The organism is Streptomyces sp. H39-C1 (assembly GCF_027158125.1).
Taxonomy (GTDB): Bacteria; Actinomycetota; Actinomycetes; order Streptomycetales; family Streptomycetaceae; genus Actinacidiphila; species Actinacidiphila fildesensis.
Genome location: NZ_JAPVLS010000021.1, coordinates 1 through 57,671 on the forward strand (window position 1 = coordinate 1; position 57,671 = coordinate 57,671).

The 57,671-nt window shown below is 70.6% G+C and carries 49 protein-coding genes; 16 read left to right on the forward strand and 33 right to left on the reverse strand.

The genetic code is table 11. The features are described from left to right. Positions 1–148: 148 nt before the first annotated feature. The gene (locus tag O3W51_RS16145) at positions 149–1,555 is read right to left on the reverse strand and encodes a M1 family metallopeptidase (RefSeq protein ID WP_138355211.1); all 1,407 of its coding nucleotides are present in this window, start codon (positions 1,553–1,555) and stop codon (positions 149–151) included. 5 nt (positions 1,556–1,560) lie between these two features. After that, entirely contained in the window at positions 1,561–3,351 is a 1,791-nt protein-coding gene (locus tag O3W51_RS16150; protein WP_138355210.1) for an AMP-dependent synthetase/ligase, read from the reverse strand. Between the two features lie 160 nt (positions 3,352–3,511). Here O3W51_RS16150 and O3W51_RS16155 point away from each other — a divergent pair, with 160 nt between their 5' ends. Beyond that, positions 3,512–4,249 carry a MerR family transcriptional regulator gene (locus tag O3W51_RS16155; protein ID WP_138355209.1) on the forward strand — a complete coding sequence of 246 codons (738 nt, stop codon included), beginning with the start codon at positions 3,512–3,514 and terminating at the stop codon, positions 4,247–4,249. A 34-nt stretch (positions 4,250–4,283) separates the two neighbouring features. Here the strand turns inward: O3W51_RS16155 and O3W51_RS16160 are convergent, their stop codons facing one another. The 6 genes from O3W51_RS16160 to O3W51_RS16185 all read right to left on the reverse strand — a co-directional run bounded on the left by O3W51_RS16160 (position 4,284) and on the right by O3W51_RS16185 (position 12,760). Next, on the reverse strand, positions 4,284–6,461 hold the full coding sequence (locus tag O3W51_RS16160) for a 3-hydroxyacyl-CoA dehydrogenase NAD-binding domain-containing protein (protein ID WP_269286333.1): 2,178 nt from the start codon (positions 6,459–6,461) through the stop codon (positions 4,284–4,286). A gap of 33 nt (positions 6,462–6,494) precedes the next feature. After that, a complete protein-coding gene (locus tag O3W51_RS16165) occupies positions 6,495–7,709 on the reverse strand; it encodes an acetyl-CoA C-acetyltransferase (RefSeq protein ID WP_138355207.1) in 1,215 nt (404 codons plus the stop codon). Positions 7,710–7,755: 46 nt separating this feature from the next. Next, a complete protein-coding gene (locus tag O3W51_RS16170) occupies positions 7,756–8,907 on the reverse strand; it encodes an acyl-CoA dehydrogenase family protein (RefSeq protein WP_269286334.1) in 1,152 nt (383 codons plus the stop codon). Further along, complete coding sequence (locus tag O3W51_RS16175; protein WP_198357497.1) at positions 8,904–10,091, reverse strand: CaiB/BaiF CoA transferase family protein; 1,188 nt, start codon at positions 10,089–10,091, stop codon at positions 8,904–8,906. The genes O3W51_RS16170 and O3W51_RS16175 overlap by 4 nt, the downstream gene beginning before the upstream one ends. Before the next feature lie 145 nt (positions 10,092–10,236). After that, complete coding sequence (locus O3W51_RS16180; protein ID WP_138358441.1) at positions 10,237–11,766, reverse strand: APC family permease; 1,530 nt, start codon at positions 11,764–11,766, stop codon at positions 10,237–10,239. A 37-nt stretch (positions 11,767–11,803) separates the two neighbouring features. Then, positions 11,804–12,760 (reverse strand): hypothetical protein, encoded by a 957-nt coding sequence (locus O3W51_RS16185; RefSeq protein WP_138358439.1) that lies wholly within the window; start codon positions 12,758–12,760, stop codon positions 11,804–11,806. 403 nt (positions 12,761–13,163) lie between these two features. On the opposite strand from O3W51_RS16185, the gene O3W51_RS16190 reads away from it, so the two are divergent. The 5 genes from O3W51_RS16190 (at position 13,164) to O3W51_RS16210 (ending at position 17,933) form a co-directional block, all read left to right on the forward strand. Then, the gene (locus O3W51_RS16190; RefSeq protein WP_269286338.1) at positions 13,164–14,018 is read left to right on the forward strand and encodes a BN159_2729 family protein; all 855 of its coding nucleotides are present in this window, start codon (positions 13,164–13,166) and stop codon (positions 14,016–14,018) included. Further along, the gene (locus O3W51_RS16195; RefSeq protein ID WP_269286340.1) at positions 14,011–14,691 is read left to right on the forward strand and encodes a hypothetical protein; all 681 of its coding nucleotides are present in this window, start codon (positions 14,011–14,013) and stop codon (positions 14,689–14,691) included. Before O3W51_RS16190 ends, O3W51_RS16195 begins: the two co-directional genes overlap by 8 nt. Positions 14,692–14,805: 114 nt before the next feature. Further along, positions 14,806–15,171, forward strand: a complete 366-nt coding sequence (locus O3W51_RS16200) for a nuclear transport factor 2 family protein (RefSeq protein WP_269286342.1) — start codon at positions 14,806–14,808, stop codon at positions 15,169–15,171. A gap of 85 nt (positions 15,172–15,256) precedes the next feature. After that, positions 15,257–16,717 carry an MFS transporter gene (locus O3W51_RS16205; protein ID WP_269286345.1) on the forward strand — a complete coding sequence of 487 codons (1,461 nt, stop codon included), beginning with the start codon at positions 15,257–15,259 and terminating at the stop codon, positions 16,715–16,717. A gap of 85 nt (positions 16,718–16,802) precedes the next feature. Then, positions 16,803–17,933 (forward strand): oxidoreductase, encoded by a 1,131-nt coding sequence (locus tag O3W51_RS16210; protein ID WP_443048290.1) that lies wholly within the window; start codon positions 16,803–16,805, stop codon positions 17,931–17,933. Positions 17,934–17,994: 61 nt separating this feature from the next. Here O3W51_RS16210 and O3W51_RS16215 read toward each other — a convergent pair whose 3' ends face one another. From O3W51_RS16215 to O3W51_RS16230, 4 genes are all read right to left on the reverse strand, one after another. Further along, positions 17,995–18,864 carry a hypothetical protein gene (locus tag O3W51_RS16215; protein ID WP_232485095.1) on the reverse strand — a complete coding sequence of 290 codons (870 nt, stop codon included), beginning with the start codon at positions 18,862–18,864 and terminating at the stop codon, positions 17,995–17,997. Then, on the reverse strand, positions 18,864–20,138 hold the full coding sequence (locus O3W51_RS16220) for a VWA domain-containing protein (protein WP_269286350.1): 1,275 nt from the start codon (positions 20,136–20,138) through the stop codon (positions 18,864–18,866). The genes O3W51_RS16215 and O3W51_RS16220 overlap by 1 nt, the downstream gene beginning before the upstream one ends. A 74-nt stretch (positions 20,139–20,212) precedes the next feature. After that, positions 20,213–20,668 (reverse strand): GNAT family N-acetyltransferase, encoded by a 456-nt coding sequence (locus O3W51_RS16225; protein ID WP_269286351.1) that lies wholly within the window; start codon positions 20,666–20,668, stop codon positions 20,213–20,215. A gap of 29 nt (positions 20,669–20,697) precedes the next feature. After that, on the reverse strand, positions 20,698–22,212 hold the full coding sequence (locus O3W51_RS16230) for a fatty acyl-CoA synthetase (RefSeq protein ID WP_269286352.1): 1,515 nt from the start codon (positions 22,210–22,212) through the stop codon (positions 20,698–20,700). Between the two features lie 158 nt (positions 22,213–22,370). Between O3W51_RS16230 and paaK the strand changes: the two genes are divergently transcribed. Both paaK and O3W51_RS16240 read left to right on the forward strand, forming a co-directional pair. Beyond that, positions 22,371–23,705, forward strand: coding sequence for a phenylacetate--CoA ligase PaaK (gene paaK / locus O3W51_RS16235; protein ID WP_269286353.1), 1,335 nt, complete (start codon positions 22,371–22,373; stop codon positions 23,703–23,705). Between the two features lie 40 nt (positions 23,706–23,745). Then, positions 23,746–24,195: a hypothetical protein gene (locus O3W51_RS16240; protein ID WP_138358419.1), complete on the forward strand. Its 450-nt coding sequence runs from the start codon at positions 23,746–23,748 to the stop codon at positions 24,193–24,195. A gap of 336 nt (positions 24,196–24,531) precedes the next feature. Here O3W51_RS16240 and O3W51_RS16245 read toward each other — a convergent pair whose 3' ends face one another. Next, positions 24,532–24,972 carry a nitroreductase family deazaflavin-dependent oxidoreductase gene (locus O3W51_RS16245; protein ID WP_138358417.1) on the reverse strand — a complete coding sequence of 147 codons (441 nt, stop codon included), beginning with the start codon at positions 24,970–24,972 and terminating at the stop codon, positions 24,532–24,534. A gap of 279 nt (positions 24,973–25,251) precedes the next feature. Further along, a complete protein-coding gene (locus O3W51_RS16250; protein WP_198357493.1) occupies positions 25,252–26,205 on the reverse strand; it encodes a quinone oxidoreductase family protein in 954 nt (317 codons plus the stop codon). Between the two features lie 229 nt (positions 26,206–26,434). On the opposite strand from O3W51_RS16250, the gene O3W51_RS16255 reads away from it, so the two are divergent. After that, positions 26,435–27,523 (forward strand): hypothetical protein, encoded by a 1,089-nt coding sequence (locus O3W51_RS16255; RefSeq protein ID WP_269286354.1) that lies wholly within the window; start codon positions 26,435–26,437, stop codon positions 27,521–27,523. Positions 27,524–27,581: 58 nt separating this feature from the next. On the opposite strand, the gene O3W51_RS16260 is transcribed toward O3W51_RS16255, so the two are convergent. Further along, positions 27,582–28,742 (reverse strand): citrate synthase/methylcitrate synthase, encoded by a 1,161-nt coding sequence (locus O3W51_RS16260; RefSeq protein WP_269286355.1) that lies wholly within the window; start codon positions 28,740–28,742, stop codon positions 27,582–27,584. Between the two features lie 100 nt (positions 28,743–28,842). Between O3W51_RS16260 and O3W51_RS16265 the strand changes: the two genes are divergently transcribed. From O3W51_RS16265 to O3W51_RS16290, 6 genes are all read left to right on the forward strand, one after another. Beyond that, complete coding sequence (locus tag O3W51_RS16265) at positions 28,843–30,144, forward strand: citrate/2-methylcitrate synthase (RefSeq protein ID WP_269286356.1); 1,302 nt, start codon at positions 28,843–28,845, stop codon at positions 30,142–30,144. 343 nt (positions 30,145–30,487) lie between these two features. Further along, entirely contained in the window at positions 30,488–30,952 is a 465-nt protein-coding gene (locus O3W51_RS16270) for a hypothetical protein (RefSeq protein ID WP_269286357.1), read from the forward strand. Beyond that, positions 30,850–31,974 carry a radical SAM/SPASM domain-containing protein gene (locus tag O3W51_RS16275; RefSeq protein WP_269286358.1) on the forward strand — a complete coding sequence of 375 codons (1,125 nt, stop codon included), beginning with the start codon at positions 30,850–30,852 and terminating at the stop codon, positions 31,972–31,974. The genes O3W51_RS16270 and O3W51_RS16275 overlap by 103 nt, the downstream gene beginning before the upstream one ends. Further along, entirely contained in the window at positions 31,971–33,167 is a 1,197-nt protein-coding gene (locus tag O3W51_RS16280; RefSeq protein WP_198357490.1) for an MFS transporter, read from the forward strand. The genes O3W51_RS16275 and O3W51_RS16280 overlap by 4 nt, the downstream gene beginning before the upstream one ends. Then, a complete protein-coding gene (locus tag O3W51_RS16285) occupies positions 33,164–33,904 on the forward strand; it encodes an SDR family NAD(P)-dependent oxidoreductase (RefSeq protein ID WP_138358403.1) in 741 nt (246 codons plus the stop codon). The genes O3W51_RS16280 and O3W51_RS16285 overlap by 4 nt, the downstream gene beginning before the upstream one ends. Positions 33,905–33,912: 8 nt before the next feature. Then, on the forward strand, positions 33,913–34,800 hold the full coding sequence (locus O3W51_RS16290; protein ID WP_198357489.1) for a hypothetical protein: 888 nt from the start codon (positions 33,913–33,915) through the stop codon (positions 34,798–34,800). A 73-nt stretch (positions 34,801–34,873) separates the two neighbouring features. Here the strand turns inward: O3W51_RS16290 and O3W51_RS16295 are convergent, their stop codons facing one another. The 18 genes from O3W51_RS16295 to O3W51_RS16380 all read right to left on the reverse strand — a co-directional run bounded on the left by O3W51_RS16295 (position 34,874) and on the right by O3W51_RS16380 (position 55,534). Then, positions 34,874–35,248, reverse strand: a complete 375-nt coding sequence (locus O3W51_RS16295; protein WP_164298188.1) for an acyl carrier protein — start codon at positions 35,246–35,248, stop codon at positions 34,874–34,876. A 130-nt stretch (positions 35,249–35,378) separates the two neighbouring features. Then, positions 35,379–35,567: an acyl-CoA carboxylase epsilon subunit gene (locus O3W51_RS16300; RefSeq protein ID WP_138358397.1), complete on the reverse strand. Its 189-nt coding sequence runs from the start codon at positions 35,565–35,567 to the stop codon at positions 35,379–35,381. Next, entirely contained in the window at positions 35,564–37,108 is a 1,545-nt protein-coding gene (locus O3W51_RS16305) for an acyl-CoA carboxylase subunit beta (protein ID WP_164298242.1), read from the reverse strand. Before O3W51_RS16305 ends, O3W51_RS16300 begins: the two co-directional genes overlap by 4 nt. Before the next feature lie 168 nt (positions 37,109–37,276). Beyond that, the gene (gene ahcY, locus O3W51_RS16310) at positions 37,277–38,731 is read right to left on the reverse strand and encodes an adenosylhomocysteinase (RefSeq protein ID WP_269286360.1); all 1,455 of its coding nucleotides are present in this window, start codon (positions 38,729–38,731) and stop codon (positions 37,277–37,279) included. Next, complete coding sequence (gene metF / locus O3W51_RS16315; RefSeq protein ID WP_138356801.1) at positions 38,709–39,602, reverse strand: methylenetetrahydrofolate reductase [NAD(P)H]; 894 nt, start codon at positions 39,600–39,602, stop codon at positions 38,709–38,711. The genes ahcY and metF overlap by 23 nt, the downstream gene beginning before the upstream one ends. After that, positions 39,599–43,096: a methionine synthase gene (metH, locus tag O3W51_RS16320; RefSeq protein ID WP_269286361.1), complete on the reverse strand. Its 3,498-nt coding sequence runs from the start codon at positions 43,094–43,096 to the stop codon at positions 39,599–39,601. Before metH ends, metF begins: the two co-directional genes overlap by 4 nt. Next, entirely contained in the window at positions 43,093–44,076 is a 984-nt protein-coding gene (locus O3W51_RS16325; RefSeq protein ID WP_138356803.1) for a carbohydrate kinase family protein, read from the reverse strand. Before O3W51_RS16325 ends, metH begins: the two co-directional genes overlap by 4 nt. Positions 44,077–44,101: 25 nt before the next feature. After that, positions 44,102–45,310, reverse strand: coding sequence for a methionine adenosyltransferase (gene metK, locus O3W51_RS16330; protein WP_138356804.1), 1,209 nt, complete (start codon positions 45,308–45,310; stop codon positions 44,102–44,104). 101 nt (positions 45,311–45,411) lie between these two features. Beyond that, complete coding sequence (locus O3W51_RS16335; protein ID WP_138356805.1) at positions 45,412–46,299, reverse strand: NAD(P)-dependent oxidoreductase; 888 nt, start codon at positions 46,297–46,299, stop codon at positions 45,412–45,414. 17 nt (positions 46,300–46,316) lie between these two features. Beyond that, positions 46,317–46,676: an antibiotic biosynthesis monooxygenase family protein gene (locus O3W51_RS16340; RefSeq protein WP_244809613.1), complete on the reverse strand. Its 360-nt coding sequence runs from the start codon at positions 46,674–46,676 to the stop codon at positions 46,317–46,319. Positions 46,677–46,880: 204 nt separating this feature from the next. Continuing rightward, positions 46,881–47,726, reverse strand: coding sequence for an NAD(P)H-binding protein (locus O3W51_RS16345; protein WP_138356806.1), 846 nt, complete (start codon positions 47,724–47,726; stop codon positions 46,881–46,883). A 12-nt stretch (positions 47,727–47,738) separates the two neighbouring features. Continuing rightward, the gene (locus O3W51_RS16350) at positions 47,739–48,986 is read right to left on the reverse strand and encodes an FAD-dependent monooxygenase (RefSeq protein ID WP_244809611.1); all 1,248 of its coding nucleotides are present in this window, start codon (positions 48,984–48,986) and stop codon (positions 47,739–47,741) included. After that, a complete protein-coding gene (locus O3W51_RS16355; protein ID WP_138356808.1) occupies positions 48,979–50,235 on the reverse strand; it encodes an FAD-dependent oxidoreductase in 1,257 nt (418 codons plus the stop codon). The genes O3W51_RS16350 and O3W51_RS16355 overlap by 8 nt, the downstream gene beginning before the upstream one ends. Positions 50,236–50,294: 59 nt before the next feature. Then, positions 50,295–51,152, reverse strand: coding sequence for an LLM class flavin-dependent oxidoreductase (locus O3W51_RS16360; RefSeq protein ID WP_138356809.1), 858 nt, complete (start codon positions 51,150–51,152; stop codon positions 50,295–50,297). 89 nt (positions 51,153–51,241) lie between these two features. Continuing rightward, a complete protein-coding gene (locus tag O3W51_RS16365; protein ID WP_269286364.1) occupies positions 51,242–52,720 on the reverse strand; it encodes a right-handed parallel beta-helix repeat-containing protein in 1,479 nt (492 codons plus the stop codon). A gap of 214 nt (positions 52,721–52,934) precedes the next feature. Continuing rightward, positions 52,935–53,639 (reverse strand): TenA family protein, encoded by a 705-nt coding sequence (locus O3W51_RS16370; protein ID WP_269286365.1) that lies wholly within the window; start codon positions 53,637–53,639, stop codon positions 52,935–52,937. Then, positions 53,599–54,351 (reverse strand): SDR family NAD(P)-dependent oxidoreductase, encoded by a 753-nt coding sequence (locus tag O3W51_RS16375; RefSeq protein ID WP_138356812.1) that lies wholly within the window; start codon positions 54,349–54,351, stop codon positions 53,599–53,601. The genes O3W51_RS16370 and O3W51_RS16375 overlap by 41 nt, the downstream gene beginning before the upstream one ends. Before the next feature lie 118 nt (positions 54,352–54,469). Then, positions 54,470–55,534: a methyltransferase gene (locus O3W51_RS16380; protein WP_138356813.1), complete on the reverse strand. Its 1,065-nt coding sequence runs from the start codon at positions 55,532–55,534 to the stop codon at positions 54,470–54,472. Positions 55,535–55,730: 196 nt separating this feature from the next. On the opposite strand from O3W51_RS16380, the gene asnB reads away from it, so the two are divergent. Beyond that, entirely contained in the window at positions 55,731–57,587 is a 1,857-nt protein-coding gene (gene asnB / locus O3W51_RS16385; RefSeq protein WP_138356814.1) for an asparagine synthase (glutamine-hydrolyzing), read from the forward strand. The last annotated feature ends 84 nt before the right edge of the window (positions 57,588–57,671 follow it).

Sequence of the window (57,671 nt, forward strand, 5' to 3'; positions counted from 1 at the left end):
TCGAGTACGACTTGCGATCGCTCATCCCGTCACCCAAGCGAATCCCGAACGCCTGACCGGCAATAATGCTTCACCGTCACCCCATCGAGTGATCATAAGCAGGACAGAAGATCACGTACCGCACTCTTAGGGCGAACGCCTGCTGCTCCTAAGGCGTTCCGGGGCGGCCGTCGCCGTACAGCCAGACGGCGAACAGGCCGCTGAGGTCCTTGCCGGACTGCTTTTCGCACCAGGCCGTGAACTCGGCGGAGTCGACGTTCCCGCCCCGGTGCCCGGTGGCCCAGCCGCGCAGGATGGCGAAGAACCGCTCGTCCCCGACGGCCTGCCGCACCTTGTGCAGGACCATCGCGCCGCGTCCGTAGACCGGGGCGTCGGAGACGTTCTCCGGCTTGCCGGGGTCGGCCGGCGGGAACGCCCACTGGGCGTCGTCCCGGTAGGTGGCGTCGAAGTGCTTCTGAACGCTGTCACCGCCGTGCTGTTCGTCCCACAGCCACTCGGTGTAGGTGGCGAAGCCCTCGTTGAGCCACATGTCCTGCCAGGTGCGGGGGGTGACGGAGTCGCCGAACCACTGGTGCGCCAGTTCGTGCACCAGGGTCGGCTCGTCCAGGGTGGTGCCCTTCCGGTCGCCGGGGAACACCGGTTTCGTCTGGGTCTCCAGGGCGTAGCCGACGGTGTCGCCGTCGACACGGTCCACGATGGCGCCGGTGGACGAGAAGGGGTACGGGCCGAACAGCCCGCTCTCCCAGTCGACGATCTGCGGGATCCTGCGGAGCACACCGGACCGCTCCTCGCCCGCCTCGCGGGGGTCGACGGCGACGTAGACCGGCAGTCCCGAGGCTGTGGCCGACCGGGTCACCTGGAACTTCCCGATGGCGACGGTCGCCAGATAGCTCGCCATCGGCTCGGCGCTGTGCCACCGGAACGTGGACCGGCCGCCCGTGGTGCGGGTCTCGGTCAACTCCCCGTTGGACACCGCGGTCAGGCCTTCGGGCACGGTCACCGTGATGTCGTAGGCGGCCTTGTCCGAGGGGTGGTTGTTGCCCGGGAACCAGGCCATCGAGCCGACCGGTTCGCCCAGGCCGACGGCGCCGTCGTCCGTACGGACCCACCCTTCGTGCGAGCCGTCGGCGTCCTTGATGGTGCCGGGGACCCCGGAGTACTCGACGACGGTGGTGAACTCCGCCCCCGAACCGATGGCGTGGGCCGGCCGTACGGTCAGTTCGGCCCCGGCGCGGGAGCTCACGGCCCCGGCCCCGTCGACGGTGACCTTGCCGACCTCCAGGCCCGACAGGTCGAGGTTGAAGGTCGGCAGACCCCGCGTGGCACGCGCGGTGATCCGCGCGGTGCCGCGCAGCACCCGGGTCGCGGGGTCGTAGTCCAGGTCGAGGCCGTAGTGCGAGACGTCGTACCCGCCGTTGCCCGCCAGCGGGAACAGCGGGTCGCCGACTCCGGAGGAGCTGTCCGCGGACGGCGGTGACGCGGAGGGGCGCCCTGCGGCGCACGCGGTCACGAGGAGCAGCCCGGAGAGCGCCGCGCGCAGGAGTCGGTGGTGCACAGGTCCTACCCCTCGTACAGGGAATCGATCTCCTCAGCGTACGTACTGCGGATCACCCGGCGCTTCAGCTTCAGCGAGGGGGTGAGCTCTCCGGTGGCCGGCCCCCACTCATCGGTGAGCAGGTGGTAGCGCTTGATCTGCTCGGGCCGGCTCAACCGGGCGTTGGCGGTGGCGACCGCGCGGGCGATCTCGGCGCGCAGCGCCTCCGGGCCCTCCCGGTCGGCCCAGGCGGGAGCCAGCTCGGGGTCGAGGACGAGCAGGGCGACGAGGTAGGGGCGGCCGTCGCCGTGCACCAGGGCCTGGCCGATCAGCGGGTGCTCCTTCAGGGCGTTCTCGACGGCGGCAGGGGCCACGTTCTTGCCCGAGGAGAGCACGATGATCTCCTTCTTGCGGTCGGTGATCCACAGATAGCCGTCCTCGTCGATCCGGCCGACGTCCCCGGTGGGGAACCACCCGTCGGCGTCGGTGGCGGGGAGCACCGTGCCGTCCGGCCGCAGATAGCCGGCGCAGACGATCGGCCCGCGCACGAGGATCTCGCCGTCCTCCGCGGTCCGTACCTCCACTCCGTCCAGCGGGCGTCCGACGGAGCCGAAGCGGAAGCCGCCGGGGCTGTTGGTGGTGGCAACGCCGGTCGTCTCCGTCAGGCCCCACGCGTCGACGATGACCAGGCCGAAGCCGGCCCAGAACTCCAGGATGTCGACGGGCATCGGCGCGGCGGCGCTCGCCGTCCAGGTCAGCCGCTCGAAGCCGGCCAGGGCCAGCACCGGGTCGAGCACCGCGGCCTTCGCCTCGGCGTAGGCCGCGGCCAGGGCCGGTGCGGGCTCCTCGCCGCGCTCGCGGCACTTCACCACGGCCCGCGCGGTCTCCGCGGCCGCCCCGACGGCCGCACGCCGCTCCTCGGGCAGCAGGCCAAGGGCGGCCCGTACCGAGGAGGTGAGCTTCTCCCAGACCCGGGGCACGCCGAAGAACTGCACGGGGCGCAGTTCCCTGGCGGTCGCCGCGACGGCCTGCGGATCGGCGCAGAGGTGGACGTGCCCGGCCCGGAAGACCGGCAGATAGATTCCGAGCATGCGCTCGGCTATGTGGGCGAACGGCAGATAGCAGATGCTCGCGGCGTGGCCGGGGAAGTCCGCGACGCGGTCCAGCGCGATGCCGTTGAGCAGCACATTGCGGTGCGAGATCACGACGCCCTTGGGGTCGCCGGTGGTCCCGGAGGTGTAGACGACGGTGAGCGGGTCGGCCGGGTCCACCGCGCGCCAGCCCTTCTCGAAGGCGTCGGCGTCGTACAGCCGGACGCCCTGCGCGGCGATCGAGGAGTACGCGACGTGCGGCCCCGCCTCGCCGGGTTCCACCACGACGATCCGCCGCAGCCGGGTCTGCGGGTCGTCGAGGAGCGGCTCCCACCGGGCGCCCTCGCGCGCCGATTCCACGACCACGAGCCGGGCCCTGCTGTGACGGGCGATATGGCCGATCTGTTCGGGCGCGGCGGTGCCGTAGACGGAGACCGGCACGGCGCCCAGGTGGACGAGGGCGAGGTCGGAGAGCCAGTGCTCGGGGCGGTTGCCCATCATCAGCAGGACGTGCTCGCCCCGCTCCACGCCGATCGCGGCGTAGCCGGAGGCGAGGACGGCCACCTTGCGGCGGACATCCGACCACGTGAGGGTGGTCCAGCCGGATCCGTCGGCGGTGCGCCAGGACAGCGCGGGGAGATCCCCGTGGTCCTCGGCATTGCGCAGCAGCAGCGCGGGGAGAGTGAGCTCGGACGGTTCGGCGGGGAGTCGCAGGATCGTGGGCATGACGGCCTCCTGGCCGGCCTGGCGGCCGGTCTCCTGGAACCTGGTGGAGTACGGGAACCGCAAGCTTTCACACCATCGCTGAGACAGCAATACTGTTGAGCACGATCCGCCGCATCGACCGGGGCGGCACCGGGGTACCGACGGAAGCGAGGCGCAGCGCATGGCGCAGTCCCTGATCCAGCCGGCCGGCCTCACCGTCGACGAGCTGGCGGCGCGGGCCGGAGTCACCGTCCGTACGCTTCGTTTCTACAGCAGCAAGGGCTTGCTCCCGCCGCCCGTGCTGGGTCCGCGACGGGTGGGGCTCTACGGGCCCGAGCACCTGGCGCGGCTGTCGCTGATCGAGGAACTGCAGCACCAGGGGCTGACGCTGGCGGCGATCGAGCGCTACCTCCTCCAACTGCCGGCCGACATCACCGCGGAGGATCTGGCGATGCACCGGGCGCTGGTCGCCGCCTGGGTGCCGGACTCCGCCGAGGAAACGCCGCGCGCGCAGCTGGAGCGGCGGGCGGGCCGGGCGCTGACCGACCACGATGTGGACCGGCTGTCGGCGATGGGTGTGCTCGACCGCACCGACCGCCCCGAGGTCTTCCTGGTCAATCCGGCGATGCTGCACCTGGGGGTGCGGCTGCTGGACGTGCCGATCCCGCTGGAGACGGTGCTCGCCACCCGCGAGATCGTGCTGAAGCACACCCGGGCCGTCGCCCATGAGCTGCAGAAGCTCTTCCGCGAGCAGGTCTGGCAGCCGTATCTGGACGGTGACCCGAGCCCGGAGGAGACCGCCCGGATGCGCTCGCTCACCGAGTACATCCAGCCGGCCCTGGTCCAGGCCCTGGTGACCGCCTTCCAACGGTCGCTGGCGGAGGAGCTGCGGGCTTCGGCCTCGTCCGGCAGGGACTGAGACCGAAGCCCGTACGCCAAGGGCGGGGAAAGCCTCAGCTGTCCGTGAAGGTCTCGCCCTTCTCCGCCTTCGCGACCAGCAGCGCGGGCGGGGTGAAGCGCTCGCCGTACGCCGCCGTCAGTTCACCGGCGCGGGCCACGAAGCCGGGCAGTCCGCCCTCGTAGCCGTTGATGTACTGCAGGACGCCGCCGGTCCAGGCCGGGAAGCCGATGCCCATGATCGAGCCGATGTTGGCGTCGGCGACGGAGGTCAGCACGCCCTCCTCGAGCAGCCGGACGGTGTCCAGCGCCTCGGAGAACAGCATCCGTTCCTGCATGTCCCGGAACGGGATCCGCGCGTCGGGCTTGCTGAAGTGCTCGCGCAGACCGGGCCACAGCCGGGTCCGCCTGCCGTCCTCGTAGTCGTAGAACCCGGCGCCGCCGCTGCGGCCGGTGCGGCCGAACTCGTCGATCAGCCGGTCCAGGACCACTTCGGCGGGGTGGGTCTGCCAGCTGCCGCCCTCGGCCTCGATGGCGCGCTGCGACTCCGCGCGGATCTTGCGCGGCAGGGTGAGCGTCAGCTCGTCGAGCAGCGAGAGCACCTTGGCCGGGTAGCCGGCCTGGGCGGCGGCCTGCTCGACGGAGGACGGATCCAGTCCCTCGCCGACCATCGCGACGCCCTCGTTGATGAAGTGCCCGATGACGCGCGAGGTGAAGAAGCCGCGCGAGTCGTTGACGACGATCGGGGTCTTGCGGATCTGCCGCACCAGGTCGAAGGCGCGGGCCAGCGCCTCCGCACTGGTGTGCTCGCCCTTGATGATCTCCACCAGCGGCATCTTGTCGACGGGCGAGAAGAAGTGCAGTCCGATGAAGTCCTGGCGGCGCTTGACCCCTTCGGCCAGCAGCGAGATCGGCAGCGTCGAGGTGTTGGAGCAGAGCAGGGCGTCGGGGGCGATGACGTCCTCGATCTCCTGGAAGACCTTGTGCTTGAGCGACGGGTCCTCGAAGACCGCCTCGATGACGGCGTCGCAGCCCGCGAGGTCCCGCGGGTCGCCGGTCGCCCTGATGCGGCCCAGCAGCTCGTCCCGCTTGGCCTGCGTGGTGCGGCCACGGACGAGCGCCTTGTCCAGGATCGCGGCCGAGTACGCCTTGCCGCGCTCGGCGGCCTCGGCGGACACGTCCTTCAGGACGACCTGCAGGCCCGCCTTGGCACAGGAGTAGGCGATGCCGGCGCCCATCATCCCGGCGCCGAGGACGGCGACCTTGGTGACCGGACGCGGGTCGATGCCCTGCGGACGGTTGGCACCGGAGTTGACGGCCTGCAGGTCGAAGAAGAACGCCTGGATCATGTTCTTCGAGATGGGGCCGCAGGCCAGTTCGGTGAAGTACCGGCCCTCGATCGCCAGCGCGGTGTCGATGTCGACCTGGGCGCCCTCGACGGCCGCGGCGAGGATGTTGCGCGGCGCCGGGTACGGAGCACCGGCCAGCTGCTTGCGGAGATTGGACGGGAAGGCCGGCAGGTTCGCCGCGAACGCCGGGCTCTTGGGGGTCCCGCCGGGGATCCTGTAGCCCTTGACGTCCCAGGGCTGCTGCACCTGCGGGTTCGCGTCGATGAACGCGCGGGCCTTGGCCAGCATCTCCTCGCGGTCGGTGGCGACCTCATGGATGAGACCGGCCTCCAGCGCCTGCCGCGGGGCGTACTGCCGGCCCTGCAGCAGCACCTTGAGCAGCGCGTCGGCGATACCGAGCAGCCGGACGGTGCGCACGACGCCGCCACCGCCGGGCAGCAGCCCGAGGGTGACCTCGGGCAGACCGATCTTGGAGCCGGGGGCGTCCAGGGCGATCCGGTGGTGGCAGGCCAGCGCGATCTCGTACCCGCCGCCGAGCGCGGCGCCGTTGATGGCGGCGACGACCGGCTTGCCGAGGGTCTCCAGACGGCGCAGCCGGCCCTTGATGCGCATGGAGCCCGCGAAGACCTCGGCGGCGTTCTCCGGCGTGGCACGGATCAGGTCGCGCAGGTCGCCGCCGGCGAAGAAGGTCTTCTTCGCGGAGGTGATGATGACGCCGCGTACGGTGTCGGCCTCGGCCTCCAGCCGGTCCAGGACGGCGTCCAGGGAGTCGGCGAAGGCCGCGTTCATGGTGTTGGCGGACTGGTTGGGGTCATCGAGGATCAGGGTGACGATTCCGTCGCCGTTCCCGTCCTGCTCCCAGCGGATGGTGGTGGACTCGCTCATCTCAGGCTCTCCGTAAGGGGGTTGGACGCGGCGTCAGACGCGCTCGATGACGGTGGCGATGCCCATGCCGCCGCCGACGCACAGCGTCAGCAGGCCGTAGCGCAGATCGCGCCGTTCCAGTTCGTCGATGAGGGTGCCGAGGATCATCGCGCCGGTCGCGCCGAGCGGGTGGCCCATGGCGATGGCGCCGCCGTTGACGTTGACCTTGTCCAGGCTCAGGCCCATCTCGCGGACGAAGCGCAGCACGACGGCGGCGAACGCCTCGTTGATCTCCACCAGGTCGATGTCACCGATGCTGAGGCCCGCCTTGGCGAGCGCCTTGCGGGCGGCGGGCGCGGGGCCTGTCAGCATGATCGTCGGGTCGGCGCCGGAGACGGCGGCGGAGACGATACGGGCGCGCGGGGTGAGGCCGTAGCGCTCACCGGTCTCGCGGTTGCCGATCGCGACGAGCGCCGCGCCGTCCACGATGCCCGAGGAGTTGCCCGCGTGGTGGACATGGTCGATCTTCTCGACCCAGTGGTACTTCTGCAGCGCCACGGCGTCGAAGCCGCCCGCCTCGCCGACCGTCGCGAACGACGGCTTGAGGGCGGCGAGGGTCTCGGCGGTGGTGCCGGGGCGGATGAACTCGTCGTGGTCCAGGACGGTCAGTCCGTTGCGGTCCAGGACCGGGACGACGGACCGGGCGAAGCGGCCGTCCTTCCACGCCTCGGCCGCCCGCTCCTGCGACAGGGCCGCGAAGGAGTCGACGTCATGGCGGGAGAAGCCCTCGATGGTGGCGATGAGGTCGGCGCCGACGCCCTGCGGGACGAAGCCGGTCTCGAAGTTGGTCATCGGGTCCATCGCCCAGGCGCCGCCGTCGGTGCCGAGCGGGACGCGTGACATGGACTCCACGCCGCCGGCCAGCACCAGGTCCTCCCAGCCGGAGCGCACCTTGGCCGCCGCCAGGTTGACCGCTTCCAGGCCCGAGGCACAGAAGCGGTTCTCCTGCAGGCCGGCGACGGTGTCGGGCAGCCCGGCGGCGATCGCCGCGATCTTGGCGATGTCGGAACCCTGGTCGCCGATCGGGCCGACGACGCCCAGCACGATGTCGTCGATCGCGGCCGGGTCCAGGCCGGGGAACCGGCGGCGGATCTCGTGGATGAGGCCGACCACCAGGTCGATCGGCTTGGTGCCGTGCAGTGCGCCATTGGCCTTGCCGCGGCCGCGCGGGGTGCGGATGGCGTCGAATACGTACGCTTCGGGACTCACGTCGGGTGCCTTTCGGGAATGAGGGGTCCGGAGACCGGTCGGGGGATCAGGCGAGCAGGGAACGGCCGATGATCTCCTTCATGATCTCCGTGGTGCCGCCGTAGATGGTCTGGATACGGCCGTCGGTGAACGCCCTCGCGACCCGGTATTCGGCCATGTAGCCGTATCCGCCGTGCAGTTGCAGACAGCGGTCGGCGACGCGCTTCTGCAGTTCCGTCGCCCACCACTTGGCCATCGAGGCATGGACGGCGTCGAGCCCGCCGGCGCTGTGCTCGGTGATGCAACGGTCGATGAAGGACCGGGTGACGGCGCATTCGGTGGCCATCTCCGCGATCTCGAACCGAATGTGCTGGAGCTTGGCCAGCGGACGGCCGAACGCCTCGCGCTGCTTGACGTACTCGGTGGTCAGCTCCAGGACGGATTCGGCGGCGGCGATCCCGGAGACGGCGATGGCCAGCCGCTCCTGGGCGAGATTGGTCATCAGGTGCAGGAACGCCTGGTTCTCGCCGCCCAGCAGATCGGTCTTCGGCACCCGCACATCGCTGAACGACAGTTCCGCGGTGTCCTGCGCGTGCTGGCCGATCTTGTCCAGGTTTCGGCCGCGCTCGAAGCCCGGCATACCGCGTTCGACGACCAGCAGGCTCAGGCCCTTGGCGCCTTCCTGGCCCGGCTCGTGGCCGGTGCGGGCCACGACGATGACGAGGTCGGCGAGGATGCCGTTGGAGATGAAGGTCTTGGAGCCGTTCATGATCCAGTGGTCGCCGTGGTCGGCCGCGGTGGTGCGGATGCCCTGCAGGTCGGAGCCGGCGCCCGGCTCGGTCATGGCGATCGCGGTGATGATCTCGCCGGAGCAGAAGCCGGGCAGCCAGCGGCGCTTCTGCTCGTCGGTGGCCAGCGAGGTGAGGTACGGGCCGATGATGTCGTTGTGCAGGCCGATGGCCAGCCCCGAGACGCCCGCCCTGGTGAACTCCTCGCCCAACACGACCCCGTAGCGGAAGTCCGGCTCTCCCCCGCCGCCGAACTCCTCGGGTACCGCGACGCCGAGCAGACCCTGGCGGCCCGCGGCCAGCCATGCCTCCCGGTCGACGATGCCCGCCTTCTCCCAGCGCTCGTGGTGCGGCAGCGCCTCCTTGGCGAGGAACGTCCGCACGGTCTCACGGAAGGCGTCGTGGTCGGAGGTGAAGATCTCACGCTTCATACGGATGTGTCTCCTCGAAGGCTTTCGGACGCGTCGGACGCGGGACCGTGGCCGGGCTCGGCGCCCTGGCCGAGCGCGGGCACCTGCCAGTCCCGGGCGACCTCCGCCGTGTGCGCGCCCGGCTGGGCGGGGGGGAGGCGTACGGCGCCGGGGGTGGCGGAGAACCGGGGCGCGGGGGCGGGCTGGACGATGCCGGCGTCCTCGGTGAAGGTGCCGCGGGCGGCGAGATGCGGGTGGCCGGGAGCCTCGCGCAGCGACAGGACCGGGGCGACGCAGGCGTCGGACTGCTCGAAGACGGCCGTCCACTCGTCGCGGGTGCGGGTCTTGAAGCGGGCGGCGACGGCGGCGCGCAGATCGCCCCAGCGGGCGAGGTCGCCGCGGTCCGGGGCGTCCTCGCCGAGCTCCAGCAGAGCGGTGAACTCGGCGTAGAAGCGCTTCTCCAGGGCTCCGACCGCCATGTAGCCGCCGTCCGCGGTCTCGTAGACGCCGTAGAACGGGCAGCCGCCGTCGAGCAGGTTGGCGCCGCGCCGGTCCTGCCAGCCGCCGGCCGCGACCATGCCGTGGATCATCGAGGTCAGATGCGCGGTGCCGTCCACGATCGCGGCGTCGACGACCTGTCCGGTACCGGTGGTGCGGGCGTGCTGCAGGGCCGCGAGAACGCCGATGACGAGGTAGAGCGAGCCGCCCGCGTAGTCGCCGACGAGGTTGGCGGGGATGGCCGGCGGGCCGTCGGCCGGGCCGATCATGCCGAGCGTGCCGGTGATGGCGATGTAGCCGATGTCATGGCCCGCGGTGTGCGCGAGCGGGCCGTCCTGGCCCCACCCGGTCATCCGCCCGTACACCAGCCGGGGGTTGCGGGCCAGCGCCTGTTCGGGGCCGACGCCCAGCCGTTCCGCGACGCCCGGCCGGTAGCCCTCGACCAGGATGTCGGCGCGTTCGACGAGGTCTAGGACGGCGGCGGGGCCCCGCGGGGACTTCAGGTCCAGCAGCACCGACCGCTTGTTGCGGTTGGTGATGTCGTACGTCGGGTTGATGGCCAGCCCGGAACCGCCGGGCCGGTCGACCCGTACGACATCGGCGCCCAGGTCGGCCAGCACCATCGCGGCGAACGGCCCGGGGCCGATGCCGGCCAGCTCCACGACCCTGACGCCGGCCAGTGGGCCGGGACCTGCCTGCACGTCCATCGGCTCCCCGATCACTTTGACAGTAGTGATGTCACATCAGTGATGTTAGGAACGTGTTCCAGTCCTGGCAAGGGCCGGACGGGCGGGGCCCGGAAACGACACCGGCCCGCCGCGCCTCCAGGGCGTGGCGGGCCGGTGCGAGCGGTCAGGCGGAGGTCTCGGAGACCGCGGCCTTCTCCAGCTGGAACGCCTCGTTGCCGAGGCCCACGCGGGCGTGCACCTCGGGCTTCCGTGCCTTCAGCACCAGGCCCAGCACGATGCCGACGACGCCGGAGATCCCCACGATGCCCGGCAGGATCCAGGCCAGCGCCGCGTCCTGGTCGGGACCGATCAGCACGTCGAAGTCCTTGACCGCGTAGACGAGTACGAAGAGCAGGGCGGCCCCGGCCACCCCGGCGCTCAGCAGCCGCCAGATCTGGGCGCGGCCGGCTCCGCGGCGGACGAAGAAGGCGATGACGGAGGCCGAGGCGACCGCCATGAGGAGGATGACGCCGACCGCGCCGACGTTGCCGCCCCAGGTGAACAGCCGCAGCACCGGCACCGTCGGGTCGCCGGCCGGCTTGTCGTCGGTGACCGCGAAGGCGACCACGACGAGGAGGGAGATCACGGTCTGCAGCATCGAGCCGATCGCGGGGGCGCCGCTCGACTTGGAGGTGCGGCCCACGGCGGAGGGCAGCAGGCCCTCGCGGCCCATCGCGAAGGCGTAGCGGGCGACGACGTTGTGGAAGCTGAGCATCGAGGCGAAGATGCCGGTCAGGAAGAACACGTGCAGCAGGTCGGTGAAGGTGCCGCCGAGCCGGGACTCGGTGAGACCGAACAGCAGGCCCGCGCTCTGCTCCTGCGCGGCGCCCACGACCTGCGAAGGACCGGCGGCCACGCCGATCAGCCATGAGGTGAGGGCGAAGAAGACACTCGCGAAGGCGACGGCGAGGAACATCGCGCGCGCCACCGCGCGCCCCGGCTTGCTGGTCTCCTCCGCGTACACGGGGGCCTGTTCGAACCCGACGAAGCCGACGACGGCGAAGCAGAGGGCGATTCCGAGGCCGGCGCCCGTCAGCGTGCTGGGGTCGAAGCCGGTCAGGGTCAGGCCCTGCCTCTTGTCCGGATCCGCGACGAACGCGATGTCGCACACGATGACCAGGGCGCACTCGACGACCAGCAGCACGCCGAGCACCTTGGCGTTCAGGTCGATCTTCAGCGCGCCCAGCGCGCCGGTGAGCAGCACCGCGAAGAGCGCCGGTATCCACCAGTCGACGGATATGTCGAAGTGCTGGTCGAGCTGGCCGACGACCTCGAAGCCGAAGATGCCGTAGATGCCGACCTGCATGAGGCTGTACGAGACGAGGGCTACGAAGGACGCGCCGACACCGGCCGTGGCGCCGAGGCCGCGGGCGATGTAGGCGTAGAAGGCACCCGCGTTGTGCACATGGCGGCTCATCTCCGCGTAGCCGACGCTGAAGAGCGCCATCACCACACCGAGGATCACGAACAGCAGCGGCTGCCCGACGATGCCGGTCGCACCGTACGTCGTGGGCATGACGCCCGCGACGACCATGAGCGGCGCGCTGGCCGCCAGCACCGAGAGCAGGAGCCCGGTCGTACCGATCCGGTCGGCGCGCAGCGCCCGTTCCTGGCCCTTGAAGGTGCTGATCTCGGTCTTACTGCCCGTCAGCATGGCTGCGGTGTCCTTCCGGTGAGGTGAGCGTCGGGTCCTACGGAGAACCGAAACCGAGCGCGGAGCTGCGCGCGGCGCGGAATGCCTTCTTCGGATCGCGGCCGAAGTACGACCAGGGCCGCCGGGTGGCGTGCGGGCCGATCCGGTTGAACAGCGCGGCGGCCTCCACCGGACGGCCGCTGTGCACCATGGCGAAGGCGAGCAGGTTGAGATCCAGCTCCAGCCGGGGATGGTCGCCACCGTGCCATTCCAGCCACCAGTCGAACGCCGTGCGCAGGCTCTGCCGGCCGCGGCCGCTGGTCCAGTGCGGCAGGCCGGTGGGATCCTTCGGCTCGGCGCCGGTCCCGGCGAGCACCCGGTAGCGCTCGATGTGGGCGAGCAGCGGCAGTCCGGCGAGCGGCGAACCCTCGGGTGCCTCCCCCGCGGCCCACTCGGCGAACTCGTACACCTCATGGAACGGGTCGTTCCGGTCCGTCTTCTGACGCTCGGCCAGGCACGCGGTCATCAGATGGTGCGCGTGGTGGTGGCTACGGTGCCGGCCGCGCACCTGGTCGAAGGCGCGCACCTGGTCCTCGTCGGTACCGGTGCGGCGGGCCAGGATCAGCAGCGCCAGCCACGGGGAGGGGTCCGCCGGCGCCAGCCGGGCCACCGCGAGACAGGCCTCCCGCGCGACTTCCGGGTTCGCCTTGCCGGCCACGGCGCGGAACACCGTGGAGCACGCGAGCAGCATCGCCGCGTCCTGGCTGTCCGGTTCCGCGAGCTGCCATTCGCGGGTCCACGCGGCGGTGGCCGGGCCCTCGGCGAGCACGACCAGCCGGTGACCGCGGCGGTCCCAGTGGTCGCCGGTCTCGGCCAGCAAGGTGCGTACCTCGGACCAGTGGCCCTGTCCCAGGGCGCTGCGCGCCGCGACCAGCTCGACGTCGTCGAGGGCCGGATCGAAGCCGAAGTCGTCCTTGGCCCGGGAGAAGCCGAAGGGGGGCGGAGGTGGGCTCATCCGCGGGCTGCCTCCACGGGCGGGTTACGAACAGTGATCGTCCACAGCCAACCGGTAGGCACAGGTCCGCTTCAAGACCACGCCTGTTGTCTCCCTGTAGTCCCCTACGGGATTCCGGCCGGGGAGCAGCGGGCGGGCGCGGGCGCCGGGCCGGGAGAAGACGCCTGCGATCCGCGATCCACGGCACAGCCATGCGGCTGCTGTGACCCCTGCGGGGCAGCCGCATGGCTGTGCAGCGGCGCCTGGGCCATGAGTCGATGGTGACGGCCCCGGATCACTGCGGGCATCTCCCGCCCGAGCTGGAGGCCTTCGGCCTGGCGGCTATCGAGGAGGTTTCGGCGGGCCGGAAGCCGGCGCTGCGCTGCGTAAGCCGACCGTGCCGTCGAGGGATGCGGTCGGCCTGATGAATCCGAACCTCTCCCGCGCCGCGCGAGTCATTCACGAGGGGCTGGCGCAGTTCACGACCGGTGACGTGGCGACGCGCATCGCGACGGCCATGGACGCGGCCGGGCTGATCACGTCCGCCGAGGGTCTTGGCCGCCCGGCTCGGGCGCCGATGGCCGAGGCCGAGGGCGAGGCCACCGAGGCCGAGGGCGAGGGCACCGAGCTCGAACTCACCGCCACGGCGTGGGACGAGCGGTGCGACCCAGCCATGCAGGTCGCCGGGTGGCTTCTCTCGCAGTACGTCTCACACGCCGACGTGATCGAGATCGGCACCCACTACGACCGCGCTGTCGTCGCCGTCCGGGTCAGGTCCCTTGAGGACTGGGACCACTGGATGGCCGAGACCGGCGTCTCCCGGCACGACTCCGGGCGGTCCGTGGGCAACGCCCAGGTCACGTACGGCCGGCTGCAGGACACCGAAGTACGGCTGGTCGCACACGGTGTGCCCGAGCTGCTCGACGCTCTCGCCGCCGCCGCGATCGACCCGTACCGGCTGTACGGACGCGTCCACGACCTCGGCCGCCCGGTGGTCGACCGGGACGGCTGCCGCTGGAAGTACCTGGGCCGGAGGGGTCCGGACGACATGCCGCTCCTCGTCGCCGCCGGGCAGAACGTTCCGTGCTCGTTGGCGAACGTGGTCCACCAAGTGGGCCCGCTCCGGCCCGCCGTGCCCTATCTGCCGGCACCCGCCCCTGCTCCCGTGGCCGCCGCTGCTCCCCCGGCCGGCGCCGTCACCTCGCTGACCGAAGGGCTCGCCGCGACCGGGCCCGGCACCCCTGCCCAGGGCACGGAGGCGGTGACCGCGGATGCCTGAGCCCATGACGCTGGAGCAGCTGCTCGCACGGTGGAACCAGGGCCCTCGCCTGGCCCGGATCGAAATCGTTCACGTACTCGCCGTCGAGTCGGGCGACCACGACCAGGCGGACCGGGCGGCCCTGGAACTGGCCGTGCCGCACGTCACCCCGCTGCAGTCGCTGGCGGCGAACGCCGAGCTCGTCCGCCGGCTGCTGGACGGCCGGTGGAAGGCAGTGCGTGACGCCCTTGAGGGCGCTGCCACCTGGGACGAGATCGCCGAGGCCCAAGGACTCACCCGCGACGAGGCCGTCGCGTACTACGTCCACGCCGACGAACACCGGGAGCGCCGCGCAGGCGAGCCCTTCGACCAGCGCAGCAGGAGGGATCCCGTGCTCGGACTCACCACCATCCGCCGGCGGGACGCCTGCCTCGAGCAGGCGCTCGCCGACCTGGCGGCCGCGAAGCGGCATTTGGCCGAAGCGAACGTCGCCCTGGTCGTGGCCGCCAGCAACGCCCTCACCACCGCAGCGCGGCACGAACGCGAGCGACGGGCGCTCCTCCGCCGTCTCGGCATCGCCCTCCGCGGCTGCCGGCGCTACCGCCGGGAGGCCCGCGCCGACGCCCGAATCATCCCGCACCGCGCTGCCGCCCCGAGCGCGGAGACGGCCGCCGATCCGCACCCAAGTACCTAACGATGACTGATTCCGCGTCCGTTCGATCTCCGTAACGTCTTGACCTGCAGGAACGCAGCACAGCAACAACACGACAGCGCACGCCGCGCACCAACCCGCAGGGAGACCCCGGACATGAGCGACACCCAATACCTCGTCGAGCGCTACCTCGCCACCTGGAACGAGACCGACCCCGTTGCCCGCCGCTCGGCGATCGACGAACTGTGGGCCGACGACGCCGAGTACACCGACCCGCTGGTGGTCGCCGAGGGGCGTGACGCGATCGACGCGACCATCGGCGCCGTGCAGGCCCAGTTCCCCGGACTGGTGTTCACCCTGGGCGGGCCCGTCGACGCCCATCACAACATCGCCCGCTTCACCTGGGAACTGGGCCCGGCCGGCGGCGAGTCGCTGGTGATCGGGTTCGACGTCGCGGTGCTGACCGGGGACGGCCGGCTGCGCAGCGTCCTCGGCTTCCTCGACAAGGTTCCGGCGGCCTGAGCAACCGCCCCGGGGGCGGGCCCGTCCGGCCCGCCCCCGCCGCAGCCCTACGCCCCGTCGCCCAATCGTCCACAGGAGTTCCGCCATGGCATCGCCCCTCACCGACGAACGCACCATCCCCTCCGCCGCCGACCGTCAGCGGCCGCCCGCCCGCCGGCCGGGGCTGGGCCTGCTGGTTCTCCTGATCGCGACCTTCATGACCGCCCTCGACTTCTTCATCGTCAATGTCGCGATCCCGTCCATGCAGGTGGACCTGCACGCCGGCACCGCGTCGATCCAGTGGGTGGTCGCCGGCTTCGGACTCGCCCTGGCCACCGGGCTGATCACCGCCGGAAGGCTGGGTGACATGTTCGGCCGCAGACGGATCTTCGCCGTCGGGCTGGCGCTGTTCACCCTGACCTCCGTGGCCTGCGGCATCGCCCCGACCGCCGGAATACTCGTGGCCTCCCGCGTCCTGCAGGGCCTGGCGGCCGCGCTGATGGGCCCGCAGGTGCTCTCCATCATCCAGACCGACTACGCCGGAAAGGCCCAGGCCCGCGCGTTCAGCATGTACGGGCTGACCATGGGTATCGGCGCGGTGTTCGGCCAGCTGATCGGCGGCCTGCTCATCAAGGCGGACTTCTTCGGACTCGACTGGCGCACCTGCTTCCTCATCAACCTGCCGGTCGGCGCCGTGACACTGCTGCTCGTCCCGCGCGCCCTGACCGAGTCCCGCGCCCCGCAGCGCCCCCGCCTCGACGTGACCGGTGTCGCTTTGTCGACCCTTGCCGTCGTCGCCCTCGTACTGCCGCTGATCCAGGGCCGCGAGCAGGGCTGGCCGCTGTGGACCTGGCTGTGCCTGGCGCTGTCCGCCCTGCTGTTCGCGGAGTTCGCCGTGCACCAGCACCGCCTGGGCCGCCGCGGCGCCGACCCGCTGGTCGACACCGCGCTGTTCCGGGAGCGGACGTTCACCGTCGGCGTCCTCGCCCAGCTGGTGTTCTGGATCGGCCAGGCGTCGTTCTTCCTGGTGCTCGCCCTCTATCTGCAGCAGGGCCGCGGTCTGGACGCACTCGCCTCCGGAGTGGTCTTCACCGCGATCGGCGCCGGCTACATGATCACGTCGACCACCGCCCACCACCTGTCCGCACGGCTCGGCCGGCACACCATCTCGGTCGGCGCCCTCGGCATGGTCCTCGGCCTGGCACTCCTCTGGGAGGCCTCGCACCGCATCGGCACCACCGGCGGCATCGGCTGGCTGGTCCCCGGGCTGTTCTTCGACGGACTGGGGATGGGCATGGTCATCGCACCGCTCACCACCACCGTGCTCCGGGGCGTCACGCCCCAGCTGGTCGGCTCCGCCTCCGGCGCCGTGGCCACCATCCAGCAGATCGGCGGAGCGCTGGGCGTCGCGCTGATCGGCATCATCTTCTACGACGCGGTCGGCAGCGGACAGCCGGAGTCCTTCCCGCACGCCTTCGGTCTCGGTCTCGGCTTCCTCATCGCCGTCGAAGTCGCCCTCGCCGCACTCGTCCTGCTGCTGCCCCGCAAGGCGGCCACCACGGGATGAATCCACCCGGTCAGCATCCGCCGACCCCCTCGGTGCCGTCTGGACGGCATCGAGGGGGTCGGCTACGTTCCGCGGCATGAGTGCCATGGGGATACTGAGACGTACGGTGACGATCGGGTTGTGCGGGGCGGCACTGGTCGCGGTGGCCGCGCTTCCCGCGCAGGCCGGCCCGGAGCCGGGCGGCACGAAGCCGGCCGCGCCACAGGCGAACGGGGCGAAGGTGAGCCTGCCGAAGCTCGGCTGGGAGCTCAAGGCGACCGGGACGACGTCCCGGTTCCGCGGCCTGTCGGCGGTGAACAGCAGGACCGCCTGGGCGGCGGGCTCCGCCGGCACCGTCCTGCGGACCACCGACGGCGGCGCCAGCTGGGGCAATGTGTCCCCGCCGGGTGCTGCGGAGTTGGAGTTCCGCGACATCGAGGCGTTCGACGCGCGGCACGCGGTGGCCCTGGCGATCGGCGAGGGCGACGCCTCCCGCGTCTACCGGACGCAGGACGGCGGCGCCAGCTGGACCGAGACCTTCCGCAACCCCGACCCGAAGGCGTTCTACGACTGTCTGACGTTCTTCGACGCGAAGAACGGACTGGCCGTCAGCGACCCGGTGGACGGCAAGTACCGGATCCTGTCCACGGGTGACGGCGGCCGCAGCTGGCGGGTGCTGCCCTCCGACGGCATGCCCGCCGCGCAGGACGGCGAGGCCTCCTTCGCGGCGAGCGGCCAGTGCCTGGTCACGTCGGGCAGCCGTGACGTGTGGCTGGCCACCGGCGGCGGCGCGGCCTCCCGCGTGCTGCACTCCGGCGACCGGGGTCTGACGTGGACGGCGGCGCCGACCGTGATCCCGGCCGGTGACCCCGCCAAGGGCGTCTTCGCCCTCGCCTTCCGTGACGCCCGGCACGGCCTGGCCGTCGGCGGCGCCTACCGCGCCGACCAGGCCTCGCCCAGCGCCGGAGCGGTCAGCCGGGACGGCGGCGCCACCTGGACGGTGTCCGCGACGCCACCGCAGGCGTACCGCTCGGGTGTCGCGTGGCTCCCCTATCCGGGCTTCGCCGCGATCGCGGTCGGGCCCACCGGCAGCGATCTGTCCCTCAACTCGGGGCGCGGCTGGCGGCAGTTCGACTCCGGGTCCTTCGACACGGTCGACTGTGCCCCCGACCTCAGCTGCTGGGCGTCGGGCGAGAAGGGCCGGATCGCCCGTCTCACCCTGACCCTGTCGCCCTGACTGTCTCGCCCTGACGGTGGGGAGAAGGCGGTCCGACCTCCGACCGCCTTCTCCCGGCCGTTCAGTGCCTCGAGTACGCCTCGGCGTCCCGTGAACCGCTGGGCGGCCCCGCGTACCCCTGGGACGGCACCCGGGCCGAGGACCGGCGCGGTCCCCTGGTGAGGGTGTAGCCGCCGATCGCGGCGAGCGCGCCGAGCACACCTCCGCCCGCGGTCCACAGCCAGCGGTCGGACCACCAGCCGGAAGTCCACCCGCCCTCCGGGGCGGCGAGCGCGTCCGGCTGCGTCGCGGGGGTCAGCGGGACGGCCAGCTCGCCGCCCTCGGAGTGCGCTCCCCCGGCGTCCTTCGTCGTCGCGAGCACCTCCGCCTTGAACGGCTGCCCGAGATCGTCGGCGGGCAGATCGATGACGGTCAGCCGTACGTAGTACGCGCCCGGCAGCGGGTCGTTGGACCTGGTGTCGGCGATCGGCCGCACCGTGCGTAGGGTGCAGGTGAGGGTGACGGACGGACCCGAGTCCGGGCTCTTCACCGTCCGGTCGCCCGAGACGCACGGCTGGCGGCGGCGGAGACCGTCGTAGACGTCGATCTGCCAGGTCTGCGCACCGTGCCGGTTGGCCTGGTCGGGCAGTGTCACCGTCGCCTTGGCGGTGGCGGTCTGCCCCGCGGCGGCCGGGAACATCCAGTACAGGTAGTCGCCGGTCGAGGCGGCGGCCGTGGCGGCCTGTCCCTGCCGGATCGCGGTGGCGGTACGGAAGGCGGTGCCGGCCTCGGTGGGCGCGGCCTCCTCCTCGGTGCCGGAGCTCCCGCTGGGGCTCGCTGCGGGGTCCGTGCTCGGACTCGCGCCGGGGGTGTCGGCCAGCGCGGTCGCGGCGGGCCCGAGCAGGGCCGCCCCGGTGAGCAGTGCGGCGGTCACCAGACGTGTCGTACGCATCAGTTGCTCCTCCATACGGCGACGCGCCAGCGGGTCAGCCAGCCCCAGATCAGTCCGGCGAACAGTCCCGTGACCGCCAGGACGCCGAGCAGCACCCAGCCGCGGCCCAGGCCGAACGCGGCGACATCACCGGCTTCGTCGGGGGCGTCGACCAGGTCGAGCGTCAGCTCGACGGGCAGGCCCGGGGTGCGCTTGACGGCGTCCGGCGCCGAGAAGGAGTTGCTGACCTCCAGGCACACGGTGTGTGGCGGCGGGGCGTCGTCCGAGTCGGTGTCCTTCTCCGGGTAGACGTAGCGCAGTCCGGAGGACATCACATCGGTCCGGCCGCTGCCGGCGTCCGAGCCGCGGACCAGTTCCTGGCCCTCACCGCTCACCGCGCGCAGCAGTACGCCGTAGTCCGCGTTCACCGCCCGGTCGGCGCCGACGCTGACCGTGGCCCGCAGTTCCTGGCCGTCGGTCACCGCGACCTTGTAGTAGCGGTGCTGCCCGAACTCCTCGCGGTCGGTGTACACGCCCGGGGTGATGCCGGCCGCGTTCCCGCACTGTGCCGATCCCTGGACCGCCTTCGGAACGACCGGCGGAGTCTGCGCCGAGCGCCGTACCAGCTGCTTGATGCGCGAAGAGAGCTGGTCGGTGTGCTGGACGGAGGTGTACGTGCCGCCGGTGGCCTCGGCGATGCAGCTCAGCTGCTTGCGGATCTTGTCGTTCGCCACCAGGCCGAGGGTGTCCACCACCAGGTGGGTGCCCTGCGCGGCGAGTTCACGGGCGACGTCGCAGGGGTCCGGCTGGCCGCAGGAGTCCTCGCCGTCGGTGATGAGCACGATCCTGCGGGTGGCGTCACCGCCCGCCAGGTCCTGGGCTGCGCCGCGCAGCGCCAGCCCGATGGGGGTCCAGCCGGTGGGGCGCAGCGTCGCGACGGCCGCTTTCGCCTCGGTCCTGTTGACCGGGCCCACGGGGTACAGTTGCTTGCTGTCCTGGCAGCCGGTCTTCATGTCCTTGCCGGGATAGGTGGCCCCCAACGTCCTTATGCCGAGCCGGACATCGTCCGGCACCGCGTCCAGCACGTCGTTGAACGCCTGCTGCGCCGCGGACATCCGCGACTTCCCGTCCACGTCCCGCGCGCTCATCGACCCGCTGACGTCCAGGACCAGGTCGATCTTGGGTGGTTCCTGCGCTGTGGGCTCGTCCGCGGCGGCGGACGCCGGGAACAGTCCGGCGGCGAGAGTTGCGGCAAGGCCGCACAGGCCGGCCGCCAGCCGTCTTTTGGTGATCATCCGGGGAGCTTAGTGACCGCCAACTCCACGGGGAAATCCGGGACCTTGAGCGGCCGTACGCCCGGCCGCGGAACCTACAGGGCGAGCTTGAAACCGTCGTGGCTGCGGACGAAGCCGAGCGAGTCGTAGAAGCGGTGCGCGTCGGTGCGCCGCTTGTTGCTGGTGAGCTGGACCAGGGCGCAGCCGCGGCCGCGGGCGCGTTCGACGGCGTGGGTGAGCAGTGCGCGGCCCAGTCCGGCGCCGCGCCGGTCGGACCGCACCCGGACGCCTTCGATGAGCGCCCGTTCCGCGCCGCGCCGGCCGAGACCGGGGATGTAGGTGAGCTGGAGGCAGCCGAGCACCGTGCCGGCGCCGTCGTCCAGCACGACGATTTCGTTGCGCGCGTCGCTGTCCACCGCGTCGAAGGCGCGGCTGTAGGCCTCGTCGACCGCGGCCGCGTCCTGGGCGGGCACCGGCTGGTCGACCGTGTCCTCGGAGAGCAGGGCGATGAGGGCGGGCAGGTCGTCGCGGGTGGCGGTGCGGAAGATCATGCGCCGATCCTCTCATCGCGCGCCGGGCGTCAGGCGGTCCCGGCGTCCGGTGCGAAGCGGTCGCGCAGCTCGCGTTTGAGGATCTTGCCGCTCGCGTTGCGCGGCAGTTCGTCGACGAGCAGCACCCGCTTGGGCGCCTTGAAGTGGACGAGCTGTCCGCGGGCGTACTCCAGCAGTTCGTCCTCGGTGACGTCGCCGCGCGCCACGACCACCGCGGTGACGGCCTCGATCCAGCGTTCGTCGGGCAGTCCCACGACGGCGACCTCGGCGACCGCCGGATGCCCGTAGAGCGCGTCCTCGACCTGCCGGGAAGCGACCAGCACGCCGCCGGAGTTGATGACGTCCTTCACCCGGTCGACGACGGTGAGATAGCCCTCGGCGTCGCGCACGGCGAGGTCGCCGGAGTGGAACCAGCCGTCGCGGAAGGCCTCCGCCGTCTCCTGGGGCTTGTCCCAGTAGCCCTCGCAGAGCTGCGGTGAGCGGTAGACGACCTCGCCCGGTGTGCCGTCCGGTACGTCCTGGCCGGCCTCGTCGACCACCCGGGCCTCGACGAACAGCACCGGACGGCCGCAGGAGTCCATCCGGCCCTCGTGCTCGTCCGGGCCGAGGACGGTGGCGAGCGGGCCGATCTCGCTCTGCCCGAAGCAGTTGTAGAAGGCGAGGTGCGGCAGCCGGGCGCGCAGCCGTTCCAGAACCGGAACGGGCATGATCGAGGCACCGTAGAAGGCCTTGCGCAGTCCGCTCAGGTCGCGCTCGGCGAACTGCGGGTGGTTGGCGAGGGCGATCCATACGGTGGGCGGCGCGAAGAGACTGTCCGCCCGGCCCTCCTCGACGAGGTCGAAGACCGTCTGCGGATCCGGTCCCGCGATGATCGTGTTCTCCGCGCCGACCATCAGGTACGGCAGCAGGAAGACATGCATCTGCGCCGAGTGGTAGAGCGGCAGCGAGTGCACCGGCCGGTCGCCCTCCCGCAGGCCGAGCGCGGTGACGGCGCTGACGTACTCGTGGACGAGCGCGCGGTGCGTCATCATCGCGCCCTTGGGCAGCGCGGTGGTCCCTGAGGTGTAGAGCAGCTGCGCGAGATCCTCGGCCCCGGCCTCCGCCGCACCGGTCGCCGGCCCGGCGGCGGGCAGCCGGGCGAGCAGCGACGTGTCGTCGTCCCGGAGCGCCAGGACAGGGACGCCGGCGGGGAGCCGGTCGCGCAGCTGCGGGTCGCTGAGCACCAGCACGCTGCCGGACTGCCCGAGCTGGTAGGCGAGGTCCTCGCCCTCCAGATGGTGGTTGACGGGCACGTGCACCAGGCCGGCGCGCGCACAGCCGAGGAAGCCGATCAGATAGGCGTCGGAGTTGTGCCCGTAGGCCGCGACCCGTTCGCCCGGCCGCAGCCCGCGCTCCAGGAGGACGGCCGCCGCCGCGGACACCGCCTCGTCGAGTTCCCGATAGGTCCACGTCCGGTCCCCGAACCGCACCGCCACCCGGTCGGGTACCCGCCGGGCGCTGCGCCGCAACACCCCGTCGACCGTATTGCTGTGCACCGCGACCATGACGCCTCCCCGCTGCCGGACCTGCCCCGGGCCACCTTCGGACGGCACGGGTGCCCGGGTCAAGCACTACCGCACGGTGCGCCGGTCGGGCCGCACGGAAGTCTGTGGATCATCGCGCGTCTCTTGACCTGCGATGCGGATCCTGATTACTTGAGCCCGTGACGACAGTACCGAACGATCGGTCGGGAGCGGGCGGCGCCCTCCTCGACGCCGGTGAGCAGCTGAGCGGCGCGGAGCTGCGGGATCTTCAGCTGCGGCGATTGCGGGCCACCCTGCGGCACGCGTACGACAACGTCGCCTTCTACCGGAACTCGTTCGACGCGGCCGGGGTGTCGCCGGAGGACTGCCGCACTCTCGAGGATCTCGCCCGGTTCCCCTTCACCACCAAGGCCGATCTGCGCGACAACTACCCGTTCGGCATGTTCGCCGTGCCCGAGGCGGACATCCGGCGGATTCACGCGTCCAGCGGCACCACCGGCGCCCCGACCGTCGTGGGCTACACGCGCAACGACCTGGACATGTGGGCGGACATGGTCGCCCGGTCGATCCGCGCGGCGGGCGGGCGGCCCGGACAGAGGATCCATATCGCCTACGGGTACGGCCTGTTCACCGGCGGCCTCGGCGCCCACTACGGTGCCGAGCGGCTGGGCTGTACGGTCATCCCGGCCTCGGGCGGTATGACGGCGCGCCAGGTCCGGATCATCCAGGACTTCAAGCCCGACATCATCATGGTCACCCCCTCGTACATGCTCACGCTGCTGGACGAGTTCCAGCGGCAGGGCATCGACCCGCGCTCGACGTCCCTGCGGACCGGCATCTTCGGGGCCGAGCCGTGGACCGAGGAGATGCGGCGGGAGATCGAGCAGCGGATGGACATCGACGCGGTCGACATCTACGGGCTCAGCGAGGTCATCGGCCCCGGGGTGGCGCAGGAGTGCGTCGAGACCAAGGACGGGCTGCACATCTGGGAGGACCACTTCTTCCCCGAGGTCGTCGACCCGCTCACCGACCAGGTGATGGCGCAGGGCGAGAGCGGAGAGCTGGTCTTCACCTCCCTCACCAAGGAGGCGATGCCGGTCATCCGCTACCGCACCCGCGATCTGACCCGGCTGCTGCCCGGCACGGCGCGGCGCCCCTTCCGCCGGATGGAGAAGGTGACCGGCCGCTGCGACGACATGATCATCCTGCGCGGGGTGAACCTCTTCCCCACCGCGATCGAGGAAATCGTGCTCCGCACCCCCGGCGTGGCACCGCACTTCCAGCTGCGGCTCACCCGCGAGGGCCGTCTCGACCGGCTCACCGTACGCGCCGAGGCACGCCCGGGCGCGAGCCCCGAGCAGCGGACCGCGGCGGCGGCCGCCATCGCGCAGGGAGTCAAGGACGGAGTGGGCGTGACGGTGGAGGTGGCCGTCGTCGATCCGGAGACCCTGGAACGCTCGGTCGGAAAGATCAAGCGCGTCATCGACGAACGGGAGCCACGGCCGAGCGCGTAGCCGCCGCCCGCCACCGCCCGGGCCGCGGCGGAGCCCGCCGGTGCATGAAGCACCGGAGCGGAACATGCGCGGCCGCCCGGGATTTCACTCCATCGGTTATGCCTTCATCGAGCTGTCCTACGACTCGGCGGACCGGCCGATCCTCGGCGGCCGCTACATCATCGACGTCGCCGCCCAGGACGCCGCCCCGCAGACGGACGCCTTCTGGGTCGGCCGCTGGCAGATGGACCACGACGGCTGGCGCGGCACCCTGGACATCACCTCGGCCGTTCCCTTCGCGGTTTCGTACACGGCGGCGGACGGCCAGGGGCTCGCCGTCGACGGCGGTCCTGACCCCGGTCTGCCGCACGTCCTGCGCATCAGCATCCCGTTCTCGCCCGACAACATCCAGCAGTTCCAACTGTTCGCGCACACCTGGGAGAAGGACGTCTTCTCCGGGCTCACCCAGTGGGGTCCATGCAACTTCGGAGTACAGGGCAACCGCGGCTGACAGCCGTACGTCCGCCACCGCGCAGACGGCCGGGCGGCAGCGACGGCGGTAGTAGCCGTAGGCCAAGGCCAGCACCAGGGGCTCCCACAGGGTCAGCAGACCGTGTTGGTTGACATGCCATCAGTGTTTCGTCGGCCTCACCTGCCGGGGATCGACCTGCGGGCTGACGTCGCTACCCGCCCGGTTGAAGGCCGCGGGGCCGAAGATCCTCCGCACGTCGCACGACCGGCCGGGCACTCGGCCGCCGGGCCCGCCTACGAGACCCCGCCTCCGGGGGCGGCGAAGGAGCGGCGGCGCAGACCATCAGCGCCTCCGCCTCCCCCGGCCGATGTCACATCAGACCCGGCGCAGCCGCACGACGGGGATGTCCCGTTCGGTCTTCTGCTGGTAGTCCGCGTACGGGCCGTAGACGTCGACCAGGTGGGGCCAGACGCGGGCCTTCTCGTCGGGCGACAGGGTCTCGGCGGTGGCGGCGAACCGCTCGGTGTCCACGCGGAGATGGACCTCGGCGTTGTCCTGCAGGCTCAGGTACCAGAGCGGGTGGTTGTCGTCGCCGCCCTTCGAGGCGACGATCAGGTAGTCGGCGCCGTCCCGGCCGTAGATGAGCACCGTCCGGTGCCACTTGCCGCTGCGCCGGCCCAGGTAGTCCAGGAGCAGGCAGGGCGAGCCGTTCATGTCGGTACCCTTGGTGCCACCGGACTCCTCGTAGGTCCGCGCCTGCGTGGCCACCCACTCCGTCGGGCTGATCTGTACTTCCTTCTCGTTGTACGCCGTCACGCCACTGCCTCCAGGTCGTTCTCGGATGTGATCTCCACCCTAGGCCGCTCGGGGCGGAACAAAGGGATCAAAACCGGCCGGGAATCAGGGATTCCGTTCCGCGCTTCACGGCGCGTCGGCTCACAGGCCCAACGCTCCCCAGACCGGGAACCGGCGGGAGAGATGTACTCCGTTGTCCATGGTGCATCTTGGACAACGAACACGACGGGCCACGGGTTTCCGGATCAGCGGGTCATTCGGCGCCGGCCGGCCCTGCGGGCAGTTGCCGCCGGCGGCGGCTCAGCGCGTCACGTCCAGGATCAGCTTGCCGTGGGTGCGCCGCGCGCGGATGTCCTCGTGGGCGCGGGCGGCGTCGGCGAGCGGGTAGACGCCGCCGACCTGGGGCTTGAGGCGTCCGTCGGCCGTCATCGCCAGGAGCTCGGCCATCGGCTCGCGGTACATGCCGGGGCGGCCGAGGCAGTGCATCAGCCAGAAGCCGACGACCGCGCGGGAGCGGCCCATCAACTGGGCGGCCTGGACCGGCGTCGGGGGGACGCGGGAGGCCATGCCGTACGTCACCAGCCGGCCGAAGGGCGCGAGGGCGGCGAGTGACGCGTCGAAGACCGGACCGCCGGTCATCTCCAGGACGATGTCGACCTTCTTGCCGTCGTTGGCCTCGACGAGCCGGTCCTTCATCCCCTCGGCGTCGGCGTCGACCGCGATGTCGGCGCCCAGTTCCAGCGCGAGGTCCCGCTTCTCCTTGGTGGAGGCGGTGGCGATGACCCGGCCCGCGCCGAAGGACTTGGCGAGCTGCACGGCCAGCGACCCGGTGCCGCCCGCGGCCGCGTGCACCACGACGCTCTCGCCCGCGGCGATCCGCGCGGAGGTGCGCAGCAGGTGCCAGGCGGTGAGCCCCTGGACGATGAGGGCGAGGGCCTGGCCGTCGCTGACGCCTTCGGGGACGTCGTGCGCCAGGTACTCGCGGACGGCGGCGATCTCCGCGTACCCGCCGTTGTCGGCGAGGGCGACGACGCGGCGGCCGTCGGAGGTGCGGCCGACGACCTCGGCGCCGGGGACCATCGGCAGGGTGGAGCGCGAGAGGTAGCTGTCCTCGACGGTGTGGGTGTCGGCGAAGTTGATCCCCGCGGACGACACCTCCACGAGCAGGTGTCCCGGCTGTGCCTCGGGCGCCGGCAGTTCCACCTGCCGCAGTACCTCGGGTCCGCCGAACTCCGTGATCTGGATCGCGCGCAACGCGACTCCTTCCGCTGTTCCTCGTCGTTCCTGGTCGTTCCCGGTCCGTCATGGGCCGTGTTCCCGCAGGTTTCACGGTAGAGCGTGCGCGGCGCCAGGGGAATGGGTGACCGACCAGTCGGTATGTGATCTGTGCCGCGCGTGCCCCGGCCGGTTCCGGTGCGGCCGCGCTTACGCTTTCCCGCGAAGCGAGTCGATCTTCCGGCCCGCTCCGACCTGGAAGGACACCGTGTTGCGCGCACTGCTGGGCGTTGTGGGTACCGCCATCGTGCTCGGCATCTACTCCTCCGTGCTGCGGACGCTGGTGATACCGCGGGCGAGCCGTTCGGGATTCACCCAGATCGTCCAACGGCTGGTGCACGCGCCCTTCCAACTGGTGGCGGACCGCTGCGACAGCATCGAGAGCAAGGACCGGGTGCTCGCGCCCGCAGCCCCGCTGGCGATCGTGATCACGCTGATGAGCTGGCTGGCGTGCTTCATGGGCGGCTACGCCCTGCTGGAGGCCGCGGTCAGCGGGCTCGGCCCCCAGACGTCGCTGTTCGAGGCCGGCTCCTCGCTGTTCACCCTCGGCTTCGCCAGCAGCAGCCGCCCGACGCTGACGGCCATCGACTTCTGCGCGGCGGCCACCGGCCCGATCGTCATCGGTCTGCAGATCGGCTATCTGCCGACGCTCTACGGGGCGTACGCGCGCCGCGAGACCGAGGTGACGATGCTGCAGGCCCGCGCCGGGAGCCCGCCGTGGGGGCCGGAGATCCTGGCGCGGTACGCCCAGGTGGAGCTGCTGGACAGCCTCACCGAGCTGTTCCGCAACTGGGAGCGGTGGGCGGCCGAGGTGAGCGAGAGCCATACGACCTACCCGGTGCTCATCATGTTCCGCTCGCCCCGGGCCACCCGGAACTGGCTGATCAGCCTGCTGTCGGTGATGGACGCGGCCGCCCTGCGGCTGGCGCTCAACCCCTCCCGGCCGCAGGCCGAGGTGCGGATGGCGCTGCGCGGCGGCTTCGTCTGCCTGCGCGACATCGCCGACATGCGCGGTGTCGCGTACAACCACGATCCGCTGCCGGACGACCCGTTGATCCTGGAGTACGCGGAGTACCTGCGCGGCGTGCAGCGCATGGCGGACCAGGGCTATCCGATGGAGCGCACCCCGCAGGAGGCCTGGCCGCACTTCAGGGGGTGGCGGGTGAACTACGAGGCGCTGGCCTACCGGCTGGCGCGGGACATCGATGCCGTTCCGGCTCCGTGGTCGGGTCCGCGCCGCACCTCGGTGACCATCCGCAATCCGGTGACGCCGGTGGACCGCCGGCCCGTCGGCTGACCCGCCGCACGGGCCGCCCGGGCCGCCACCGGCGCCCGGCCGGACCGCGGTTCGCCGGTCAGATCGCCGGAACCGGCTGCGGCGGCGGGGGCCCGGTGTAGCGCGCCGCCGGACGGATGATCTTGCTGTCCTCGGCCTGCTCCAGGATGTTGGCGCACCAGCCGACGACCCGGGCCGAGGCGAAGGTCGGGGTGAACATCTCGCGGGGCAGCCCGCACAGCTCCATGACCACGCCCGCGTAGAACTCGACGTTGGTGTGCAGTTCCCGGCCGGGCTTCAGCTCGGCGAGGATCGCCTCGACGCGCTCCTCGACCTGGACGGCGAAGTCCACCAGCGGCCCGCCGAAGCCCCGGGCGATCTCCTTCAGCATCCGCGAGCGCGGGTCCTCCGTGCGGTAGACCGGGTGCCCGAAGCCCATGATCCGGTCGCCCGCCAGAACGCGTTCGCGGATCCACGGGTCGATGCGCTCGGGTGTCCCGATGGCGTCCAGGGTGTCCAGCGCGCGGCTCGGCGCGCCGCCGTGCAGCGGCCCGGAGAGCGCGCCGATCGCGCCGACCAGACAGGCGGCCAGGTCCGCGCCGGTGGAGGTGATGACCCGGGCGGTGAAGGTGGACGCGTTGAAGCCGTGGTCGATCGTGGAGATCAGATACCGCTCGATCGCCCGGGCCCGGGCGGGCTCGGGCTCCTGCCCGGTCAGCATGTACAGGTAGTTGGCCGCGTACGGCAGGTCCGCGCGCGGTTCGACGGGGGCCAGTCCCTGGCCGAGCCGGTGCAGCGCGGTCAGCAGCGTCGGCACGAGGGCGCTCGCCGCGAGCGCGTCCGCGCGGCGGCGGTCGGCGTCGATGTCGTACAGCGGCCGGAAGCCGGCCGAGGCGCCGGCCAGCGACAGGGCGGTGCGCAGTCCGGCGAGGGGTCCGGCGAGCGCGCACGAGCGGGCTATGGCGGGCAGGGCGTCCCGGACGTCGGCGGGCAGCCGGCGCAGCTCGGCGGTCCGCGCGGTGAAGGCGGCGCGCCCCGCCGCGTCGGGCAGCGTGCCGTAGAACATCAGATGCCAGACGTCCTCGAAGGTGCGGGTCTCCGCCAGTTCCACGGCCGAGTACTGGCGATAGTGATAGAAGCCCTCAAGGCCCCGGACGTCGCCGAGCGCGGTGTCGGTGACGACCACTCCCTTCAGTCCGCGGGGTACATCGATCGGGGCGTTCCGCTCGGTGGTGGGCATGGCTTTCCTCCCTGGATGTTGATTCGACTGTCTATGATTGATTCAATGCTTGTCAATGTTGATTGAATCAATATGGACACGACTGGATACGGTGTGGCTCATGACGGACGACACGGGCGGCGGAACGAGCGGGAGCGGAAAGCGGCTGAGTACCCGGGAGACCGCCGGCCGGCTCGGGGTGAAGTCCGAGACGGTCTACGCGTACGTCAGCCGCGGGCTGCTCACCAGCCGGCGCGCGCCCGGCGGGCGCGGCAGCACCTTCGACCCCGAGGAGGTGGACGCGCTCGCCCGCCGGTCGGGACGCGGACGGCCGGGCGGCGACGGTATGGCGGCGGACCGGGCCGCCGGCTCCTCCGGTGGCGACGGCCCGTGGGACCTGACCGCCAGGACCGGCATCACCCTCATCGACACCGACCGCTACTACTTCCGGGGCGTCGACGCCTGCGCCCTCGCCGCCCGTTACGGCTACGAGGAGACCGCCGCGTGGCTGTGGACCGGTGAACTGACGCCGGGCATCCGCTTCACCGCGCCGCCCGAGAGCCTCGCCGCCGCGCGCCGGGCCGTGGAGGCGCTGCCCGCCCACAGCGGGCTGGTGGACCGGCTTCGGGCGGTGACGATCGCGGCGGCCGTCACCGATCCGCTGCGGTTCGACCTGTCGGCGCCCACCGTGCTGGCCGCCGCCCCCGCCCTCATCGCCACCCTGGTCAGCGCCCTGCCCGTACGGGAGGCCGACGCGGCGGACGGACCGGAGAGCGCGCTGGCCGAGCGGCTCTGGCCCCGGCTCACCCGGCACCCCGCCGACCAGGCGTCGGTGCGGGTGCTCGACGCCGCGCTCACCCTGCTCATCGACCACGACCTGGCCGCCTCCACCCTCGCCGCCCGGGTCGCGGCCTCCGCGCGCGCCCACCCGTACGCCGTCGTCTCCGCCGGCCTCGGCGCGGTCGACGGACCGCTCCACGGCGCCGCCAGCGGCCTCGCGCACCGGCTGCTGACCGAGGTGCTGGAACGCGGCAGCGCGGCGGCGGTCGTCGCCGACCACCTGCGCGAAGGGCGCCGGATCCCGGGGCTCGGCCACCGCCTGTACCCGGGCGAGGACCCGCGTGCCCGGATGCTGTTCGGTCTCCTCGAGGACCTGCCGCAGGCGGCCCCCGCACTCACCGCCGCCCGCGAAGTGGTGGAGACGACCGCGCGGTACACCCCGCTGCACGCCAACGTCGATCTCGCGCTCGCCGTGCTGTCGGTCTCGGCCGGCATGCCCGCGGAGGCGGGTGAGGCGGTCTTCGCGGTGGCCCGCACCGCCGGCTGGATCGCCCACGCGCTGGAGGAGTACCAGGAGCGCCCGCTGCGACTGCGTCCCAGTGGCCACTACACCGGACCCACGCCGCCCCAGCCGCTGCCGTGACCCACCTGCACGTCCAGCACCTCCCGACCCCGGCTCGAGAGCCGTTCGCCACCTTCCCTTCACCTACCCGTCCCACGGATCGAGGAGGAGGTGAATCTCATGTCGGAGAAGAAGATGTCGTCCCCCTCCAGCAAGCCGGAAGAGCTGGAGGAGTCGGAGCAGAACGAGGAGTCGGTGGAGTCCTCCTGGGTGGCCACCTGAGCAGCGGCACAACGAGGGGCGTGCCCGTACGCCATGGGCGGGCACGCCCGCGCCGCACCCCTTCCGGCACCGGCCGGAGGTGGCAGCGCGGCACCACGCAGAGCGAGCGGAAGCCGGACGGTAGGGAAGGGAAGGCCGCCACATGCCGATCGACCTGGCGCCGGACACCCGGATCGGGGTCTCCGACCATCTCCAGCTCGAAGCCGGCGACGGCGTAGCCACGGGGAAGACACTGGTGGTCGCGCCCGGCACCGGTGGCTGGACGGTCACCGAGGACGCCGGCGCACTGGCCCTGCTCGCACATCTCGACGCGAACGGCCCCGCCTCCCTCAGCGACCTGTATGCGCTGGGTGACCCGATCGCCCGCGTCACCCACGACACCGTCCGCGAGCTCTTCGACCGGGGCCTGCTGGAGCTGGACCAGCGGGTGCGCGGCACCTCCGCCACGCGCCCTACCCCTGGCCTGGAACTGATCTCCCGAAGGCCGCTCACAACAGCTATCCGGTGCTGGGCATCTTCCATGTGCACAACTGGTGCAATCTGGCGTGCACCTACTGCTACACCATCGAGGAGGGCATCCCCCGGGAGCAGCTCTCCGCCGAGGTGATGTGCAAGGCCGTCGACGAACTCGTCGAGATGCCCACCCGGTTCACCAGTTTCGAGTTCCACGGCGGCGAACCCACCATGGCCATGCCGGCCATCCGCGAGGTCACCGCGCACGCCCAGCGGGTCTACGCCCGCGCGGGGAAGAAGGTCTGGTTCTCCATCCAGACCAATGCCTACAACCTGTCCCCGCAGGTGTGCCGGTTCCTGGCCGACAACGACTTCTCGGTCCGGGTCTCGCTGGACGGCACTCCCGGGACGCACGACGAGTTCCGGGTGGACCACGCGGGCAAGGGCTCGTACCGGGGTGTGGTGCGCGGGATCCGCAGGCTCCAGGAGCTGGGGATCGCGGTGCACGCGGTGTGTGTCGTGCACGCCGGCACCGCGGACCGCATCGTCGAGATGTACGACTCGATGGCCGCGCTGGACGTCGCCAGCGTACGGTTCCTGCCGGTGTTCACCACCGGGAAGGCCGGCCTCGAACAGTGGCTCACCGGCGACCGGTACCTGGCCGCGTACCTCGGCGTCGTCCGGCATGTGGCCCGCCTCGGGCGGTCCGGCGCCCCCAGCGTCCCGCTGGCCAACCTCACCGCGGGCGAGCTGGGTTCGCTGCGCTCCTTCAAGCGCGAGTACATGTGCATGCGCAACCCGTGCGGCGCCGGGGTCAACATGATCACCGTCGACACCAACGGCGACCTCTACCCGTGCGAGGAGATGGTCGGCAAGCCGGAGTTCGTCATCGGGAACCTGCGCAGCGAGACGATCCGCGACGTCCTCGACACCAGCCCCGTGGTGCGGCAGCTCCGCGATCGGCATGTCGAGGAGATCGACGAGTGCGCGAAGTGCACCTGGAAGCAGATGTGCCACGGCGGCTGCGTGCACAAGAGCTACACGCACTTCAAGCGGCTCGACCGTGAGTCGGAGCACTGCTCGTACTACAAGGGCGTCTACCGGGAGCTGATCTGGCTCGATGTGAAGGAGCCCGGCAGCTGGGAGGCGCTGAGCCCGTCCGGAGCGCGCCGGTGAACCGCCCCTGGCCCGCCGCGTACGGACGCCTGCTGGGCGCGCGGCTGTTGCTGCGCAGCTACTTCTTCCTCCCCTACATCGTGCTGTACGCCCGCCAGGTCGGGGTGTCGCTGGGCACTCTCCTCGTCATCGAGGCCGTCTTCGCGCTGCTGATCGTGCTGGTGGACCTGCCGGCCGGGCTGCTCGCCGACCGGATCGGTCCGCGCCAGGCGCTGGCCATCGGGGCCGGCATGGAGGGCGCCGCCGCGCTGCTGCTGGGCTGCTGGCCGCACGCGCTGGTCTTCTGGCTGGTGCAGCCGCTGTTCGCGGCGGCCACCGCGCTCACCCAGGGCAGTGACGCGGGCCTGGCCGGCGCCCTGCTGCGGCGGGCCGGACGCGACGCGGAATTCGAGTCCGGGGAGCGGCTGTTCCAGGCCGGGGCGCTGGGCTGGAACGCGGTGGTCTTCGCCGCCGCCAGCGCGTTCTCGCTGATCTCCCTGCGGGCCACCTTCGTGGCGAGCGGCATCGTGCTCTGCCTGACCGTCGGCCTGGTCCTGACGGTCCCCGACGTACGCGGCGCCGCCCCGGACGGCGAACGTCCCGGTCTGGCGGCCCAGTTGACCGGCGTCGTGCGCGCCGTGCGCGAGGCGGCCGGGCTGCGCTGGGACCTGACGGCGATGGTGCTGACCGGGACGGCCTTCTCGATCCTGCTGTATCTGATGCCCGTGTACGTGGTGGCCGCCGGGATCGACGAGCGGCTGGTCGGCCTGGTCGCCGCCGCCGTGGCACTGGGGGCCGCTCTGCTGCTGCACCTGGCACCCGGCGGGCTCGGCACCGGCACGGTGGTACTGGCCGCCGTCGCCGCGTCCGCCGCCCTGGCCTCGACATCCGTCACCCTCGTCCTGGCCGGGATCCTCGTCGTGCAGTGCGCCCAGGGGCGGCTGCTGCCTTCGTACCGGGCCCTGGTGCTGCGGGATCTCGCGGACCGCGGCGACGCCACCGCGATGAGCGTGGTCACCACGGCGTCGAGCCTGGGATTCGCCGTCCTGGCCCCGTTCCTCGGCATTCTCGTCGCCCGGCTGCAACCGGACGGGCTGGCGCTGGTCTGCGCGCTGCTCTTCTCCTGCGCCGGGGCGACGCTGGTGATCCGGTCCGGAGCCGCACGGAGCCGACGGGCCCCCGCACCGGCCGGGGAGAAGGAGGGCGCCGTATGACCGGGCCGGATCTCTGGTTGCTGGCCGGCCGCCGGGTGGTGCTCACCGGCGCCGCGGGAGCGGTGGGCCGGGAAGCTGCCGCCGCCTTCTCCGCCGCGGGCGCCGCGGTCGTCGGCATCGACCGCAACGAGGAACCGCTGCGCGAGATGCGCAAGGCCGGGATCCTCGCCGACCACCTCTGCGGCGACCTGTGCGACCAGGCCGTCCAGGACGCGGCCGCCGACTGCTGCGATGCCGATGTGCTGGTCAACAACGTCGGCGCGGGCGACGCCCGGCCGCTGGCCGACACCGACGACGAACTGATCGACCGGATGCTCGACATCAACCTCAAGACGGCCGCGGGGCTGTGCCGCCGCTTCGCGCCGCGGATGGCCGCCCGTGGCCGGGGAAAGATCATCAACGTCTCCTCGGTCCTGGCCCTGCACCCCGTCCCCACCGTCCCGGCCTACGCGGCGGCCAAGGCCGCCCTGATCGGCTTCACGCGCAGCGCCGCACTCGAATACGCGGCGTCCGGCGTGCAGATCAACGTGCTCGCCCCCGGCTACCTCGAAGGCCCCAAGAACGCCGCCTACTTCGCCTCCGCGGCGGGCCGGCGCTTCCAGGAGCGCTTCATGCCGGACGGCAAAGTCGGCCCCGCCGACGCGCTCAACGGACCGCTGCTCTTCCTCGCCTCCGCCATGTCCGACCACGTCACCGGCCACGTACTCGTCGTGGACGGCGGCTACAGCATCTGGTGAGTGCCTTCATGGAATGGATCTCCCGGCCCCGCTACCGGCTTCCGCTCGACGACGCCGAGTACGCCTGGCCCGGCCGCCCGCAGATGACCATCGAGTGGTTCGGCTCGGGCGATCCCGTGATCGCCCTGGCGCTGATGCCGCACGCCAACGAACCGTTGGGGTACGCCCTGCACCGGCCGCTGGAGAAGCTGGCCGACGGGTGCGGGCAGGTGGCGGTGGTCTGGCCGGTGGATCCGCCGCCCGCCGACCGGTGCTTCCCGTTACCTTGCGACTTCCGGGAGTTCCTGCGGACCGGCTATCTGCAGCCGCTGGAGGAGCAGACGGAGTTCGCGCACACCGCCGTTCCGGTCACACCCGCCCAGCACCATGCCGCCGACTTCCGCCGGCTGGTGCGGCTGGCCGCCCCCGCGGCACTGATCCTCGTCCACAACGACGCGTTCTCCCGGATCCCCTACATGTACGGCAATCGCCGGTGGCCCGAGGCCGAGCGGCTGCTCGCCTCCGCGCCGGCCGGCGCGTTCCCCGACGCCCCGCTCGACGAGGTGGAGTGGACGCACCATCTCGGCCCGCGCACCTATTCCTACTTCGCAGCAGCACAGATCGGCATCACGGACAGCGAGGCGGCCGGCCTGTACATCGAGCGGACACTGCGCATTCCGGTCCTCACCGCAGAACTGCCGATGTTCGACTGGACCGGGATCAGCGACGAACTGCGGATCGCCGTACGCATGCGCATGGAGCAGTGGATCGAGGACGGCTGCGGCGACGTCACGTCGATGGTCGCCGACAGCGAGGCCCTGCTCGCCGGGCGGTCGGTGCCGATGATCGCACCCGAGGTCAGCGCCCGGGCCCTGCACGCGGTCCTGGAAGGCGTTCGCGCCGAACTCGACGGGTAGGACCCGGCACACGGGTACGCCCCGCCGGGTCCGTGTCACCGGCGGGGCGCGATTCGCGTGCGGGACCCTCTTCTCAGTACTGCCAGGACGCCCCGGCGACCGTCCCCCGGGAACCGTGCTCCGACCAACCGGCGAGCCCGGTCCGGCGCCGATGTGCGGGACCGCGGTGCCCGCCGTCCGGCTCCCCCCACTCCGTCGCCTGCTGTGCGGCCTGCACCATGCCCCAGAGCACTCCCGGGTTGGCAAACGCGGAGGAGGGCATCGTGCCGGGCGGAAACGTCACCCGGTGCGAGGTCTCCAGCCGGGCGATGAGCTGCATCATCCCCATCGAGTCCAGACCGTACTCGGACAGCGGCGTGCTCGGCAGCAGCGCCTCGTCCTGCTTCAGCAGGGGAAGGCTGGATCTCAGTATTTCGTCGAACGCCTTGTCCCAGGGCACCTTCGTCATCCTTGCCGTCCTCTCCGCTCCTGAAGTCCGACGCGCGGGAGTGCCAGGGTCGGCATTCCCGCTCGAACAGCCATGGAGGGCGGCTGCATCCCGCGCGCCCTCCACCGCGCCGCGGCCGGCGGGCCCGGCGTCATCGTCCGGCCGCCCGCCAGGAGCCCGCGCTCTGGTACCCGTAGCCCTGGCGCCATGCGGCGCGGGAGGGTTCGGTCTCGGGCCCGGGTACCTGGGCGCGCGTCGAAAGACTCGCCAGGACCACCGCCAGGGCCGCCAACTCCTCCTGGCCGACGTCGCCGCGCTCCACCGCCCATCGCTCGCTCATACCGGGGGGTTCCCGTGCTTGCGGGCCGGCAGGACCTGCTGCTTGGACCGCAGCATCTCCAGGGAGCGGGCCAGTGTGCGCCGGGTCCAGCGGGGGTCGATCACATCGTCGACCAGCCCGCGCTCCGCCGCGTAGTAGGGGTGCACCAACTCCTGTCGGTACTCCTCGACCAGCAGCTGCCGGGTGGCCTCCGGATCCTCCGACGCCGCGATCTGACGGCGGAACACCACATTCGCGGCGCCCTCGGCCCCCATCACCGCGATCTCGTTGCTCGGCCAGGCGAAGGAGAGGTCGGCGCCGATGGAGCGCGAATCCATGACGATGTACGCGCCCCCGTACGCCTTGCGCACGATCACCTGTATGCGCGGGACGGTCGCGTTGCAGTACGCGTACAGCAACTTGGCACCGTGCCGGATGATGCCGTTGTGCTCCTGGTCCCTGCCGGGCAGGAAGCCTGGCACGTCGACCAAGGTGATCAGCGGGATGTTGAACGCGTCGCAGGTCTGCACGAACCTGGCCGCCTTCTCCGAAGCCTGGATGTCCAGTGCTCCGGCCATCGAGGCCGGCTGGTTGGCGACGATACCGACGACATTGCCGCCGATACGGGCCAGTGCGCACACCACGTTGGTGGCCCAGCGCTCATGGACCTCGAACAGGTCGCCCTCGTCGACGATCTCCTCGATGACGGCCCGCATGTCGTACGACTGCGTCGGATCGGCCGGCACCAGATCCACCAACACGTCGTTGGGCCGGTCGACCGGGTCGTCACAGGGCCAGACCGGCGGCAGCTCGCGGTTGTTGGCCGGCAACAACGAGAGCAGGAACCTGACCTCCTCCAGGCACTCGTCCTCGTTGTCGTAGGCGAACGCCGCGACACCCGAGGTCGCCGCGTGGGTGTCGGCGCCGCCGAGTACCTCCTGCGTGACCTCCTCGCCGGTGACCGCGTGCACCACATCGGGCCCCGTGATGAACATCTGTGATGTCCCGCGCACCATGAACACGAAATCGGTGAGCGCCGGCGAGTACGCGGCGCCGCCCGCGCACGGGCCGAGCATCACACTGATCTGCGGGATCACTCCGGAGGACCGGGTGTTGCGGGAGAAGATCCCGCCGTATCCGGCCAACGCGGTGACGCCCTCCTGGATCCGGGCGCCCGCGCCGTCGTTGAGACTGACCAGCGGGGCGCCGGAGGACTCGGCGAGATCCATCAACTTGTGGATCTTCTCGGCGTGCGCCTCGCCGAGCGCACCGCCGAAGATCCGGAAGTCATGCGCGTAGGCGAAGACGATACGGCCGTGCACCTTTCCCCAGCCCGTCACCACTCCGTCGGTGTAGGGCCTGCGGGTTTCCAGGCCGAACCCTGTCGCGCGGTGCCTGCGGAAGGGCTCGACCTCGTTGAACGTGCCCTCGTCGAAGAGCAGTTCCAGCCGCTCGCGGGCGGTGAACTTCCCGCGGTCGTGCTGGTTGCGGGTGGCCTGCTCGCTCGGCCCCGCTTCCGCCTCCGCCTTGCGGCCTTCCAGTTCGGCGATCCGGCCGAGCATGTCCGCGGGCGCCGGAGCGGTCGCGGTCCCGGCTGGCAGGTCGACGGAGTCCGGGTCCAGGTTCGGTGACGCGGGCGGCACGATTTCCGGTGGAGCACCGGTCATCTGTCGTTCCAGCTCGAAGATGCTCATGGTTTCCTTGTCGGTTTGCCGGACTGCGCCGATGGTTCAGTAGCGGTAGTGGTCCGCCTTGTAGGGGCCCTCGACCGGGACGCCGATGTAGGCGGCCTGCTCCGGGCGGAGCGTGGTCAGCCGGACGCCGAGGGCGTCCAGGTGCAGACGGGCGACCTTCTCGTCCAGGTGCTTGGGGAGCACGTAGACGCCGGTGGGGTACTCGCTCTGCTTGGTGAACAGCTCGATCTGGGCCAGGGTCTGGTCCGCGAAGGAGTTGGACATGACGAACGAGGGGTGACCGGTGGCGTTGCCGAGGTTCAGCAGACGGCCCTCGGAGAGGACGATCAGGACCTTGCCGTCGGTGAACTTCCAGGTGTGGACCTGCGGCTTGACCTCATCCCGGACGATGCCCGGGATCTTGGCCAGGCCGGCCATGTCGATCTCGTTGTCGAAGTGGCCGATGTTGCCCACGATGGCCTGGTGCTTCATCTTGGCCATGTCGGCGGCCATGATGATGTCCTTGTTGCCGGTCGTGGTGATGAAGATGTCGGCGGTCTCGACGACGTCGTCGAGGGTGGCGACCTGGTAGCCGTCCATCGCCGCCTGCAGGGCGCAGATCGGGTCGATCTCGGTGATCACCACGCGGGCGCCCTGGCCGCGCAGCGACTCCGCACAGCCCTTGCCCACGTCGCCGTAGCCGAGAACGACGGCGACCTTGCCGCCGATGAGGACGTCGGTGGCACGGTTGATGCCGTCGATCAGGGAGTGGCGGCAGCCGTACTTGTTGTCGAACTTCGACTTGGTGACCGCGTCATTGACGTTGATGGCCGGGAAGAGCAGCGAGCCCTCCTGCATCATCTCGTACAGGCGGTGAACACCGGTGGTGGTCTCCTCCGTGACGCCGCGGATCTCCGACGCCAGCTGCGTCCATTTCTGGGAGTTCTCACCGATGGTGCGGCGGAGGAGCTGGAGGATGTGGCCGTACTCCTCGGAGTCGTCGGCGGCGGTGGCCGGGACCTCGCCGGCCTTCTCGAACTCGACGCCCTTGTGGATCAGGAGGGTGGCGTCGCCGCCGTCGTCCAGGATCATGTTCGGGCCGCCGGTGGGGGTGTTCGGCCAGGTCAGCGCCTGCTCCGTGCACCACCAGTACTCCTCCAGGCTCTCGCCCTTCCAGGCGAAGACCGGCACACCCTGCGGGTTCTCGGGGGTGCCGTTCGGGCCGACCGCGATGGCGGCGGCCGCGTGGTCCTGGGTGGAGAAGATGTTGCACGACGCCCAGCGGACCTCGGCACCCAGCGCGACCAGCGTCTCGATGAGGACGGCGGTCTGGATCGTCATGTGCAGTGAACCGGTGACCCGCGCGCCGGCCAGCGGCTTGGAGGCCGCGTATTCGGCACGGATCGACATCAGGCCGGGCATCTCGTGCTCGGCCAGCGTGATCTCCTTGCGGCCGTAAGCGGCCTGGGAGATGTCCGCGACCTTGAAATCAGCGGCGGTGAGGAACGGCATCTGCACTCCTAATGTTTCGGTGAATGTCCAAGGCGGCCGTGGACCGATTGAGGGTGATGTAGTGGAGCCCCGGAGCGCCGGCGTCGAGCAGGCGCTGGGCCAGCCGCGTAGCGTGGTCCACCCCGATCCGGTGGGCGACGTCCGGGTCGTGCTCGGCCGCCGCCAACTGGGCTGCCAGATCGTCCGGGAACGTCGCATTGCTCAGTTCGGCGAAGCGCCGGATCTGCCGGACGTCGGTGGCGGGCATGATCTCCGGGATGATCGGCAGATCGCATCCCGCGGCGGCCACCCGGTCCCGGAGCCTGAAGTAGTCCTCGGCCCGGAAGAACATCTGGGTGATGGCGTAGTCGGCCCCGGCCCGCGCCTTGGCGACGAAGTGCCGGACCTCGGTCTCCCAGTCGGGTGAACGCGGGTGGCGCTCGGGGAAGGCCGCGACGCCGATGCTGAAGTTCCCCGACCCCTTGACCAGCGTGACCAGTTCCCGGGCGTGGTTCAGCCCGTCCGGGTGCGGCACCCACGCACCGCGCGGATCGCCCGGCGGGTCGCCGCGCAGCACCAGGACGTCCCGGACGCCCGCGTCGGCGTACTGCCCGATGATGCGCCGCAGTTCACCGACCGAGTGCCCGACCGCCGTGAGATGGGCCACCGGGCGCAGACTCGTCTGGGCGGCGATCCGCTGGGTGACCGCGATGGTGCGGGAGCGGGACGAGCCGCCGGCGCCGTAGGTGACCGAGACGAAGGTGGGGGCGACGGCCTCGATCCGCCGGATGCTCTCCCACAGCGAGCGCTCGCCCGCGTCCGTCTTCGGCGGGAAGAACTCGAAGGAGAAGGACCGGGTTCCCGAGGCCAGAATCTCGCGCAGCGTGCTCATGAGGGGCCTCCATGAGCGTTGAAGTAGCTGGCTTCCGGGTGGTGGATGACGATCGCGTCGGTGGACTGCTCGGGGTGCAGCTGGAACTCCTCGGAGAGGTTGACCCCGATGCGTTCCGGCTGGAGCAGGTCCATGATCTTGGCGCGGTCCTCCAGGTTGGGGCAGGCCGGGTAGCCGAGGGAGTAGCGGCAGCCCTGGTACTCGGTGCGGAACATCGCGTCCAGGTTGTCCGGGTCCGCTGAGGCGATGCCCAGCTCGGACCTGACCCGTCCGTGCCAGTACTCCGCCAGTGCCTCGGTCAGCTGCACCGACAGCCCGTGCAGTTCCATGTAGTCGCGATACGCGTTCGCCGCGAAGATCTCGTTGGCCGCGACCGAGACCCGGTTCCCGACGGTGACGACCTGCATCTCGATGACGTCGGTCTCGCCGGAGTCCTCCGGGCGGAAGAAGTCCGCCAGGCACAGCCGGCGCCCGCGGCGCTGCCGGGGGAAGGTGAAGCGGGTCCGTTCGCCGCCGTCCTCGCCCAGGATGATCAGATCGTCGCCCTTGGACACGCAGGGGAAGTAGCCGTAGACGATGGCCGCTTCGAGCATGTTCTCGGTGTGCAGCCGGTCGAGCCACATCCGCAGCCGCGGCCGGCCTTCGGTTTCCACCAGCTCCTCGTACGAAGGACCGCTGCCGCGAGCCGACTTCAGGCCCCACTGGCCCTTGAAGAGCGCGGCCTCGTCCACCCAGGCCGCGTACTCCTTCAGCGGCGTGCCCTTGATGATGCGGCTGCCCCAGAACGGCGGGGTGGGGACCGGGTTGTCGGTGGCCACGTTCGACCGGACCGAGCCGCGCTCCTCGTCCGGCTCCTCGATGACGATGGCCGGACGTACCGGTACCCGCCGCTGCTTAAGCTCCGGCAACGTCGCTCCCGGCACACCGCGCTTGACGGCGATCAGCGCGTCCATCAGCCGCAGGCCCTCGAACGCGTCGCGGGCGTAGCGGACCTCGCCCTCGTAGATCTCGTGCAGGTCCTGCTCGACATAGGCGCGGGTCAATGCTGCGCCACCCAGAATGACGGGGTAGTCGGCGGCCATCTTGCGCTGGTTGAGCTCCTGCAGGTTCTCCTTCATGATCACGGTGGACTTCACCAGGAGTCCCGACATGCCGATCACGTCGGCCTTGTGCTCGGTCGCCGCGTCCAGGATCGCCGCCACCGGCTGCTTGATCCCCAAATTCACGACGTTGTAGCCGTTGTTGGACAGGATGATGTCGACGAGGTTCTTACCGATGTCATGAACGTCGCCACGGACCGTGGCCAGCACGATCGTGCCCTTGCCCTCCGCGTCGGACTTCTCCATGTGCGGTTCGAGGTAGGCGACCGCGGTCTTCATGACCTCCGCGGACTGCAGCACGAACGGCAACTGCATCTGACCCGAACCGAACAGCTCGCCCACGACCTTCATGCCCTCCAGCAGGGTGTCGTTGACGATCGCCAGCGCGGGACGGGTCGCGAGCGCCTCGTCCAGGTCGCGGTCCAGGCCGTTCTTCTCACCGTCGATGATCCGCCGCTGCAGCCGCTCGTCCAGTGGCAGGGCGGCGAGCTCCTCGGCCCGGCCGGCCTTCACCGACTTCATGTCGACGCCCTCGAAGGCCTCCAAGAAGGCCTGCAGCGGGTCGTAGCCCTCACGGCGCCGGTCATAGACCAGATCAAGGGCGATCTCCCGCTGCTCCTCGGGGATACGAGCGATCGGCACGATCTTCGCGGCGTGCACGATCGCGGAGTCCAGACCTGCCGCAACGCATTCGTTGAGGAACACGGAGTTCAGTACGACGCGGGCGGCCGGGTTGAGCCCGAAGGAGATGTTCGACAGGCCGAGGGTCGTCTGCACCAGGGGGTGGCGGCGCTTCAACTCCCTGATCGCCTCGATGGTGGCGATGCCGTCCTTGCGGGACTCCTCCTGGCCGGTGGCGATCGTGAAGGTCAGGCAGTCCACCAGGATGTCGGACTCATGGATGCCCCAGTTGGTGGTCAGATCCGTGATGAGGCGCTCAGCGATGGCGACCTTGTGCTCGGGGGTGCGGGCCTGGCCCTGCTCGTCGATCGTCAGCGCGATCAACGCGGCACCGTGCTCCGAGGCCAGTGCGGTGACTTGCGCGAAACGTGACTCAGGTCCGTCACCGTCCTCGTAGTTGACGGAGTTGATGACGGCGCGACCACCGAGCTTCTCCAACCCGGCCTTCAGTACAGGAACTTCGGTGGAGTCCAGCACGATGGGCAACGTCGACGCGGTCGCGAAACGGCCCGCGATCTCACTCATGTCGAGGGCGCCGTCGCGGCCGACGTAGTCCACGCACAGGTCCAGCAGGTGCGCGCCTTCGCGGATCTGGTCGCGGGCCATCTCGACGCAGTCGTCCCAACGGCCTTCGAGCATGGCCTCACGGAACTTCTTCGACCCGTTGGCGTTCGTCCGCTCACCGATCGCCAGATACGACGCGTCCTGCTTGAACGGCACCGTCTGGTAGAGCGACGCGGCACCTGGTTCGGGGCGCGGGTTGCGCGGCGACAGGTCCAGGCCCCGCACCCGCTCCACGACCCGCCGCAAGTGCTCGGGGGTGGTGCCGCAGCAGCCGCCGACCAACGACAGCCCGTACTCCCGCACGAAGGTCTCGTGCGCGTCAGCGAGCTCCTCCGGCGACAGCGGGTAGTGCGCGCCGTCCTTGCCCAGCACCGGCAGGCCGGCATTGGGCATGCACGAGACGGCGATACGGGCATGCTGCGACAGATAGCGCAGGTGCTCGCCCATCTCGGCCGGCCCGGTAGCGCAGTTCAGACCGATCATGTCGATACCGAGCGGTTCCAGCGCCGTCAGCGCCGCACCGATCTCGGAACCCAGCAGCATCGTGCCCGTCGTCTCGACGGTCACATGCGTGATGATGGGCAGGTTGATTCCGAGTTTCCGCAGAGCGCGATGCGCGCCGAGGATGGCGGCCTTGGTCTGCAGGAGGTCCTGAGTGGTCTCCACCAGGATCGCGTCCGCGCCGCCCTCGACGAGCCCGGCCACATTCGCCTCGTAGCCGTCCCGCAGCGCCACGTAGGGTGCGTGGCCGAGCGTGGGCAGCTTGGTGCCGGGGCCGACGGAGCCGAGCACCCAGCGCGGCCGGTCGGGCGTGGCGAAGCCGTCCGCCACCTCACGGGCCAACCGGGCGCCCGTCAGGGACAGTTCGTGGATCCGTTCGGGGATGTCGTACTCCCCCAGTGCCGCCAGGTTGGCGCCGAAGGAGTTGGTCTCGACGCAGTCGACACCCGCCGCGAAGTACTCCTCGTGCACCGACCGCACGATGTCCGGCCGGGTGACGTTCAGAACCTCGTTGCACCCTTCCAGGTTCTCGAAGTCGTCCATCGAGGGGTCCTGGGCCTGCAGCATCGTGCCCATCGCGCCGTCGGCCACCACCACCCGGGTGGCGAATGCCCGACGCAGCGCGTCCGACCGGGCGGCCGCGCTCATGACACGCCCACCAGTTGGGGCTCGATCGCATCGGCCGCCTCGTCGCCGTGGGCGATCTGGATACGGGCGGTGAGCTCGGCAGGTGAGATCTCGTACTCCTGGGTCCCGATGGATTCCAGCACCACTGAGGCCAGCGCGCAGCCGAGCTGGGCGGAGCGGATGTCGGACCACTTCCAGGCGACGCCTGCCAGGAAGCCCGACCGGAAGGCGTCACCGACTCCCGTCGGATCCACCACCGTGGCGTCCGGCACCGCGGACACGGAGAGGGTCGGCTCGCCGGCCCGCGCGATGTCCACACCGTCGGCGCCGCGGGTGGTCACCCAGGTGCCGACCTGGTCGAGCAGCTGGGAGTGGGTCCATCCCGTGCGCTCCTGGAGCAGCGAGGCCTCGTAGTCGTTGGTGAACAGGTAGGTCGCACCGGTCACCAACTGCCGGGCCGATGGTCCGTCGAGACGCGCGAGCTGCTGCGAGGGATCGGCGGCGAACGAGATGCCCAACTCACGGCACTCCGCGGTGTGCCGGAGCATCGCGTCCGGGTCGTTGGGCGAGACCACGACCAGATCGAGACCACCGGCCCGCTCCACGACCGGGGCGAGGGCGATCTCCCGGGCCTCGGACATCGCACCCGCGTAGAAGGTCGCGATCTGGTTCTGGTCCGCGTCGGTGGTGCAGACGAAGCGCGCGGTGTGCCGGGTCTCGCTCACCCGTACCGAGGCGGTGTCGACGTCGTTGCCCTCGAGCCACTGCCTGTACTCCGCGAAGTCGACGCCCGCCGCCCCGACCAGCAGGGGCCGGATTCCCAGCCGTCCCAGGCCGATGGCGATATTGGCCGCCACCCCGCCCCGCCGGACCTCCAGGTCGTCGGCGAGGAAGGAAAGAGATACCTTGTCGAGCCGGTCGGCGAGCAACTGCTCGGTGAAGCGGCCGGGGTAGAACATCAGATGGTCGGTCGCAATGGATCCGGTGACGGCGATCTTCACAACTGTTTCTCTCCTTTGGCTGAGGTCAGCCCCGCACTGCGGCGACCAGCTTTTCGGTGCGGTCGGTCCGCTCCCAGGTGAAGTCGGGCAGCTCCCGGCCGAAGTGCCCGTAGGCGGCGGTCTGGGCGTAGATCGGCCGCAGCAGGTCGAGGTCCCGGATGATCGCGGCGGGACGCAGGTCGAAGACGCTTCCGACGGCCTCCTGGATCTGCTCGACCGGTACGGTCTCGGTTCCGAAGGTCTCCACGAACAGCCCGACCGGAGCGGCCTTGCCGATCGCGTAGGCGACCTGTACCTCGCAGCGGCGGGCCAGGCCGGCGGCGACGACGTTCTTGGCGACCCAGCGCATCGCGTAGGCGGCGGAACGGTCCACCTTGGACGGGTCCTTGCCGGAGAATGCGCCACCACCGTGCCGCGCCATACCCCCGTAGGTGTCGACGATGATCTTCCGGCCGGTCAGCCCCGCGTCACCCATCGGACCGCCGACCTCGAACCGGCCGGTCGGGTTGACCAGCAGCCGGTAGCCGTCGGTGTCCAGGCCGATGCCGGCCTCGGCAAGTGCCCTGAGCTCCGGCTCCACGACGTATTCGCGCACGTCGGGTGCGAGCAGACCGTCAAGGTCGATGTCGGAGGCGTGCTGGGAGGAGACCACCAGGGTGTCCAGCCGCGCCGCCTTGTCGCCGTCGTACTCGACGGTGACCTGGGTCTTGCCGTCGGGCCGGAGATAGGCGATGGTGCCGTCCTTGCGCACATCGGTGAGCCGTCGGGCCAGCCGGTGGGCGAGGGCGATCGGGAGCGGCATCAGTTCCGGGGTGTCGTCGCAGGCATAGCCGAACATCAGGCCCTGGTCGCCGGCGCCCTGGCGGTCGAGGTCGTCCTCGCCACCCTCGATGCGGGATTCGTAGGCGGTGTCAACGCCCTGGGCGATGTCCGGGGACTGCGCTCCGATGGAGACCGAGACACCGCACGAGGCGCCGTCGAAGCCCTTGGCGGACGAGTCGTAGCCGATGTCGAGCACGGCTTCCCGGACGAGGGTGGCGATGTCGGCGTAGGCGTTGGTCGTCACCTCTCCGGCGATGTGCACCTGCCCGGTGGTGATCAGGGTTTCCACGGCGACCCGGGATGTCGGGTCCTGCCGGAGCAGCGCGTCCAGGATGGTGTCGCTGATCCGGTCGGCGATCTTGTCGGGGTGACCTTCGGTCACGGACTCCGATGTGAACAGGCGGCGGGACACGGTTCCTCCAGATGGTCGGCAACCTCAGGCCATGTTGCGTGCAGTGCCTGCAAGGCCGCTCAAGACGGGGTTGACGCGGTTACGGCGTCGGGGGGCGGCTCTCAGGAGCCGAACGCGGACTGGTCACGCTTGGTGTGCTCGACGAGGACGGACGCGTCCTTGTCGCCGTCCCCGGCCTCGATGACCTCGGCGAACCGGGCGCGGACCATGTCGAGTACCGGCAGCGTGACACCTGCCTCCTGTGCGGCCTGGTTGGCCAGCCGGAGGTCCTTCTCCATCAACTCGGCGCGGAAGAAGGCTGGTTCGTAGGTTCCGTTGAGCATCAGATTCGCCCGGAAGCGCATCACGACCGAGCTGAACCCGCTGCCGACGATGGAGGAGATGAGCATGTCGCGGTCGAGTCCGGCGCTCACCCCGTAGGCGACGCTCTCGGCGAGTGCGGCTACCTGGGCGCCGAGCAGCAGGTTGAAGATGAGCTTGATGGTGGTGGCCATGCCGGGTGCCCCGGCCGGCACCACTTCGGAGCCGATGGTGTCGAGGATGTCCCGCACGTCGGCGATGTCATCGTCCCGGCCCGAGGCGAACACCCGAAGCTCACCCTTGCGGGCCTGGAAGGGATTGCCCACCACGCACGCCTCCACCCGGCGTACGCCCAGCTGCGCGAGGCGCTCCGCGGACTCCCTGGCGTAGCGGGGCGAGACGGTGGAGGTGTCGATCACCACGGTGCCGGGCTCCAGCACCGGCGCGAGCAGGCCGAACAGGATCTGCTCCACGGCGTGCTCGTCGCTCAGGCTGAGTATCACCACCCCATGGCCGGTCGCCGCCTCGACGGGGGTGGCGGCGGCCCGGGCTCCTGCGGCGACCAGCGGCTCGGCCTTGCTTGCCGTGCGGTTGTACACCGTGAGCGGGTAACCGGCGTCGAGCAGGGTGTGCGCCATTCCGCCACCCATGTTTCCCAGTCCGATGAAGGCGAGCTGCTTCGCGTCCATGTCACTCCTCGCTGAGGTCAGGCGGTCGCTGCGGCGGCGCCCAGACCGCCGAGGTCGTACACGATCTGGCTGAGGATCATCTGACCCCCGACCCGGAAGGGCTTCAGTCGGCGACGGTGCTCGACATGCGCCTCACTGCGCTCGAACGCCCGGAAGCTGGGTTCGTCGATCCAGTCGGTGAAGACGTAGTAGACGAACTCCTCCTCGGCGCTGCGCACCAGCACCTGGCCGAGGTTGGCGGGATCGAGGGCGATCACCCTTGCGACCTCCAGCCACGCGTGCTCGAAGTTGACCGCCGCCCCCGGGCGGATCTCCATCCGCAGAATCACCCGGAAGGGCGGGGCATCGGTGCCGCCACTGCTCGTTTTGCCGTTCACGTCTCACCGCCGGTCTCTTGGACGCCGCCGGAGCACCTCCGGTGGTCGGCGGAACGCTGGCAGGACCCGATCGAGACCGGCTCAAGGGGCACCCCTGTCGCGATGTGACGGCCGGCGGTCAGGACGCTGGACGGCCCTCGGGCACGCACCCCGCCGCGCGGAGGTGTGCATGCCCGAGGGCCGTTTCTGTGGAGTCAACTCCGCTCAGCTGTAATCCTCCTGATGGTCCTTCAGCCAGCTGTCGAAGGTGCGGGGAGGAAGACCGGTGACGGACTCCACGGTCGGCAGCGGGATACCACCGCGCGCCGGATCAGGATCGCTCTGCACGGCCAGCAGCCCTTCGGTGAACTCGGCGGACAGACCCGCGCCGACCATGGCCTGCTGGGCCTTCTCCACCGGCATCTCCACGTAGCTCAGAGGCCGCCCGAGCAGCTTGGCGATCCGCTGGACCGCGTCGTCGGTGGTGAGCGCCTCCGGGCCGGTGACCGTGTAGTTACGGCCCTCGTGGCCCGGGGTGACGAGGGCGGTGGCGGCCACTGCGGCGACGTCCGCCGGATGCACCAGGGCGCGGGCGATCGTCCCGTACACCCCGTAGACGGTGTCGTGGGACCTGATCGACGCCCGCCACTGCAGCGCGTTGGTCATGAAGGTCGCACCGCGCAGCATCGTGCACGCCGCGCCCGAGTCCTGGAACGCGCGGTCCGCCTCGGCGTGCGCGCGGCCGTACGAAGTCTCGACCGGCGGCAGCGCGGCCACCGAGGACATCCGCACCACCCGCGCCGTACCCGCGCGCCGCACCTCTTCGGCCACGGCGAGGTCGTAGGACAGGGCGTCGGGGCCCGCGGAGAGCATGAACACCGCGTCCACCCCCTCCAGCGCGGCCCGGATGCTCCGGCTGTCGTCGAGGTCTCCCGTGCGGACCTCCACCTCGCTGTCGAAGACGGCCCGGGACGGGTTCCGGGTGAAGGCCCGGACCTGCTTCCCGCGCTCGACCAGCCCGTTGACCACCTCTTTGCCGACATTGCCGGTGGCTCCGAAGACCAGGATCATCGTTCGTCCTCCTCAAGGACGCCGGGTGGAAACCGGCCCGGCAGGTTCCGGAACCGGGACCGGTTCCGGCAGCGCCGGGGGGTGCCAGTCGCCAACACCGGCCACCCCTTTCTGTCCGGCACGCGGTGGCGCGATTCTCAGCTTCACGTTGCGCACCAGTAGCTCCAGGCGCCGCTCGTTCAGCTTCAGCTCTCCCATCCGGCGGGAGGCCTCGACGATCGCCTGTGACCGGGGCCGCCGCAGTTCGTCGTAGCCGGCGAGCGCGCGGGGGATGTCGGCCTCGGCCGCCAGCACGGAGCAGAGCACGGCCGAGTCCTCCAGCGCCTGGCAGGCACCCTGTCCGAGGTCCGAGGTCATGGCGTGGGCGGCGTCGCCGAGCATCACCACACGGCCCGAGACATAGCTGGGCAGCGGCTGTGCCAGCTCGAAGACGTCGTGGCGCAGCACCCGGTCGGGCGGCGTGGCGGCGATCAGCGCGGGGATCGGGTCATGCCAGGAGCCGAACCGCTCTCGCACCTGCGCGTGTTCGTCGGGGTATCGGACACCTTCGGGAAGATTGGCCACGGCGAACCAGTAGACGCGGTCCGCGGCCAGTGGCATCCGCCCGAACTCCCGGCCCCGGCCCCAGGTGCTGCCGCCGGGCTCGGCGCTGCCGTCGCACCCCTCGGCGATACCCCGCCAGACGCTGTGGCCGCTGTAGACCGGCGGTGGCACCTGCGGCCAGCGGGCGCTCCTGATCCGGCTGAACGTGCCGTCCGCGGCGACCACCATGTCGCCGTGCACGGTCCGCTCGCCGCCCTCGGTCCGGTAGCTGACGCGGGCGCCGTCGGTCACGTCGGTGACCTCGGTGACGTCGGCGCCGGTGTGCAGCGATGCCTCCGGCAGGGCTGCGCGCAGCGTGCCGTGCAGGTCCGGCCGGGGCAGGACGATGATCGACAGTCCGCGCTCGCGCAGGAAGGCCGGATCGGCCGGCCGTTGCAGCCGCCGCCCGGACGCCGCCCGCAGGCCCTCGCCGCCGGGATCCATGGTCGCCGAGAGGGCGCGTACCGCATCGCCGACCCCGAGCCGGTCGAGCGCGCGCTGGGCGTTCGTCAGCAGCGAGATACCCGCCCCCGACTCACGCATCCGATCGGCGCGCTCCAGTACGGTGACGCGCCAGCCGAGCCGGTGCAGCCCGACAGCCGCGGACAGGCCGCCGATGCCGCCGCCCACCACCACGGCATGGCGGCCGGCACCGGCCGAACCGTTCCGATCAGACACTGGACACGCTCGAAGGTGTCTGTCCCCCGTCGACATCAATCTGGATGGACCACTTGGCGATCTTCAACGACATGTCGACGGCCTCGGTCGCGTACTTGACCATCTCCGTCTGGTACTCCGTCACGGCATCGGTCAGTGACTGCTCACCGCGGCTCACCCGGGTCAGTGCCCGGGTGAGTGCGGCCCCGTCGCGCAGCGCGGTGTTGGCACCGACCCCACCGGTGGGAGGCATGGTGTGCACCGCGTCCCCGAGCGGGACCACATTGCCGGGCTCCCAGGGCTCGACCGGCGACGTCGCCCGCAGCGCGACCGGGTGGGTCTCCTCGGGTTCCGCGTGGGCGAACACGGCCCGCAGGTCCGGGTGCCAGTTGGTGGTCCGTTCCAGCACCAGCTGCTTGAGCTCCTCGCCGCTCATCGCGAAGAACGTGTCGTCGGACAGCCCCAGGGAGTCCTGGTGCACGCTGAAGACCGACATGTAGTAGTCGTCGGTCTTCTCGAATTCCAGTCCTGGCCACAGCCGGGCCGAGGCGTCGTCCGGCTGCTCGCGGAAGACCATGGGCATCAGTCCGAGGTGGTATCCGTCCGAACCGATCACATAGACGAAGCGGTCCTTGAAGGCATCCGGCAACCCGGCAGCGACGGCCTGGGCCCTCGGGGTGCGCGACAGGACACCCCGCACGCCCAGGTCGAGCGCGCGGTCAGCCGGCCGCAACTGGGTGCGCACCGTGGAGTTCACCCCGTCGGCGGCGACCAGCACATCGCCCACGTCCGAGTCGCCGTCGTCGAAGTGCGCCACCACGCGGCCGCCCACCTGCTCGCAGTGGGTGAACCGCTTGCCGAAGCGCACTGTGTCGTCCAGGCCGGCGAGCAGGATCCGGCGCAGCGTCGCCCGGTCCACGGCGTCCACCTTGTCCGGTGAATCTCCGCGCGGATCGCTGAACGTGGGCGCCCACTTCGGTTCGAGGTGCTCGTCGTACGCCGCCAGGCCCTCCTCGCCGCGCTGGTTCGAGGTGGCGCTGAGGAGCTCCTGCAACCGGGGAGGCAGGACCTCTCGCAGCGCCTGCTCCCCGTCGGGGCTGATCCTCAGCCGGTACCCCTGCATCCGGCCCCGGGCGGACTGATCGCGTTCATAGACGGCGACGTCCTCAATACCGGCCTGCTTCAGCCCCTGGGCGAGGCACAGTCCGCCGATGCCACCACCGATGATGATGATCCGAAGCGGCCGGCCCGAATCGCGGGCAGTGTCCATCAACTACTCCTGTTACGAGGTCGGGGCCGGATGCGGGTGTGATGCGGAGGCGCTGGTTGTCAGCGCAGCACCACGTCGGCTATCCGGTCCAGGTGATCGGGATCGGCCGTGACCGACAGCAGCAGCAGCTCGTCACAGCCGTTCGCCGCGTAGGCGTCCACCACTTGGCGCAGCCGGTCTTCCTCAGTGATCGCGCCCGCCGCGAGGTGCTCCGCCACCTTGCCCATGTAGGCGTAGTAGCTGAGCATGTGCTCGGTGGCGAGTTCCTTGCCGCCGGGACCGAGCGACACATAGCAGTTGGCGGCCATTCTCGGCGTACCGGTGCGGCCCTCCTCGGCCCACAACTTCGCGAAGTTCGCGACCAGTTCGCCGAACTTGTGCGGCGGTCCACCGGGTGAGATCCAGCCGATGCCGTACTTCGCGGAACGGCGCAGGCCGCCCGGCGAGTGGCCGCCACCCCAGAACGGGATGTCACCGTTGGTGGGGCGGGGACCGACACCGGGAACCGGGCCCCTGCCCTGCCAGACTTCGCGCATCTCTTCGATCATGGCGTCCAGGCGGCGCCCGCGCGTCGCGTAGTCGGTTCCGGTCGCCACGTAGTCGTCCTCGCGCATCCCCGCGGAGAGCCCGAGTATGAGCCGCCCGTCGGAGAGCCGGTCCAGACTGGCGAGCTGCTTGGCCAGCTCCACCGGGCTGGGCCTGGTGGCGGCCAGCAGAATCGCTGTCACCAGGTTGATCCGCTCGGTGACCGCCGCTGCTGCGGCGAGCGTCACAATGCCCTCGTAGTTGTCGTAGACGACCCGGTCCGTCACCGTCAGGCTGTGAAATCCGAGACGGTCGGCGCGGCGCGCGAACTCGATCAACTGACTACTGTCGGCGCCGTGCACGGCGGTCGGCAGGCAGACCCCGATATCCATGGCGTTCCTCCTCGAGCTCGTGTCCCGTGATTGTGTGAGTGACGGCTGGGGAGCCGGTCGAGCCGCGGTTGACGGCCCTGCGCCGTGTCCTAGACGTGGACGCAGGGTGACTGGTGCGGCCCGATGTTCGGCGGCGCGTCGTGCGGCACCGGGAATCCCAGGAAGTCGTGTCCGGTGTCACCGGCGATGAGGACACCCGCACCGATGGCGGGCGATCCGCACTTCAGCAGGTACCCCAGGGGGCCGGCGCCGGGCCGGACGAACGCCGGGTCCGCGGCGACGGCGTGTGCGTCGACCGTCGGTGCGGAGGTGACGTTGAAGTACAGGTTGTGGTCGAAGGACGCCATCGGGTCGCCGATCGTCGAACCGCCCGGCTTTCCGGAGAAGATGTTGTTGCTGTACGCGACAGCCGTCTCCCCGAAGTTCCCGATCAGCCCACTCGCGTACTTGGTGTGGATCACATTGTTGTAGAAGCGGACATCCGGCTGCACGCTGCCGCAGCCATTGGTGACCAGCGGGAGTTCGGTGGTACCGAACAGTGCGCCCCGGTCGTTCTCGCTGACGTTGTAGCGGATGGTCGCCCCGGCACTCTTCTCGCCCGGATTCGTGCACAGCAGCATGAACCCGGCATTTTCGTGGCTGTAGTTGTACTGGTAGAGAACACCGGCAGCCGCGATGTCGACGTCGAAGGCGAAGGCAGGCGGAGAGGAGGAGCCGTGCGACACGTCGTTGTACTGCATCACCGGACGGTCGGAGTTCCACGACCAGATTCCGGCGTGGAAGGCCGTGGCGCGCTTCCCGAATCCGTCGATCACATTGCCTTCGACCAGCGGGTCGATGCCGTTCTGTACGACGATCCCGTCACCGCCGAGATCGGACAGCCGGTTTCCGGCGATCCGCACATGGGAGATCGGCACGAAGGTGTTCGTTCCGGAGGTGAGCAGCGGGCGGAGCGACCATTGGGACGATGTCGCTATTCCGTAGCCGTCGACGCCGGAGACGGTGTTTCCCGTGACCTGGATCCCGTCGAACCCGGTGGCCACGGTGGATCCGGTGGCCTTGAACAGGATGCCCGCACTGTCCTCGTTCGCCGGCCCCGTGGCGTCGATGCCCACCACGTGATGGACGTTCACGCCGTCGATCACGTAGTGATGGCCGGTGCCGTAATCCTCCAGCAGCACGTAGATCCCGGTGCGCGAGGTACCGTTGCCGGCTGCCCGGTCGGAGATGTCGAGGTTCCGGAGCTCCCAGTACTGCACGTTGTGCAGGAAGACCACCGCGCGGGCGCCGTCGGCGACGATGACCGGACGCGCTCCCGAACCGTAGGAACCGGCGACGATCGGCCGGTCCTCGGTACCGGAACCCTTTGGCGAAAAGGTGCCTTGGCAGGTGGTGCCGCTGCGTAGCAGAATGGAATCACCAGGGTGGAAGACCAGCGCGTTGACGTGGTCCAGAGTCCGCCATGCCGACCCCTGCGCCGTACCGGCCGCCGCGTCGTTCCCGGCCGCGCAGTCGAGGTAGTACCGCTGGCCGCCCTGTGAATCGGCGGCGGCCGAGGTGCCTGACACACCGAGGGTCATTCCGGCCATCAGGCCGAGAACGAGAGCGAGTACTCTCCGGGCCGGTCTTCTGTCCTGACCCCCGCGACGCGCTCTGTTCGAGCGCCAGGTGATAACCATGCCGTTGCTCCTCGCGGTAACTTTGGCCGAAAATCGTTGTCTCGGCGAGTCTGCGACGGCGTGGTCAACCCTTGCTCAAGAATTGCGTGAACCGGGCGGAAGGTCAGACGCTCCAGGCTTGCAGCCGGAAAGCAGAATCGGCGAAAGCCAGTTCATGCCGTGCGCCGAACAGGAAGTGTTCGGCCAGCGTGGCACGGTCGGTGGGCGAGCACTGCTCGCCGAATTCATCGATCATGCTCAGATAGGCTTCCACGTAGTCGTGGAAACCGCTTTCCGGGCAGTACTGATCGATCCACGCCTCGTACCGCGACCCGGGCACGCACCGTTCCCGCAGATCGCGCGAGACGGCCTGGTGGAACCAGGTCATGGGCAGCAGCCCGCCGAACGCGGCGCCGAACGAGACCGCCGGGGCCGCCAGCATGAAGCAGGTGTGTGCATGGGTCGCGGGACTCACCGCCACGGTCCGCACCGTCCTGCCGAGCTCCGCCGCCAGGGCGGCCAGTTCGCCGTCCATCCTGCCGACCGCGTCCAGGGTGACGCTCGCCGCTCCGCTCATCAGGGCGCTGTGCGCGTCCTGGTCGGCGATCGCGGCCGTGCGGGCCAGCGCCCGCGCATAGGCCGGCACGGCATAGCGCGCGTCCTGCTCCGCGAAGTACCACAGCGAGTCCGCAGGCAGCGTGCCCTTGCGCAGACCGTCCCAGAAGGGATGCTCCAACACTGCGGCCAGCACCGGTTTCGCGATCGCCGACAGCTCGTCCCGCAGCATCTCAGCGCCCGCCGGCGGGATGGATGACCTGCCCGTTGACATTGCCGTTCGCCTCGGACGACAGGAAGACGATGAGCCGGGCCACATCGTCCGCGGTGCTCAGACGGCCGCTGGGCGTCTCCCGTACGGCGACCTCCAGCAGCGCCGGGTCCACCGCCTCCAGGCTCTCGGTCAGGGTGCCGCCGGGCGCCACCACATTCGCCAGCACGCCGTCGCCGGTCCACATGAGTCCGCGGACAAATCCGTGCAGGGCCGCCTTGGCCGCGCTGTAGATCTCAGAACCGGGGTTTCCGTGGGTCGCGGTGACCGAGGACAGCAGGACGACCCGGCCCCAGCCGCGTTCCCGCATCCCGCCCAGGGCCTGACGCACCGTCCACAGATGGCCTTCGACGTTCTCCCGGTACTTGGACAGCCAGAAGTCCATCGGGAAGTCCTGGTACTGGGGCATCTCCTGGGGGTTGATCCACTCCCAGGTCTGGGCGTTGGCCACCACCACGTCGACGCCGCCCCACCGGTCCTCGATCGAGCGCACAGCCTGCTCGATCGACTCGGGTACCGCGAGGTCGTAGGGGACCGCGCAGGCCCGGTCCGCTCCGCCGAGTTCCTGGACGAGCTCCTTCGCCGCCACCTCGTTGCTGTGGTAGGTGACCGCGACCCGTGCGCCCTCCGCGGCGAACACCCGGGCAGTGGCCCGGCCGATGCCCCGCGTGGCGCCGGTGACCAGCACCCGCTTGTCCGTCAAACCCAGATCCATCTCGAACTCCTGAGGCCGTTACCACAACTCCGCCGTACGGTCCCGCCCGCCGCCCCTGCCGGTCCGGCGCCACGGGCTCCCCGTACTGGAGCCTGGCACGGATTCCCGGCGCGCGCTCCTAGACCGGCCGGTACTCCAGCAGGGCGATGTCACCCGGGACCGGCTCGTTGGCCGGCGCGAAACCGGCTGCGGCGGTGAGGTGGTTCCATTCCTCGCGACTGCGCTCACGGCCGCCCAGCACGGCGAGGGACTCGACGTCGATCAGCTTGCCGATGTCCCACTCGCCGGGACCGCGCAGCAGGTTCTCCACGATGAGCAGCCGCGCCTCGCCGTTGCCGCCGATGGCCTCCCTGATCCGGCGCAGGATCAGCTCGGCCTTGTCGTCGGCCCAGTTGTGCAGCGTGTGCTTGATGAAGTATGCGTCGCAGCCGGCGGGCACCTCGACGAAGAAGTCGGTCGGGACGATCTCGACCCGGTCCGCCAGCCCGTCGTCCGCGAAGGTCTCCTTGGCGTCGGCGACCGTGTGGGCCTGGTCGGCCAGTACGCCGGTGACTCCGGCGTGGCGGCGCAGCACCTCGGCCAGGAACTGGCCCCTGCCGCCGCCGACATCCGCGATCCGGGGAAAGCGCCCGAAGTCGAATTCGGCGAAGATCCGGTCGGTACCGGGATAGTGGTTCTGCTTCATCGCCCGGTCCAGCACCGCGCCGCTGGCCGGATTGGCCTTGGTGTACTCGTAGTACGACATCCCGAAGACGTTGTTGAAGGCCGCTTCGCCGGTGCGGACGCTGTGCGCCACATTCTCGTACGGCCGCCAGAGGGTGGGGTCGGAGGCGAACAGGAACATGTCCCGGATGCCGTCGGTGGCGTCCGAAACCAGACCCGCCGAGACGGGCGTCAGTACGAAGCTGCCGTCGGTCCGCTCCTCCAACACGCCGGCCGCGGCGACCGCACGCAGCACCCGGTAGAGGGCGTCGGCATCCGTGCCCGTCGTCTCGCTGATCTGCGCGACGGTCCGCGGTCCGTCGGCCAGCGCGTCGGGCACTTTCAGCTCCACCAGCGCCCGCAGCGCCCCGATGACCCACTTGGCGTAGAGGAATCCGAGCACCTGCTGCTGTGGGGGGAGGCTCGCGTCGAACCATCCGGCTGTGCCCTGGGCCCCGGAAGCGCTGTCCTGCGCGGTCATCGACGTCCACCTCTCGTCCGGATCAACGTCCGCACAGGTTCGGGGCACCGCCTCGAACCTCACTTGAACCACGGTGGAGGCCTGGTGGAACGGCGGGATCTAGCAGGCGTCAAGGTCCCTTCGAACCGGCACCCGCATGCTGCCGACGACTTTTGGAAGACAGACGGCTTTCAGAACACAACTGAGGGAGACACAGATGTGCGGCATCGCCGGCTGGGTGGACTTCGGGCAGGACCTGTCGCAGAAGCGGTCGGTGCTGCAAGCGATGACCGACGCGGTCGCCAAGCGAGGTGTGGACGACCAGGGGCTGTGGGTCAGCAGGCACGCCGCGCTCGGGCACACCCGTACCGCGATCATCGATCTGGCCGACGGCGTGCAGCCGCTCACGGTGGAGGAGGACGGGCGCCCCGTCGCCGTCATCGTCTACAACGGTGAGGTCTACAACTACAAGCAGCTGCGTACCGAGTTGCAGGGGCGCGGCCACCAGTTCCGCACCCGCAGCGACACCGAGGTGGTGCTCCGCTCCTACCTGGAGTGGGGCCCGGACTGCGCCAAGCGGCTGGAGGGGATCTTCGCCTTCGCCATCTGGGACCTGCGCCGCGAGGAACTGCTCCTGGTCCGCGACCGGTTCGGCGTCAAACCGCTCTTCTACCACCGGCTGCCCGAAGGCGTCCTGTTCGGCTCCGAGCCGAAATCCCTGCTGGCCAACCCGCTGATCCGCCCGGTCGTCGACGCCGACGGCCTGCGGGAGATGTTCGCCGTCGCCAAGAAGCCCGGGCAGGCGGTCTTCCGCGACATGCGCGAGCTGCTGCCCGGCCACACCCTGACCATCGGCAGCGCGGGCGTCGTCGACCGTACCTACTGGGAGCTCGAGGCCCGGCCGCACACCGACACCCTGCAGGAGACCATCACCAACGTCCGCTCGCTGCTGGAGGACATCGTGCTGCGCGAGCTGGTGGCCGACGTGCCGCTGTGCACCGCGCTCTCCGGCGGCCTGGACTCCAGCTCGCTCACCGCGATCGCCGCCCAGTGGCGCTGGAAGCTGGACGGCGCGCGGCTGCGCACCTTCGTGACCACATTCGACGACTACGCCGAGAAGTTCCAGGCGGACGACGTCCGCTTCTCGCCGGACGAGCCCTTCGCGATCGAGGTCGCGGAGCACCTCTCCTCCGACCACGTCAACATCCGGCTGAGCAGCCACGACCTGATGGACCCGAAGACCCGTCTGATGGCGCTGCTCGCGCAGGACGCGCCCTCGACGCTCGGCGACATGGACACCTCGAACTACCTCACTTCACGCGAGATCAGGACGCACTCCACGGTGGCGCTGGTCGGCGAGGTCGCGGACGAGATATTCGGCGGATACAACTGGATGTTCAATCCGGAGACCGTGGGCGCCGACGCCTTCCCCTGGGTGGCGCATGAGGCGCTGCAGCCGAGCTCCATGAAGGGACAGGGCCGGGGGCTCTTCGACGACGGGCTGCTGCAGAAGCTGGACATGCGCCGCTACTACACGGACTCCTTCCACGAGGCCGCCGCGGAGGCGCCGCACCAGGAGGGCGAGAGCCCCGAGGAGTACCGGATGCGGGAGATCGGCTATCTCACGCTCACCCGGTGGATGCCGATGCTGCTGGACCGCAGCGACCGGCTCTCCATGGCCCACGGCCTCGAACTGCGGGTGCCCTACTGCGACCACCGGCTCGTCGAGTACCTGTACAACACTCCGTGGAGCTTCAAGACCTTCGACGGCCGGGAGAAGTCCATCCTCCGGGCAGCCGTGCGCGATCTGCTGCCGGCGTCCGTGCTGGAGCGCAAGAAGAGCCCGTGGCCGGTCACCCAGGATCCCGCCTACACGGCGATGCTGCACGAGGAACTGACCGCGCTGATCAGCGATCCGAACTCACCGATCCTGCCGTACCTGGACAACAAGGCGGTGGAACACACGTTGCGCAACCCGGGCGCCGCCAATGACTGGCCGAGCCGGATGCACATCGAGACGGCGCTGCAGTTCAACTCCTGGCTGTCGCACTACAACGTGGAACTGGTGGTCTGACGGACAGCCGATCGCGTGTCGTGCCGCCGTGCCGCCGATCAAGTCCCGCTCCAGTGGCACTCCGGTGCCGTTTTACACCATGGG

What these genes read in the sequence shown, in the direction of transcription:
- O3W51_RS16150 (WP_138355210.1), bottom strand. Translation starts at nt 3,351, where the DNA reads ATGCCCACGATCCTGCGACTCCCCGCCGAACCGTCCGAGCTCACTCTC.
- O3W51_RS16155 (WP_138355209.1), top strand. Translation starts at nt 3,512, where the DNA reads ATGGCGCAGTCCCTGATCCAGCCGGCCGGCCTCACCGTCGACGAGCTG.
- O3W51_RS16160 (WP_269286333.1), bottom strand. Translation starts at nt 6,461, where the DNA reads ATGAGCGAGTCCACCACCATCCGCTGGGAGCAGGACGGGAACGGCGAC.
- O3W51_RS16170 (WP_269286334.1), bottom strand. Translation starts at nt 8,907, where the DNA reads ATGAAGCGTGAGATCTTCACCTCCGACCACGACGCCTTCCGTGAGACC.
- O3W51_RS16175 (WP_198357497.1), bottom strand. Translation starts at nt 10,091, where the DNA reads ATGGACGTGCAGGCAGGTCCCGGCCCACTGGCCGGCGTCAGGGTCGTG.
- O3W51_RS16180 (WP_138358441.1), bottom strand. Translation starts at nt 11,766, where the DNA reads ATGCTGACGGGCAGTAAGACCGAGATCAGCACCTTCAAGGGCCAGGAA.
- O3W51_RS16185 (WP_138358439.1), bottom strand. Translation starts at nt 12,760, where the DNA reads ATGAGCCCACCTCCGCCCCCCTTCGGCTTCTCCCGGGCCAAGGACGAC.
- O3W51_RS16190 (WP_269286338.1), top strand. Translation starts at nt 13,164, where the DNA reads ATGAATCCGAACCTCTCCCGCGCCGCGCGAGTCATTCACGAGGGGCTG.
- O3W51_RS16195 (WP_269286340.1), top strand. Translation starts at nt 14,011, where the DNA reads ATGCCTGAGCCCATGACGCTGGAGCAGCTGCTCGCACGGTGGAACCAG.
- O3W51_RS16200 (WP_269286342.1), top strand. Translation starts at nt 14,806, where the DNA reads ATGAGCGACACCCAATACCTCGTCGAGCGCTACCTCGCCACCTGGAAC.
- O3W51_RS16205 (WP_269286345.1), top strand. Translation starts at nt 15,257, where the DNA reads ATGGCATCGCCCCTCACCGACGAACGCACCATCCCCTCCGCCGCCGAC.
- O3W51_RS16210 (WP_443048290.1), top strand. Translation starts at nt 16,803, where the DNA reads ATGGGGATACTGAGACGTACGGTGACGATCGGGTTGTGCGGGGCGGCA.
- O3W51_RS16215 (WP_232485095.1), bottom strand. Translation starts at nt 18,864, where the DNA reads ATGCGTACGACACGTCTGGTGACCGCCGCACTGCTCACCGGGGCGGCC.
- O3W51_RS16220 (WP_269286350.1), bottom strand. Translation starts at nt 20,138, where the DNA reads ATGATCACCAAAAGACGGCTGGCGGCCGGCCTGTGCGGCCTTGCCGCA.
- O3W51_RS16225 (WP_269286351.1), bottom strand. Translation starts at nt 20,668, where the DNA reads ATGATCTTCCGCACCGCCACCCGCGACGACCTGCCCGCCCTCATCGCC.
- O3W51_RS16230 (WP_269286352.1), bottom strand. Translation starts at nt 22,212, where the DNA reads ATGGTCGCGGTGCACAGCAATACGGTCGACGGGGTGTTGCGGCGCAGC.
- O3W51_RS16260 (WP_269286355.1), bottom strand. Translation starts at nt 28,742, where the DNA reads ATGCCCACCACCGAGCGGAACGCCCCGATCGATGTACCCCGCGGACTG.
- O3W51_RS16265 (WP_269286356.1), top strand. Translation starts at nt 28,843, where the DNA reads ATGACGGACGACACGGGCGGCGGAACGAGCGGGAGCGGAAAGCGGCTG.
- O3W51_RS16270 (WP_269286357.1), top strand. Translation starts at nt 30,488, where the DNA reads ATGCCGATCGACCTGGCGCCGGACACCCGGATCGGGGTCTCCGACCAT.
- O3W51_RS16285 (WP_138358403.1), top strand. Translation starts at nt 33,164, where the DNA reads ATGACCGGGCCGGATCTCTGGTTGCTGGCCGGCCGCCGGGTGGTGCTC.
- O3W51_RS16290 (WP_198357489.1), top strand. Translation starts at nt 33,913, where the DNA reads ATGGAATGGATCTCCCGGCCCCGCTACCGGCTTCCGCTCGACGACGCC.
- O3W51_RS16295 (WP_164298188.1), bottom strand. Translation starts at nt 35,248, where the DNA reads ATGACGAAGGTGCCCTGGGACAAGGCGTTCGACGAAATACTGAGATCC.
- O3W51_RS16300 (WP_138358397.1), bottom strand. Translation starts at nt 35,567, where the DNA reads ATGAGCGAGCGATGGGCGGTGGAGCGCGGCGACGTCGGCCAGGAGGAG.
- O3W51_RS16305 (WP_164298242.1), bottom strand. Translation starts at nt 37,108, where the DNA reads ATGCTCGGCCGGATCGCCGAACTGGAAGGCCGCAAGGCGGAGGCGGAA.
- ahcY (WP_269286360.1), bottom strand. Translation starts at nt 38,731, where the DNA reads ATGCCGTTCCTCACCGCCGCTGATTTCAAGGTCGCGGACATCTCCCAG.
- metF (WP_138356801.1), bottom strand. Translation starts at nt 39,602, where the DNA reads ATGAGCACGCTGCGCGAGATTCTGGCCTCGGGAACCCGGTCCTTCTCC.
- metH (WP_269286361.1), bottom strand. Translation starts at nt 43,096, where the DNA reads ATGAGCGCGGCCGCCCGGTCGGACGCGCTGCGTCGGGCATTCGCCACC.
- O3W51_RS16335 (WP_138356805.1), bottom strand. Translation starts at nt 46,299, where the DNA reads ATGGACGCGAAGCAGCTCGCCTTCATCGGACTGGGAAACATGGGTGGC.
- O3W51_RS16345 (WP_138356806.1), bottom strand. Translation starts at nt 47,726, where the DNA reads ATGATCCTGGTCTTCGGAGCCACCGGCAATGTCGGCAAAGAGGTGGTC.
- O3W51_RS16355 (WP_138356808.1), bottom strand. Translation starts at nt 50,235, where the DNA reads ATGGACACTGCCCGCGATTCGGGCCGGCCGCTTCGGATCATCATCATC.
- O3W51_RS16360 (WP_138356809.1), bottom strand. Translation starts at nt 51,152, where the DNA reads ATGGATATCGGGGTCTGCCTGCCGACCGCCGTGCACGGCGCCGACAGT.
- O3W51_RS16370 (WP_269286365.1), bottom strand. Translation starts at nt 53,639, where the DNA reads ATGTCAACGGGCAGGTCATCCATCCCGCCGGCGGGCGCTGAGATGCTG.
- O3W51_RS16375 (WP_138356812.1), bottom strand. Translation starts at nt 54,351, where the DNA reads ATGGATCTGGGTTTGACGGACAAGCGGGTGCTGGTCACCGGCGCCACG.
- O3W51_RS16380 (WP_138356813.1), bottom strand. Translation starts at nt 55,534, where the DNA reads ATGACCGCGCAGGACAGCGCTTCCGGGGCCCAGGGCACAGCCGGATGG.
- asnB (WP_138356814.1), top strand. Translation starts at nt 55,731, where the DNA reads ATGTGCGGCATCGCCGGCTGGGTGGACTTCGGGCAGGACCTGTCGCAG.